Raw genomic sequence first — 56,112 nt, forward strand, 5'->3', positions numbered from 1 at the left:
CGAGCCGGGCGCCGCGGACCTCGAGCGCGCCGCGCGGCTGTCGCTCCGCGTCGGGACGGCCGGCGCCCTGCTCTGTGCCGCGGTCGCGGTCCTCCGTCGATGAGCGTGCGGGTCGCCGCACGGGTGCGGGTCCCGTCGGCCGCCGTGGTCTCCTCCGCCGGGCCTGCGGTCCACGGCTGAGCGGCCCGGTCCGTCAGGATCCGCTCGTGGCCGTCCCGCGCACCCGCCCTGCCGATCCGTCGGCGCCCGCCGGGGCGCTGCTCGTCGCGGGCACCACGTCGGACGCCGGCAAGTCGCTGATCACCGCGGGGATCTGCCGGTGGCTGCACCGCGAGGGCGTCTCCGTCGCCCCGTTCAAGGCGCAGAACATGGCCCTGAACGCCGCGGTCACGCCCGACGGCCTGGAGCTCGGGCGCGCCCAGGCGGTGCAGGCCGCCGCCTGCGGGATCGAGCCCGAGGCGATCATGAACCCGGTCCTGCTGAAGCCCACGGGCGAGCGGATGAGCCAGGTCGTGCTGCTCGGGCGGCCCCACGGCACCGCCGGCGCCCGCGACTACCGGCGGCTGCGCGACGACCTGCGCTCGGCGGTCCTCGACAGCCTCGCGACGCTGCGGGGGCGGTTCGACGCGGTGATCTGCGAGGGCGCCGGGTCGCCCGCCGAGATCAACCTGCGGGCCGGCGACTTCGTGAACATGGGCCTCGCCCGCGACGCCGGGCTGCCGACGATCGTCGTCGGCGACATCGACCGCGGCGGCGTGCTCGCGGCGCACTACGGCACGATCGCGCTGCTCGAGCCCGCCGACCAGGCGCACGTCTGCGGCATGGTCATCAACAAGTTCCGCGGCGACCCCTCGCTCCTGGACCCCGGCGTGACGGCGTTGCAGGAGATGACCGGGCGGCCCGTGCTCGGCGTCGTGCCGTGGGCGGAGGGCCTCGAGCTCGACGCGGAGGACGGCCTGGCGCTGCGCACGTTCGACCGCGGTGCCGAGACGGCGGACCCGCTGCGCGTGGCGGTGGTCGGGCTGCGCCGCATCTCGAACTTCACCGACCTCGACGCGCTGGCGATCGAGCCCGACGTCGACCTGCGCCTGACGCGCGACCCGGACGTCCTGCGCGACGCCGACCTGGTCGTCCTGCCGGGGAGCAAGGCGACGGTCGCCGACCTCGCCGACCTGCGCGCGGCCGGGCTGGACCGCGTCCTGGCCGGCCGCGTCGCCGCCGGACGGCCCGTCCTGGGGATCTGCGGCGGGTACCAGATGCTCGGCGCCGAGATCGAGGACGACGGCGTCGAGACGGGCACGGGCACCGTCCCGGGCCTCGGCCTGCTGCCGGTGCGCACCGCGATGCACCGCGAGAAGATCACGCGCCGCAGGACGGGCCGGCTGCTCGTCGGGGACGACGGGGCGCTGGGCGGCGACGAGGCGCTGGAGGCCGGCGGCGCGCCGGTGACCCGCGGACGCGCCGTGGCCGCCGGCGGCTACGAGATCCGCCACGGCCGCGTCGTCCGGCGCGGCGGCGCGCCGCTCCTGGTCGGCGACCCGGTGCCCGCCGCCGCGGACGAGGCCCCGCCGGCCGACGAGGGCTGCGTGCAGGGCGTCGTCGCCGGGACCTCGTGGCACGGCCTGCTCGAGCACGACGAGGCACGGCACGTCCTGCTGGCCTGGGCCGCCGGCCTGCGCGGCCGACCGTTCGCCCCGGGGCCGGCCCGCTTCGCCGAGGTCCGCGAGCGGCGCTACGACGTGCTGGGCGACCTGGTCGCGGAGCACCTCGACACCGGCGCGTTGCTGCGGATGCTCGAGCACGGCGTCACGCCGGGCCTGCCGACGCTCGCCTGCGGGCCGCTGGCCTGAACCGAGGCGCCCAGACCGCCCCGGGGCGACCACGACGCGCCCGCCTCGGAGACGCGGGCGCGCCCCACCCCCGGCCTCCTGGGCGACCGCGACCCACCCCGACCTCCGGGACGGGATCAGCGGGCCGCGCCGACCCCCGTGGTGCGCCCCTCCGCGTCGCACCCCTCGGGGTCGTCGTCGCCGGCCTCGGGCCGCCCGTCGTGCGGCGTCGGTCCGCCCTCGTCCGGGTCGGGGCCGCCCGCGTCGCTGCCCCCGCCTGCGCCGTCGCCCTCGCGGGAGTCGTCCTCCGGGGTCACGACGACCTCGCCCGCCTCGCACGCCGCCCGGTCCAGCCACCGGCGGGCCGGGTCCCCCGCGAGGCCGTGGACGACGATCGAGGTGACCGTCAGCGCGACCACGGTCCACAGCACGAGCGCCGCCTCCTCCTCCGGCAGCGCGCCGGAGGTCACGATCACGCTGGCGTAGAACAACGACCCGACGCCGCGGACGCCGAAGAACGAGACGAACGCCCGGTCGCGCAGCAGCATCCCCGATCCCAGGGTCGCCAGCATGCCGGCCGCCGGGCGGATCACGAAGACCACCAGCAGCACGAGTCCCCAACCCGCGACGCCCGGGGTGCCGAGGCCGTCGACGGTCAGCATCGAGGCGGCGAACAGCACGACCGCGAGCTCGCCGAGGCGCTCGAAGACCGACGCCCCGCGGTGCGTGCCGGCCTGCATCTCGTGGTCGCGCTCGTAGCGGCGGAACGCGATGCCGGCGACGAACGCGGCGATGAAGCCGTAGGCGTCGATCAGCTCGGTCAACCCGTAGACGCCGAGCACGACGCCCACGCCGACCCACGCGTCGAAGTACTCCTTCATGTAGCCGCGGTCCCGGGCCTCGCGGACCACGCGGGCGGCGACCCGGCCGAGCAGCGCGCCGGCGGCCACGCCCGCGAGGATCGCCCAGAGCACGTCGGAGGCCAGCCACGTCAGGACGTTCCCGTCGTCGCCGCCGTGGGCGATCATGATCCCCGCGAGCACGAACGGATACGCCAGGCCGTCGTTGAAGCCGGCCTCGGCGGTCAGGGCGAAGCTCGTGTCGCGCTCGTCGGGCTCCCCGGGAGGCCCGATGCCGAGGTCGCCGGCGAGGACCGGGTCGGTGGGCGCCACGGCGCCGCCGAGCATCAGCGCCGCCCCCAGCGACAGGCCCATCGCGCCCCAGCCGAAGAGCGCGACGACGCCGATGGTCAGCGGCATCGCGATGATCAGGAGCCGCAGCGCGTGGCGCCACGCCGCCCAGGTCAGCGACCGGTCCACCGCCATCCCGGTCCCGAAGAGGGCGATGATCGCCACCACCTCCGTCAGGTGCTCGAGGACGGACGCGTCCTCGATCGGGTCGAACGGCGAGCCGCCGAGGACCGGGATCGCCGCGGCGGCCAGGCCGCCGAGCAACAGGTAGACCATCGCCGAGGTGAAGGTCCGCCCGCCCTGGTTGCTCAGCGCGATCGTGGCGATCAGGAGCCCCGCGCCCGCCAGGACGAAGACGAGCACCTCGGCGTGACTGCCGGGGTGGAACCCCGGGTCGGCGGCCAGGAGCGGCCGGAGGATGGGGAACACGTCGAGCACCGTCGCGATCTCTACCCGGGCCCTCCGGGACGTACGCCGCCGTTGCGCACACTCCGGACGGTCGGCGGGCGGTGGGTCGGGTGACCCGACGAGCGCCGGGCGGCGCACGCGGAGCGCGGGCGGCCCCGGCTGCCGTCGGCGCTCCGAACGCGCCCGGGACGGCGTCCGGGGGCCCCGTCCCGTACGGTCGCAGGGGTGAGCGCGCTCCGCCTCGGACTCCTCCAGTTCCACCCCGTCGTCGGCGACATCCAGGGCAACCGCGACCGGATCGCGGCGATGCTCCAGGAGGCCGCCGGACGCGGCGCCGAGCTCGCGATCTGCGGCGAGCTGGCCCTCTGCGGCTACCCGCCGCAGAGCCTGATCGTCGACGAGGGCATGCTGCGCGAGGCCCAGCACGCCCTGGAGTCGCTGGCCGACGGGCTGCCGCCGGGGCTCGTCGCGCTGATCGGCGCCCCGCACCCGACCTCGGACCTGCGCGGCGTCCAGAACGCCGCGGCCGTGCTGACCCGCGGCCAGGTCGCCGGCTGGGCCGACAAGCAGCACCTGCCGACGTACGCCGCGTTCGACGAGGGCCGCTACTTCGTGCCGGCCCACCACTCGTTCGTCGCCGAGCTGCCCGAGGCGCGGGTCGGCGTGATGATCTGCGCGGACCTGTGGGAGCCCGAGCCCTCCGCCGCCTGCGCCGCCGCCGGGGTCGACCTGCTCGTCGCACTGAACGCGTCGCCGTACTCGCCGGGGATGCAGCGCCGCCGGGAGGCCACGACGATCGCCCGCGCGCTCGAGCACACCGTCCCCGTGGCCTACGTCAACCTCGTCGGCGGGCAGGACGGCCTCGTCTTCGACGGCGGTTCGCACCTGACCGACCACGCCGGGGCCGTCGTCGCCCGCGGCCCCGCGCTCGAGGAGGCCGTCGTGATCTGCGACGTCGACCTCTCGTGGTCGCGGCGCTCGGCCCGCTCGGAGCCCCACCGCCGGGCCTCCCAGCGCCCCGCCCCGGGCCCGGTCCACGTCCTGCCGGTGCAGACGGGTGCCGATCCGCGCGTGACCCCGTCGACGGACGCGCGGCCCGCCGACGGCGTCGCGCCGTGGCCCGGACCCGAGGACCACCGCTGGCGCGCGGTGCGGACCGCCCTGACGGACTTCACCGCCGGCCTGCGCATCGACCGCGTCCTCGTCGGGCTCGACGGCACCCTCGGCGCCGGCCTGACCGCCCTGGCCGCCGCCGAGGCGCTCGGCCACGAGCGCGTGGTCCTCGTCGACGCGCTGCCGGAGTCCGTGGCCCCCGACGACGACCGCCGCGCCTGGACGGCCGCGGTCGTCGCGGCCGGCGGCTGGCCCTCCGCCGTCGGCGCCGCCGGACCCGACGACGGCATGCCGATCGCCCTGCCGCTCGTCCACGTCGCCGCGCCCGACCCCGGGGCCGAGCCGGGCGACCACAGCGCCGACGCGCTGCCGCTCGAGCAGGTCGTCCCCGACGAGGATCCCGCCGTCCGCCTGATCGCCAGCCGGACGACGCTGCTGGGCCTCGAGCTCGCCGCGGACGCCCACGAGGCGCTGCTGCTCTCCTCCGCGGACCGCACGATGCGCGCGCTGGGCGGCGGCTGGCCGCACGAGCTCGCGGGCGGGTTCGCACCGATCGGCGACCTGACCCGCGGCTGGCTCGTCCGGATCGCCCGCTGGATCGGCGACCGCGAGGACGGGGCGCTCGTGGCGCCGGAGAGCGTCCTGGCCCACGCCGCCGAGACCATCGGTGGCCCCGACCCCCTGCACGAGCCGTGCGCGACGCTCGACCGCGTCGTCGAGGGCTACATCGACGCCAACCACCCCACCGAGGTGATCGTCGAGCGCGAGGGCCTGCCGACCGAGATGGTGCTCGCGCTGGCGGACCGGATCGACCGCGCCGAGCTGCGTCGCCGCTCCCAGCCGATCGCGCCGCGGATGTCCGGCCGCGCGCTGTCCGACGACCGCCGGATCCCGGTCGTCTGGCGCCGCGGCTGGCCGTAGGCCTCCACGGCGCGCGACGGGCGACCGGCCACCGGGCGGATCCGGCGGTCGTCGCGGTCCTCGTCGCCGGATAGGCTCGGGCGATGGGCAAGAACTCCAAGCTCCCGCCCGGCTTCGGTCAGCACGACTACGGCCCCAAGGGCATGGGCCAGCACGTCCTGTTCTGGGTCGGGGTCATCGTCTGCTTCGTCGTCATCGGCACCGGGATGCGCGACGACAACGTCCTGCTGATCGCCATCGGGGTCGTCCTCGCGCTGCTCTTCGCCCGGCAGGTCAAGGAGTGGTACACGCCCCGGAGCTGAACGGAAGGAGCGCCCGCGCGCCACGGCCGACCGGCGCATCAGGCATCCTCGTCCCGATGCGCGCACTGATCGCCGGGGCCGGAGAGGTCGGCTGGTACCTCGCCGGGCGGCTCGCGCGGGAGGGCCACGAGGTCGAGGTGCTCGACCTGGACCGCGAGCTCCTGCTGCACCGCTCGCGCGCCGGGCTCGACGTCCGCGTCGAGCGGGCCGACGCCGCGTCGCCGAAGGACCTGCTCGAGCAGCGCGCCGGCGGGGCCGACCTGTTCGTCGCCGTGACCTCGATCGACGCGATCAACCTCGTCGCCTGCCTGCACGCCAAGGCGCAGGGCGCCACCCGGACGATGGCCCGCGTCCGCGACGCCGACTACTACCCCGCCGGTGAGGACACCGCCCAGGGCACGCTGGGGATCGACGTCCTCGTCTCCCCCGAGCTCGCCGCCGTCGGCGACATCGAGTCCGCCCTGCGGGTGCGCGGCGCCGTGCGCGTGGAGCGCTTCGCCGACGGGGCGCTCGCCATCGCCGAGTGCATGGTGACCGAGAACTCGCCGGCCGCCCGCCGGGCCGTCGTCACCCGCCCCCACGCGACGCACTCGAAGATCGGTGCGCTCCTGCGCGACGGCCGCGTCCACCTGGCCAACAAGGACACCACGCCGCTGCCCGGCGACCACGTCGTCCTCGCCGTCGGCCGCGACGAGCTGAAGGAGGCGTGCCGCGAGATCGACCCGGTCGCGCGCAACGTGCACCGCGTCGCGATCTTCGGCGCCGGCCAGATCGGCGTCGCGCTCGCCGCCCGCCTGGCGCACCTGGGCCGCGAGGTCGTCGTCCTGGAGCCCGACGAGCGCCGCGCCCGCGACGCCGCCGAGGTGCTGGAGGACCGCTCGATCGAGGTCCTCTGGGAGGAGGGCGCCTCCGAGGCCGCGCTGCGCGAGGCCGGCGTCGACACCTGCGACGCGTTCGTCTCCTGCGCCGACGACGACCGCGCCACCCTGCTGGCCTGCACCCACGCGGACCGCCTCGACATCGGCCTCGTCCTCGCCGTCCTGTCGCGCGAGGAGTTCGCCCCGCTGGCCGAGGCCCTGGGCGTCGACGGGATCATCGCGCCGCGCCTGGCGGCCGCCGAGCGCATCCTGCGGACCTCGCGCGGCACCGGCGCCCGCAAGAGCACGCTGATCGTCGACGGCCTGGAGGCGCTCGAGTACCGGATGGCTCCCGGCAACCCGCTGTGCGGCAGGCCGATCGCCGCGTCGCTGCCCCACGACACCGCGCTCACCGCCGTCGTCCGTGACGGCAAGGTGCGGTTCCCCAGCGAGATCGACCGCTACGAGCAGGGCGACATCGCGCTCGTGCTGGCCACCGGCAACGGCGCGCAGAAGCTCGGGGCGGTGCTGGACCGTTGAACGACGTCACCGCCGACGCCCGCCGGATCCGCTGGCGGATCCGACGCCCCGGCCGGCCACGGATCGGCGCCCGCATCGGGCCCCTGACCCGCCGGGCCCTGACCGCCGGGGCGATCGCCCTGGCCGTCGCCGGGCTGGTCTGCACGATCGCCGCGGCGGTCTCCGACGGCCGGGCGGTCGGGGCGTTCGCCGCGTCCACCGCGGCCGCGACGATCCTGGCGCTGCTGATGCGCCAGACCTGGATCGGCCGGACGATGCCGTCGCCGACCGGTCGCGACGGGCTGATGGCCGCCGGCCTGACGTGGGTGGCCGCCAGCCTCTTCGCGGCGATCCCGCTCTTCCTGTCGGGCTCGTTCCCCCGGATCGCCGACGCGATCTTCGAGGGCACCTCGGGCATCACCACGACCGGCGCCACCGCGCTGGTCGAGGTCGACGGGCAGCCCAACGCCGTCCTCCTCTGGCGCTCGCTGACCCACTGGATCGGCGGCATCGGCATCGTCGTCCTGCTCGTGGCGATCGCCCCGGCGGCCGGTGGCGCCGCGCGTCGCGTGCTGCTCGGCGAGACCAGCCGGGCGCAGGAGGAGACCGTCGCGCCGCAGATGCGCGACACCGCCCGCATCACGGCGCTGATCTACCTGACGGTCACCGGCATCGCGCTCGTGGCGCTGCTGCTCGTGGGCCTGTCCCCGTGGGACGCCGTCAACCACGCGATGTCCGTCGCCTCGACGGGCGGGTTCTCCACCCGCACCGCGTCCGCCGGGGGCTTCCAGTCCACGTCGGTCGAGGTGGCCCTGACCGTCCTGATGCTCGCCTCGGGCGTCTCGTACGTCATCTGGTGGCGGCTGGTGACCGGGCGGGGCCTGGGGATCCACACCGTCGAGCTGCGCTCCTACGTCCTCTTCGTGATCGGCATCGGCGTGCTGCTGGCCGTCGGCGCGCGGGGCAGCGAGGCACCGGGCAACGTCTTCGACGGCATCTTCACCGCCGCGTCGATCACGACCGGCACGGGCTTCACGACCGCCGACCCGGACCTGTGGGGCGAGGAGGCCCGGTTGCTCGTGCTGCTGGCCACCGCCTCCGGCGCGATGGTCGGATCGACGACCGGGGGCTTCAAGGTCCGCCGCTGGCTGACGATCTTCGGCGGCATCCGGGCCGAGATCCAGCGCCAGATCGCCCCACAGCGGATCGTCGTCGTGCGGATCGGTCGCAAGCCGGTCACCGACGACGCGGTCCGCGCGGCGTTCGGCTTCATGGCCGTCGCGTTCGTCGCGCTCGTCCTCGGCACCGCCCTCCTGGCCGGCTGCGGGTTCGACCTGCTCTCCGCGTTCTCCGGCTCGCTGGCGTGCCTCTTCAACGTCGGCCCCGCGCTCGGGCAGCTCGGCGGCCTGGAGTCCTACTCCGAGGTGCCCGACTCCGGCCTGCTGGGTCTGAGCTTCCTCATGCTGCTCGGCCGCCTCGAGCTGTTCACGATCCTCGCCCTGTTCACCCGCGGGCTCTGGCGGGCGCGGTAGCGGCCGTCAGGTCGTGACGAACCGCATCGGCCGACCGTCGCCGCCCGCGTCCGCGACCTCGACGCGCCCCTGCTCGCGGAGCACCCCGAGGCCGCCGAGGACGGTGCTGACGAGCACCTGCGCGCGGCCGGCGGGCGCGTCGGGCCAGACCGAGCGCGCGAGGCCCATCGCGGTGAAGGGGCCGTCGCCCGTCCGGCCCAGCAGCCGCGCCGCGGCCTCCGCCTGCCGGACGAGATGCGCGTCGGCGACGGCCGCGGGGTCCCCGAACGGGCCGCCGTGGCCCGGGAGGACGAGGTCGAGCGGCACGGTGCGCGTGGCCCGCAGCGACGCCGCGTAGCGGAGGGTCACCGCGAGGTCGTCGACGACGGGGTCGTACGGTCGCGTGCCCTCGCCCGCGGGCAACGGGCGGTCGCGGACCGGGACCGACGCGGTCGTGCGCAGCAGGTGGTCGCCACCGAAGGCCGTCCGCCGGTCGGCGTCGACGAGGAGCACGTCCGTCTCGCTGTGCCCGGGACGGGACAGGACCTCGAGCGTGCGGTCGCGCAGCGTCACCGCCGACCCGGGCAGCAGCGGCACCGTCACGGTGCACGGGCCGCCCCCGGCGTGGAACGCGCTCCAGCCCGCGTCGTTGCCGGTCACCTCGGCCGGGGTCGCGCCGTGCCGGCGCAGCAGCTCGGCCATGAACGCGCGGTCGGCGGCGAGCTCGGCGGGCAGGTCCGCGAGGTACGGCACGAGCGGCGCGAGCGCCGCGACCTCGGCCCCGGACCGCCGGGCCAGCTCGCCCGCCAGCCCGAGGTGGTCCGTGTGCTGGTGGGTCAGGACGAGCAGCTCGAGGTCCTCGAGCCGTCGGCCGATCGCCACGAACGCCGCTTCGATCGCCTCGATCGCGCCCGGCGCGCCGATGCCGCTGTCCACCAGGGTCAGCGGGTCGTCGTCGACGAGCCACGCGTTCACGCGTCCCATCTCGTTGGCGGCGGGGAGCGAGACGCGATGCACGCCCGTGCCGCTCAGGCGGTCGGCCGGGCGGTCGTCGGAGGGGCCGACCATCGCGTCCCAGTGTCCCATGCGCCGCGGCCGGGGGCCCGGCCGTCGCACCCGCCCGGAACGTCCCAGCCTCCTCCTGCCACCGGTGTCCGGGGGCTGATCCTCACCGTCTCCTCACGCCGGGTGAGGACGCCGTGAGGGGGCCGTGAGAGCTCTCTGAGGAGGGCGCTCCGATCGGGTCCCGGCGTGGAACGCTCGGCCCACCCCCAACCCCCGAGGAGTCCCGATGTCCGCCGTCCCGTCCCCCGTGCCACCCGTCCCGTCTCGTCCGCGCAGGCTGCTCGCCGCGCTGGTCGCGGCGCTCGCCGCGGCGCTCCTCCTGCCCGGACTCGCGTCCGCCGCCAAGGTCCGGGCACCCCAGCCCTGGAACGCGCAGAACACCTACCGCGTCGAGGCCGACCTCGACGGCCGCGCCGCCCCGCGCCTGAACCCCGTCGCCCGGGTCGACCACGTCAAGGCCGGCCAGTGGGTCCGGATCACCTGCCAGGCCGTCGGACAGAGCGCCTACGGCTCGAAGGTGTGGGCGAAGGTCAACGGCCTCTACGTCCCCGACCACTACCTCAAGACCTACACCGACGGCTTCATCAGGGGCGTCCCGACCTGCGGCGCCAGCGACCCGCACACCCCCCCGCCGCCGCCGCCCGCCGGCCCGAGCCACGCGACGCTGGCCGCCGCGGCGAACGCCGTCGAGTTCGAGGACGTCGGCGGTTCGAAGTACCGGATCTACAAGGGGCTCTACCCCGAGACGAAGAAGGACGTCGACGGGCACAGCATCAACTGGGGCACGAACGGCTGCAGCGTCCCGGAGAAGATCATGGACGTCGAGATGGGCTACCGGAGCTGGAAGGGCAAGCCCGTCCGGTACTACTCCGACATCTTCGAGAAGTCCTGCGACCGGCACGACTTCGGCTACCGCAACTTCGGGTCGAAGGCCGGCGGCCTGGAGCTCGCCCCGACGGCGGCCGGCAAGAAGGCCGTCGACGACCGGTTCATGGAGAACATGAACATCCAGTGCAAGCAGAAGTTCGACCGCAAGTACGTCGAGGCCCTCCAGCGGGGCATCTGTTACAAGGTCGCCGACGCGTTCCACTACGCCGTGAAGACCTTCGGCGGGAAGAACTACTTCGACTGACGGCACCGTCCGTCGGCCGTGCCGCGGGCCCGACCGACGGAGCACGCCCCGTCCGGTCGCGTCGGGGACGCCGTCAGACGTGGGTGACGACGCGCGGCACCGGGCCCGCCGCGGTCGGCCCGGGCACCGTGCCGGTGGCGTCCTGCTCCGCAGGGCGCCCGTACCCCCGTCCGGCGACCCGGCGGTAGGCCCAGGCGGCGCCGGCGGCCGCGACGAGCGCCGCGACGCCGCCGACCGCCAGGCCCACGCGGGGGCCCGCCCAGCCGGCGATCCAGCCGACCAGCGGCGCACCGATCGGCGTCGACCCGAGGAAGACGAGCGAGTAGAGGGCCATCACGCGCCCGCGCATCGCCGGGTCGACCTGCAGCTGCAGCGTCGAGTTGACGCCGGCGGAGAACGTCACCGAGGCCATCCCCAGCAGGACGAGCGGCAGCAGCTGCAGCGGCAGGATCGGTGCGGCCGCCGCCAGCAGCTGGAAGGTGCCGAACAGGGTCGCCGCCCCGACGAGCAGACGCGGGGTGATCTCGCGACGGTTGCCGGCGACGAGCGCCCCGATCACCGATCCGACGGCCATCGTCATGGTCAGCAGCGTGAAGGTCGTCGCGGTGCCCTGCCACGTGTCGTGGGCCATCAGCGGCAGGACGATCTGGAAGTTGAAGGACAGGAGCCCGATCAGGCCCATCATCGCCAGCGGGATCCAGAGGTGCGGGGCGTGCCTGACGTACGCGACGCCCTCGCGGACCGCCCCCTTGTGCCGGGTCGCCCGCGGGGCCTCCCCCATCTCGTCGGGGTCCAGTCGCAGCAGCGCCGCGATCATCGCGAGGAACGAGAGCGCGTCGACGACGAAGCACCAGCCGATGCCGACGACCGCGATCAGCAGGCCCGCGATCCCGGGGCCGATGATCCGCGAGGTCTGGATGACGACGCTGTTGAGGGCGACGGCGTTGACAACCCGGTCGGGACCCACGAGCTCGATCGGCAGCGCCTGGCGCGCCGGGTTGTCGATCGCCATCGCCGTGCCGCGCAGGAAGACCATGGCGTAGATCACGAGCGGCGTGACCGTCCCGGTGAACGTCGTGGCCGCGAGGACCACCGCGGGGACCATGAGCCCGATCTGCGTGCCGATCAGCAGCTTCCGCTTGTCGACCCGGTCCGCCAGCAGCCCGCCCCAGACCCCGAAGAGCATGAGCGGCAGGAACTGCAGCGCCGCGGTCAGACCGACGGCGAGGCCGTCGCCGGTGAGCTGGACCATGAGCCACATCGCGGCGACGTTCTGGATCCAGTTGCCGGACACGGACACGACCTGCCCGGCGAAGTAGCGCCGGTAGTTCGGGACGTGGAGGGAGTCGAAGGTGCGGTGGATCGTGGGGCTCAAGGCGTGGGGGTCCTCGTGGGGGTCGGGGGGATCCGGGGCGGGTGCGGATTCTGGGGCGGGTGCGGGCCCCGGGGCGGGCGCGCCCGTGCGGCTACCGGGGCTCGTCGTCCCCGGCGTCCTCGAGCAGCCGCTCGAGCAGGTCGGAGGCGCGGTCCAGGGTGGCCCGGTCCTCCGCGGAGAGCCGCTCCAGGCGCCGGGCGAGGAAGGCGTCCTTGCGCGAGCGGACGTCGCGGATGTGCTCGACGCCCTGCGCGGTCAGCGAGACGCGGAACGAGCGCCCGTCGTCGGGGTCGGGCTCGCGTCCGACGAGCCCCTCCTCCTCGAGCCGGGCGACGATCCGCGTGGCCGAGGGCCGACGGATGCCCTCGCGATCGGCGAGCTCGCTGGGGCTCAGCGGGCCCCAGCGTTCGACGGTCGCGAGCGCCGCCCCGAGCGACGGACCGAGCCCGGCGCTCGCCTCCGTGCGCAGCCGCCGCGCCGTGCGGGTGATGACGAGACGCAGGTGTGCGGCGACCTCGGGGACCGAGGAGCGGTCGGGGGCGTCTGTCACGGTGGTTCGCACTGGTAATTAGTGTAGCGAACCTGTTCCGCGCGATCCCGGCGGCTGCGCTCGCGTACGCCGTAGGGGTCGGAACGAGCCGCGAAGCGCAACGGCCCACGTTGCAAGGTTCGTTTCACGATGCCCGGTTGTGACCGTTTTTCCAGAACTGGACCCGTTGACCGGTACCACGCGCGCACGTTCGTCGATTGCAGGCATTTGTGACGTTCCCGGACGTAGGTTCGACCTCCCTGATCGACCACCTGCGAACACCGAGGACCCCCGAATGACCCCGACACGATCCCGCCGGCGGGCATCGCTCACCGTCGCCCTGGCCACCCTGCTGGCCACTGGAGCCACCGCGATCGCCGCTCCCGCGGCGAACGCGGCCACCGACCAGTGGTCGTGCTGGCTCGGCGCCAGCAGCGCCTGCAGCTACGAGCGCCACACCCTGCGCTCCGCCCGGGGCTCGAACCCCGACAACCGCAAGGTCGGCGCCGGCGCCAGCACCTCGACGAGCCAGAACCAGCTCGTCGGCGACTTCGCCTGGGGCTTCGGCTACGCCTGCCGCGTCCTCTACGCCGACCGGGTGCTCTACCCGCTGATCAAGAACGGCGGCAGCGTGACCGCCACCTTCTACGGCTCGTCCACCTACGGCAGCGGAGCGGCGTCGTGCTGAGCCTGAAGCACCCCCACACCCGCCGCGCCGTCGGCGGCACCCTGCTGGCCGGCGTGGTCGCCGCCGGTCTGACGGTCGGCGTGGTCGGCCCGGCCGGCGCCGAGGACGCCCCGGACCGGGTCGCCGTCGCCCCCGACGCGCAGCCCGCCGCGATCGGTGCGGTGCAGGCCGACCAGGCCCAGACGCTCCGGGTCCTGCGCCGGGCCAAGCGCGCCACGGACGTCATGCCCGCCGCCGCGGCGGCCGCCGTCAGCCCCGCCCGCTTCGGCCGCAACCCCGGCCTCGCCCGCGCCATCGACACGCCCAACGGCCGCGGCTGGGTCGTCCCGGGCGACGACACCGTCTGCCTGATCGCCCCGGATCCCGTCGACGGCTACGGCGTGACCTGCTCGCCGACCTCGATGGTCGCCACGGACGGCATCACCCTGGGCATGACGTCGGAGGACCACTCGACCGCGTTCACGCTCGTCCCCGACGGCGCGGAGGTCACGGTCGTCGACGAGGACCGCACGTCGCAGCAGGTGACCCCGGACGCCTCCGGCGTCGTCGCCGTGGACGCCGAGCAGGTCGACCACCTCGAGATCGCCACCTCCGACGGCGTCGCCGACAAGGAGATCTCGGACGCGGCCGACTTCGCGGGCAGCACCCCGTAGGCCGCGCGCGGTGGCGACGCAGCTCGGTCGGCCGGTGCGGGCGCACCGGCCGGCAGGTGCGGCGCGGAGCACGACGAATCGGGATCGACGGTCACAGATCCCGATCGCCGACCGAACAGACACCGTGAGCCGCGAGCAGGATCGCAGCGACGAGGACCTCGTCGCCGAGAAGCGCTTCGACCGCTCGACGGCCGCGTTCGGGGAGTTCTACGCCCGCTACGAGCCGGCCGTCCTCGCCTACCACCGGCGGCGGGTCGGTCTGCCGGAGGTCGCGGCGGACCTGACGGCGGAGACCTTCGCCCGGGCGCTCGCAGGCCGGGCGCGGTTCAAGCCCGCCAAGGGCTCCGCGGCGGGGTGGATCTTCGGCATCGCCCACCACGTGCTCGTCGACAGCGCGCGCCGTGGCACGGTCGAGCAGAAGGCCCGCGAGCGGCTGGGGATGATGCCGCTGCTGCTCGACGACGAGGACCTCGCCCGGGTCGACCGGCTGGGCGAGAACGACCGCCTCTACGCAGCGCTCGATGCGCTGCCGGAGGAGCAGCGGACGGCGATCGTCGCCCGCTACGTGGAGGACGAGACCTACGACGAGACGGCCGAGCGGCTCCGCACGTCGCCGGCCGTCGTCCGCAAGCGCGCCAGCCGCGGGCTGGCGCGACTCAGGGACCAGATGAGGGGATGGGCATGATCCAGCTGCCGCAGCTCCAGGAGAGCCTGCTGCTCGCGAACGACCGCCTGGTCGACCGCGCGCGCCGGAGGGCCCGCCGGTTCCGGCTGGGCCTGATGACGAGTGCCGCGGTCGTGTCCGTCGGCGGGGCCGCCGTCGCCGGGACCGCCCTGTGGGGCCCGGTCCTGGGCTTCGAGGACGGCAACCGGCCGAGCGCGAGCTCGACCCCGGTGCCGTCGGCCCAGGCCGCGACGCTGGGGGTGCTCGGCCGGGACCAGACGGTCGCCGACCGCGGCCCGCTCGCCCGCGAGGCCCTCGCATCCGTGTCACGGCAGTACGCCGGGGTCCGTCTCGCGGGGATCCGGGTGCTGCCCGGCTGGACCGCCGGCTCGGCCCTGGTGCTCGTCCCCGTCGCCGACCTCCGGGCCGCCGCGCCGGGCAGCCCGGCCGGCCAGGACCAGCTCTGCGTCCACGCCCGCGTGTCGGCGTCCAACAGCGCCCGGTCGTGCTTCGGGACGGAAGACGTCCGCCGCGGTGCCGCCACCGGCTCGATCGGCGCCCTCGCCTGGGGCCTCGTCCCCAACGGCGTCTCGCGGGTCGTCGTGCACACCCGCGCAGGCGGCACCGTCGAGCGTGACGTCGACGGCAACGCGTTCACCGTCGACGCCTCGATCGTCGACCCGGACACCGGCCTGGTCGACTGGCTCGACGCCGAGGGCCGCGCGGTGACGCCCGAGGGCGGCATGCCGATGCGCCTGCCCGTCGCCGGCTGAGCGGCCGCCACCTCGGCCGCCCGGTCGGACGACGGGCGGTCGACGCGCGCGATCCGCGGGGCCCGGACGCCCGTCCGGGCCCCGCACCCTCCGCCCGCCCCGAGCCGTGCCTCAGACCCGCTGCAGCTTCGACGTCCCGTCCTGGACCGTGAACGCGGCGTCGACCGTCGGGACCGCGTCGGGTCGCGTGACGTAGGGCAGGTGGCGGAACTCCGCCCGCGCCTCCTTGCGGTCCAGCGCGACCTTGACCCAGCCGCGGCGGCTGCGCTGGAACTTGACCTGCGGGTTGTCGGGCAGGACGTCCGTCGGCACGTCGGTGCCGTCGCCGCCGGAGCTGATCGACGTGCCGATGAGCTCGACCGCCGTGGTGCGCGACGCCGGGTCGCGCACGTCGCGGTTGACCTCGCAGGCCCAGCTGGCGTGGACGTCGCCGGTGACCACCAGCGGGTTGCGGACCCTGCGGTCCTCCATGCCCTGCAGGAAGCGGTCACGGGCGACGGGATAGCCCGCCCAGCCGTCCATGTAGAGCTTCTGCCCGGGGCCGGCCTGCTGGTCGATCGCCGTCAGCGGGATCTGGTTGCCGATGACGTTCCAGCGGGCGCGGGACCGGCCGAGCGACCGCAGGACCCGGCGCTCCTGCTCGTCGCCCAGGAACGTGCGCGACGGGTCCTCCCACTCCGGCCCGCAGGGCTCCTTGTTGCCGTCGCCGCAGGCCTGGTTCGCGCGGTACTGGCGGGTGTCGAGCATCGTGAACTGCGCCAGGTCGCCGTACTGCAGCGTGCGGTCCAGCCGGAGGTTCGGACCGCGATTGACCTGCGCTCGGCGCAACGGCATGTGCTCGTAATACGCCTGGTAGGCGGCCGCACGGCGGGCGGAGAAGACGGCGACGGGGTCATCGTCCTGCGAGATCAGGCCGGCGTAGTTGTTGTCGACCTCGTGGTCGTCCCAGATCACGACGAACGGATGCGCGGCGTGCGCGGCCAGCAGGTCGGGGTCGGAGCGGTACAGCGCCAGGCGACGGCGGTAGTCGAACAGCGTCGTGATCTCCGGACCCACGTGGCGGCGCGGCGTGGTGGCGGTCGGCGGGTCGCTCTTGCCGGCGCCCTCGTAGATGTAGTCGCCCAGGTGCAGGACGACGTCGAGGTCCTGCGCGGCGATGTCGCGCCAGGCGGCGTAGTACCCGGCCTCGTAGTTCTGGCAGGACGTCACCGCGAACGCGAGCCCGTCCGCGCCGCCCCCGAAGCCGAAGCCCGGTGCGGTGCGCGTGCGGCCGACGGGACTGACCTCGTCCCCCGCGGCGAAGCGGTACCAGTACTCGCGGTGCGGGCGCAGGCCGCGCAGCTCGACGTGGACGCTGTGGGCGGAGCGCTCGTCGGCGATCTCCACGCCGCGCCGGACGACGCGGCGGAAGCCCTCGTCCTCGGCGACCTCCCAGCGCACCGCGATGCGCGGGGCGGGCAGCGGGTCGACCCCCAGGGTGTCGGTGGTCAGGCGGGTCCAGAGGACGGCGCCGTCCGAGGACGGGTCGCCCGAGGCCACGCCGAGCGCGAACGGGCTGCCGGAGAACCGCGGCCGCGTGCGGGCGACGGCGGAGGACACGGGGAAGCCGGCGGAGACGGCGACCAGCGCGCCGGCTGCACCGGCACGCACGAGGGAACGGCGGGTCATGGGGGACACGACGGGCTCCAGTTGATCGGTGGCGACCGCGCGCCGCGGGGCGCGTCCCGGGCGGCCGATGAGGGGAGGCCGCGAGGGAGGGGGATCGGTCGCCGCATGAGCGGGACCGTCCGATCGAACCATCGCGCCGGCGGGCTCGTGTGACCGTCCCGTGACCGGTGCAGGAGGGCGACGGGACGGGGCGGGGCGGTAGGCGCGGCGGCGGGGCTGGCGCGGCTCGGTGGGGTGGTCTCGGTTTCGACGTTGGGGGCGTCGTGATCGCGACCAGGCCCGCCGCGACCGGGCCCAACCGGTGGGGTGGTCTCGGTTTCGACGTTGGGGGCGTCGTGATCGCGACCAGGCCCGCCGCGAGGCGAGCCGACGCCTAGAGCCGCCCGGGGGCGAAGGGCTGCTCGATCGGCGCCGTGGTCCAGCCCGGGTCCGCGGCCTCGACGAAGGCGCGCTCCGCGGCGACGCGGGCGAAGACCTCCGGGTCGCCGTCGCGGTCCCCGCAGGCGACGCCCCAGGAGTCGACGCCGACGACCGCCGGATCGTCGTCGAGCGCGCCGCGCAGCAGCGGGGCGCCGCTGTCGCCGTAGCACCCGGAGGCGAACGGCCGGACGCCGTCGGGGTCCTGGGTGCAGAGCATCACCCGGCGGCGGTACTGCCGGGCCTGACCCGGTGCGGCCCGGCGGATCTCCCGCCGGCAGGTCCGGTCGTCGCGGACGACGAGCGTGGCCGTGCGCAGGACCCCGAAGTTCCCCGGCTCGCCGGGATCCCCCGTCCCGTAGCCCAGGAGCGTCACGACGGCGCCCGGTCGGACGGGGCGCCACGACACCCGGACGGGCGCGACGGGCGCGTCGGCCTCGAGCTCCGCGAGCGCGACGTCGCGGTACGGCTCGGCCGGGTAGGTCGGCGTCAGGTACTGGAACCGCGGATGACGGGCGACCCGCACGACCCGCAGCCGCTCGCCCCCGATCGAGACCCGGGTCCGTCCCGGCGTGACCCGCGGGATGCAGTGCCCGGCGGTCAGGAGCCGCCGGGGCGCGACGAGCGTCGCGGTGCAGGCGTCCGCCAGCTGGACGACGGCGGGGTGGTCGGCCGGGGACACGCGCGCGCCGGCCACGACGGCCGAGGCGGTCGCGGGGACCAGCGCCCCGACGGCCACGACGGTGACGAGGCCGAGCGACACCGGGACGCCGTACGCCCGGCCGGGGGTGGCCTGCGGCATCGGCGCAGCGTAGCCCCCGGGTCGGCCGACGCGGGCCGGGCCGACGGGCCCCCGCCGCGACGGATCCTCCCGACCCGGTCGCCGCCCCCGCGGGAGCGCCGGGCCGCAGGGCCCGTGCGCACCGAGACGCCCTCGGGGGACCGGGCCGGAACGCCGGGTGGGGCGCCGCCAACTACCGGCATGTTGCGTCCGTGTCAAGACCCGCACGCGACCGCCAGGGGGTCGGGCGTCGCGGGTCCCTATCCTTTGACGGGAATGCCTTCCGCACGTACAGACCTCCGAACCGTCGCCATCGTCGCCCACGTCGACCACGGGAAGACCACCCTCGTCGACGCGATGCTGCGTCAGTCCGGCGCGCTGCACCGCGGCGAGGACTCCGACCGCATCATGGATTCCAACGACCAGGAGCGCGAGCGCGGGATCACGATCCTCGCCAAGCACACGGTCATCCAGTGGCGCGACACGACGGTCACCATCGTCGACACCCCCGGCCACGCCGACTTCGGCGGCGAGGTCGAGCGCGGCCTGGCCCTCGTCGACGGCGTCGTCCTGCTCGTCGACGCGGCCGAGGGCCCGCTGCCCCAGACGCGCTTCGTGCTCCGCAAGGCGCTCGAGGCGGACCTGCCGGTGATCCTCGTCGTCAACAAGATCGACCGCCCCGACGCGCAGATCGAGCAGGTCGTCTCCGACGTCGAGGAGCTCTTCCTCGAGCTCGACGCCAAGGACCACCAGCTCGAGTTCCCCGTCTACTACGCGATCGGCCGCGACGGTCGCGCCGGCATCCGCCCCGACGAGCTGGGCGAGGACCTCGCCGAGCTGCTCGACGGCATCCTCGAGGCGATCCCCGCCCCGACGTACGACCCCGACCACCCGCTGCAGGCGCAGGTCGGCAACCTCGACGCGTCCCCGTACCTCGGCCGCCTCGCGATCTCGAAGATCGCCCACGGCACGCTGCGCCGCGGTGACCAGGTGCTGTGGGTCAAGCGCGACGGCACGCAGGTCAAGGCGAAGGTCGGCGACCTCTTCAAGACGCAGGGCCTCGAGCGCGTCCCCGCCGACGAGATCGGCCCGGGCGAGATCGCCGCCATCGCCGGCTTCCCCGAGATCCAGCTGGGCGACACGCTCACGGACATCGAGGACCCGCGCCCGCTGCCGAACATCACGGTCGACGAGCCGTCGCTGGCGATGACCATCGGTGTCAACACCTCGCCGATGGCCGGCCGCGAGGGCGAGAAGCTGACCGCCCGCATGATCGAGGCCCGCCTGCAGGCCGAGCTGATCGGCAACGTGTCGCTGAAGGTCGAGCCGACGGAGCGCCCCGACACGTGGGAGGTCCACGGCCGCGGCGAGCTGCAGCTGGCCGTCCTCGTGGAGAACATGCGCCGCGAGGGCTTCGAGATGACGGTCGGCAAGCCGCGCGTCCTCGTCCGCACCACGGAGGACGGCAAGCGCGAGGAGCCGCAGGAGGCCGTCACGATCGACACGCCCGAGGAGCACCTGGGCGCGATCACGCAGCTGATGGCCGAGCGCAAGGGCCAGATGCTCGGCATGTCCGGCCACGGCACCGGCTGGATCCGCATGGACTTCCGGATCCCGGCCCGTGGCCTGATCGGCGTGCGCACCGAGTTCCTGACCACGACCCGCGGCGCGGGCATGATGCACTCGATCTTCGACGGCTGGGCGCCGTGGGCCGGCGAGATCCGCTCCCGCCAGGCCGGCTCGATGGTCTGCGACCGCACCGGCAAGATCACCGGCTACGCCGTGATCTCGATGCAGGACCGCGGCACGCTGTTCGTCTCCGTCGGCGACGAGGTCTACGAGGGCTCCGTCATCGGCGAGAACAAGCGCGCCGAGGACCTCGACGTCAACGCCGTGCGCGAGCGCAAGGTCACCAACATCCGCTCCGCCACCTCGGAGGAGCTCGTCAAGATCGTGCCGCCGCGCGAGATGACGCTGGACCAGGCGCTCGAGTTCATCGCCGACGACGAGTGCGTCGAGGTGACGCCGAAGAACGTCCGGCTGCGCAAGAACGTGCTCAACACGAGCGAGCGCCAGAAGGCCCAGAAGCAGAAGAAGCGCGGCGACGCCCCCAAGGCCTAGCCGTCCGGTCGGCGGGCCGCGGCCCGCCGACCGTCTCCCGGCGGGGCCGCGTCCGTCGCGCGCCCGCCGGCCGCTCGTCGCACGACGCCGCCCGCCGACCGGGCTACGCTGCTCCCGTGCGTGCGCTCCCCCGGTCCCGCCCGGTCCGCCTGGTCCTGGCCGTCGTCCTCGTGCTGGCCGCCGCCGTGGCCGGCAGCAACGGCTACGTGCTCGGCCGCGGGACCGGGGCGACCGACGACGTGGCGGGCGTCCGCCACGCGCAGACCGCGATCGTCCTCGGTGCGCTCGTCCAGCCGGACGGGCGGATGAGCGGGATGCTGCGCGACCGCGTCGACCGGGCGGTCGGGCTGTGGCGGGCCGGGAAGGTCGACCGGATCCTCGTCTCGGGGGACCATCTGCGGTGGGGCTACGACGAGCCGACCACGATGCGGGTCGCGCTGCAGCGGGCCGGCGTCCCGGCCCGGGCGATCTTCACCGACCACGCCGGCGTCGACACCCGCGCCACGATGGTGCGCGCGCGGGAGGTCTTCGACGTCGACTCCGCGGTCGTCGTCACGCAGGGCTTCCACATGGGCCGCGCCCTCTACCTGGCCCGGGCCGCCGGGCTGCGGGCCCAGGGCGTGACGAGCGACCTGCACCCCTACGGCGCGCAGGGCCGGCGCAGCACGCTGCGCGAGGTCCTCGCCCGCGCCAAGAGCGTCGCCGCGCAGGTCACCGGCGCCCGCGTCCTGCTGGGGCCGGAGCACCCGATCACCGGCGACGGTCGCACGACCTGGGGGCCGTCCGGACCGCCCGTGGCGACCGGTGCCGCCCGGCCGCTCGTCCTCCGGCCGGCCCTCGCCCCGGCCGCGGAGCCGGACGGGCCGGATCCGTCCATCGCCGACGGCCGTGCCCAGCGCGCGCTCGACGCCGCCCGCGAGCGCTGGGCGGCCCGCGGCCTGCGGAGCTACCGGATGCGGCCGGCCCTCAGCTGCTTCTGCCCGCCCGAGGTCCGGGCCCCGCGCACGGTCCAGGTCCGTCGGGGCCGACCGGTCGGTGCCGTGCCCGACGCCCTGCGGCGGTTCGCCACGGTCCCGCGGCTGTTCGCCCGCGTCCAGGAGGCCATCGATGCGGGCGTCGCGTCCCTGACCGTCTCGTACGCGTCGGGGACCGGTCGGCCGACGTCGCTGAGCGTCGACCGCAGCAGGGCGATCGCCGACGAGGAGACCGTCGTGACCGTCGACCGGTTCCGGATCGCCCGCTGACCGACGCGACGGCCGCCCCGCGCTAGCCTCGGTCGATGGCGACCCCGTCCGACTCGCGCATCCGCGAGACGATCGACGAGCTCCTCGACGCCCGGCGCGACGGGGCCACGATCTGCCCGTCGGAGGCCGCCCGCGCGCTGCGGCCCGGCGGCGAGTGGCGCGAACTGATGGACGACGTCCGCCGGGTCGCGGCCGACGAGACCGCGGCGGGCCGCCTCGAGATCCGTCAGGGCGGCGAGCGCGTGGAGCCGGGCGCGAAGGGCCCGATCCGTCTCGCGCGGCCGTAGGCGGCAGGCCTCCCGCCAGGCACCCCGAGCACCGCCGGAGCTCCCCGCTCGCTCAGTCCGGTGTGTTCGCCCCGAACCGCCGCGCCAGGGCGCGCGACTCGCGGTCCATCCGCGGGATCAGGCGGTGGCCGAGGAGGCCCATGGTCGCCTCCCCCGCGCGGCTGGTCATCGCCGGGCGGGTCCAGCGGAGCAGCGCGATGCCGCGCGGGACCATCGTCCGTCGACGTCGCGCCGCGATGCCCTCGGCCAGGGCCGCCGCGGCGGCGGCCGGGGTCGTCGTCGCCCGGAGCGGCCACGGCAGGCGCCGGCGGAGCAGCCGCATGCTCGGCAGCAGCTCGTCGACGTCGCGGACCAGGTCCGTGTCGACCCACGAGAGGTAGGCGCAGCCGACGGTCGCGCCGGTCGGCCGCAGCTCCTGCGACAGGGCGTCCGCGAACGCCTCCACCCCCGCCTTGCTCGCGGTGTAGGCCGCCATCCCGGCCGTCGGGCCCAGCGCCGAGGCCGAGGAGACCACGAGCACGTGCCCCCGCGCATCGATCACCGGCTGCACCGCCGCGCTCACGGTCCGCACGACGCCCTGGAGGTTGACGTCGATGGTGCGCAGCAGGTCCTCCGTCGGCGACCCCGCGACGGTGCCGAGGTTGACGATCCCCGCGTTGGCGACGACGACGTCGAGGCCGCCGAACCGCTCCACGGTGCCGTCCACCGCGGCGCGCACGGCGTCGAGGTCGCGGACGTCGGCCGAGAACCACGCGTGCCGATCACCATCCGACCCCTCGAGCTCCGCGCACAGGGCCGCCAGCCGCTCGTCCTCCAGGCCGACGAGCGACACCCGGGCGCCCCGGCCGGCCAGGTCCCGGGCCAGCGCCGCGCCGATGCCCCGGGCGGCACCGGTGATCAGGACCCGGCGGCCGACGAGGTCCGGGAACGGCGCGGAGCGGGCGGTCATCCCTGCAGGCTGCCACGGCCGCGGGCACGGCGCCCCGGTGCATCCGACCGCCCCGGCCGCCTCGGACCCTCGGGATGCGCGACACGTCCTTCGAGCTCGTCGACGACTCCGGCGCGGTCCGCGCGCGCCTGGGGGTGACGCCCGACGGCGGGGTCGCCCTGGACCTCGCCGACGGCGACGGCCGCATCCGGGTGACCGTCGGCGTCGAGCCCGCGGGGTCCGCCTCGATCAAGGTCGCCGACCGCGAGGGCACCTTCCGCGCGGCGCTCGGCACGTGGATCGACGGGTCGTCGTCGGTCGAGCTCTTCGACGCAGGGCGCAACCACCGCATCAGCCTCGGCGAGGGCGGCGGTCGGCCGACCGGCCTGTCGGTCTGGGACGGGGCGGGGAAGCTGCGGGCGCTCCTGGCCGAGGGGCCGCACCCCGACCGCGAGGCCAGCGCGGAGTTCTGGGACCGCGACGGCCACTACCGGGCCGGTGTCGGGGTGTGGCCCGACGGCGGGACGGGCGTCGAGCTGCTCGACGAGCAGGGCACGCTGCGCGGCCGCGTCGGGCAGCGGCCGGACCCGCCGCGGGCCCCGTCGACCGTCGAGCTCTACGGCGCCGACGGCGCGTTCCGCGTCGCGGCGGGCGAGTACCCCGACGGCGCCGGGCGGATCAACCTCTGGGACGGCGAGGGCCGGTCGATGGCGGGCCCGCTGCTGGAACCGTCCGCCGAGGAGGCCGCGCCGGACGCCGGTGACGCCCCGCCCGCGGGCGCCTGAGGCCGCCGCGTGGCCGGCGGTCAGGTCAGGTCGTCCACCGGTTCGACCGCGACCGACAGGAGCTCCTTGGCGACCTTCGCCGGCTCCGGGACGACGAAGAGGTGGGTGGTGCCGCGGCCGACGTCGAGGGCCAGCCGCGGACGCAGGCCGCCGGAGAACGCGTCGAGGACGCTGAGCGGGGACGCGCGGAAGCCCGTGACGTCGGCCAGCGGGACCTCCCAGTCCTCCGCGTGCAGCCGGCGCTCGAGGGCGCTGGGCCGGAAGTGCAGGGTCTCGCCCTCGACGACCAGCTCCCCGCCGACGGCCTTGAAGCGTCCCGTCACGCGGCTGACCTTCTTCTTCCACCGCTCCCGAGGCACGACCGGGGTTCTACCAGCCGATCGCCCCGGCCTCCGCCCCGGGCGCCCTGCCGCTCGTGGTGGACGCCAGCGTGCCGCACCGCCGCTCGTCCCGGAACCCCGCCGGGCCTCAGCCGCGCAGCTCCGCGGCCGGCAGGTCGTCCGGGTTGGGCACGTCGGCGACGCCGCGGGGCTCGCCGTCCCAGGTCGCGAACGCCTGGGCGTCGCGCGGCTCGTGGTCCTCGCCGGAGCCGCCGAGGGCGAGGAACGAGACACGCTCCGGGCCGCGGTTGATCATCTGCCGCCGGACCTCGGGCGCGATCCGCACGAGCTCGTCGGGCCCGAAGTCCTGCTCCCCGTCCTCGAAGGCGATCGTCAGGCGCCCGGAGAGGACGACGAAGACCTCCTCCTGACGCTCGTGCCGGTGGATCCGCATCCGCTGTCCGGGCTCGAGGACCATCTGGTTGATCCCGAAGCTCGTGACGCCGAGCGGCTTGCGCAGCCGGACGAACCGCTCGGGCGCGGTCTCCTGCAGCTTGGCGGAGGTGAAGTGGTCGGCCATGCCCCGACCCTAACGGCCCCGCCCCGCCCGACCGGACCGGGCGGCGACCGCCCCGCTACTCGGTCTCGCCCTGCTGCTCGTTCTCGTAGCGCGTGGTCTGGGCCTGCGAGTCGGTGCGGCCGTCGCCGTAGCGGACGGTGCGGGTGACGGTGATCTGGAAGTCGCCGCCGTCGGCCTTCTCGCGATCGCCGGCCTTCGCGGTGACGCGCCGGCCGCCGTTGTCGCCGTAGAGGGTGACGGTCACGCCGGCGTCGTCGTAGCTCGTCCGGACGAGCACCGGGACCTCGGTGTCGTTCGTCCAGCGCATGTCGATGTCGGGGAAGTTCAGCGTCGACTCGCGGCCCGGCGGATAGCGGTCGATGTAGAGGCTGTGGGCGCGGTGCGCGTCGATCTGCAGGCCGGCGAAGTAGGCCGCGTTGTACATCGTGGTGGAGAACTGCGACACGCCGCCGCCGACGGAGGGCTCGATGCGGTTGTTCGCGATGAACGGTGCCTCGACGTAGCCCTTGGCCTTCGTCCGCTCGCCGGTGATGCCGTTGAGCGAGAACTGCTGGCCCGGGGCGATCAGCGTGCCGTCGACCGTCCGCGCCATCTGCCGGATGTTCGTGACGCGCGGCTGCCCGGGGACGTAGGGCGTCGTGAACGTGCCGATGACGGAGTCGATCCTGCGGGCGGTGGCCGAGGTCACCTTGGGCTGCACCGCCACGCGGGGGACGGAGACGGAGTGCTTCCCGGCCGCGACCGCGGACTCGATGCGGGAGGCCAGGCGGTCTCGACGCACCTCGCGGCCGACGCGGCCGGCCTTCACCGTCACCGACGCGCTCCTCGGCCGCCAGGTGACGTCGCCCTTGTCGGTCAGGCTCGCGGACGTCGCGGGTGCGCTCACCGTGGCGTTGCGCGGCAGCTTGCGGCCGCGCTTCTCGACGCGGTCCAGCAGAGCGCTCAGCGCCTCCCCGCCGGCGCCGAGCTCGGCACGGCGTCCGCCCTGCCGGCTCTCGAGCGCGAGGATCGCGGCGGTCTGCGCCGTGGTGAGCGTCAGCGGGCTGCCGGCCCCGGTCAGGCGCAGCGGCTGGCGCAGGTAGTCCTCCGCCTCGCTGGCGATCTCCTGCAGCTGCGACTCGGGTGCCGCGTCGACCGACCGCAGGGGCACGTCGAACGTGGTGCCGTCCCCCTCGCGCAGCTCGCGGCGCACGCGGGCGACGAGCGCGGACATGTCGACCGCGCGTCCCGCCCGCGGCTTCGTGGTCGAGACCTGGAGCGTCTCGGGATCGACCTTCAGGGCTCCGGCGTAGGCGCCACGGGCGACCTTGCGCGCCACCGGCGCGAGGGCCTTCCGCGCCTTGGCCTCGTCGAACGAGGAGCGGACCGGCACCGTCCGGGCCGAGACGTAGCCGCGCAGCGGGCCCACGAGGGCGTTCAGGGTGCCGTCGCGGCCGGCGGCGACCGCGGCGCGCGCGATCCCCTGCAGGTCGACCGCGTAGCCCAGGTCGGCGGCCTTGATCGTCACGACGTCCCCGGCGGCCCGCAGACGCAGCGTGCGCTGGTCCCCGACGACCGGACGCAGGCGCGAGGCGATCCGCGTGGTCGTGATGCCGCCGACGTCGACGCCCGCCACGCGGGTCCCGGGCAGGGCCTCGCCGTCGTGACCGGCGCGGACCACGAGCGAGGCGACGACGAGGACGAGCACGAGCGCGAGCACGACGATCGCGGCCAGGGGTGCGCCGCGGAGACGGCCGCCGCCGGAGGGCGCCGGTCCGGCCGGGCGGCCCGTCGGCGTGCGCGGCGGACCGGCCGACCCCGTGGGCGCGGCGCGCCGTCCGGCGGCGCCGCCGGACGACCGCGGGCCACGGGAGCGGGATCCCTCGACGGAGCGGGGGTTCTGGGCGCCTTCGGCACCGCCCTTCGGGGTCGGGCGCGGCGGCCGGGGGCGGCGGGGCTCGGGCATCGGCAGCGATCGACGGTAGCCCCCGTGCCGAAGAGACGCGCCGCCGCCGGGACCCCTGCACGTCGTCTTGCGCGGACGTACCCCGTCCGCAACGCGACGGGCGCTTCCCAGCCTGGTCACGCGGCCATGACCGGCGTCACATACGATGGTTGCATGGTTTCTACACCTTCTTCGTCGACCTCCAGCCCCTCCCCCGCCCCCTGGCTCTGGGACGACGGCGACTACGCCGTCACGGCACGGGACCTCCACCGCCTGTCGGTCGAAGCGGTCCGACGGGCCGGACCGCAGTCTGGGCAGCCGGTGCTAGACCTGGGCACCGGCACCGGCAACGCGGCGCTCCTCGCCGCCCGGACGGGCGCCCGGGTGACGGGCGTCGACCTGGCGGACCGCCTGCTGGAGGAGGCGCGCGGCCGCGCCGCCGACGCCGGCCTGGCGATCGACTTCGTCCACGGCGACCTCCACGCGCTGCCGTTCGCCGACGGGAGCTTCGACGTCGCGCTGTCGGTCTCGGCCGCGGTCCTCGTCCCCGGCGCCCGGCAGACCGCGCACGAGCTGGTCCGGGTCCTGCGCCCCGGCGGCCACGCCGTGGTCGTCGGCTGGCACGAGGACTCGATCCTCGGCCGCCTGTCGACGCACTTCCCGGTCGTCTCCCCCGAACTGATCGCGGAGGACCCTGGCTGGTACTCCCCCGACCGCGTCGAGCGGCTCTTCGCGCCCCACCCGGTGACGGTCGCCGTGGAGGAGATCCCGTTCGGCTTCGAGGCCGCCGGCGAGGACGAGCTCGTCGCACGGATGACCGGGACGCACCCCGTCCTGGTCGACGCGCGGGCGCGGCTGGACGACGACGCCTGGGACGCGGTCGCCGACGGCCTGCGGGCCACGATCCACGAGCACGCACGACCCACCGACGACGGCGGTGTGCGCCTGCCGGCCCGCTGCCTCGTCGTCGAGATCCTCAAGGACGCCTGAGCGGTCGCGCGGCGCCCCGGGACGCCCGGCGGCGGGACCCGCGGCCGGCCGGCCGGGCGCCCCGCCCCCTCAGGTCGCGGGGACGTCCGCCGGCCGCGGGACGGCGGCCGCGGCGACGGCGCGGTCGATGAACGCCAGCTTCTCGACCACCGGCGGCGACAGCACGAACGGATAGAGGTCCTGGCTGCCGAGGCTGCGGTTCAGCGCGTTCAGCGCGTAGGAGACCGGCAGCCACTGCTCCAGCGCCTCGGGGAAGCGTCCGACGACCGGTGCCTCGACGCGTCCGGCGAAGGTGCCGCTGGGGTCCGTCACGTGCTCCGGGCCGGCGACGGAGACCCGGTAGGACGCCGCGGTCTGCAGCGCGTCCCACAGGTGCAGGTAGTGGGCCCAGGTCTCGGCCCAGTCCTCCATCGGGTGCATCGTCGCGTAGGCGCTGATGTGCCGGTCCTCCCAGTCGTCGGGTGCACCCTCGGCGTAGTGGCGGTCCAGCGCGGCGCCGTAGTCCTCGGTGTCGTCGCCGAACAGCCCGCGCGCCTCGGCCAGGCGCGCCTCGTCGCCGGCGTCCGCGACCAGGACGGTCCAGTAGTAGTGGCCGACCTCGTGGCGCAGGTGCCCGAGCATCGTGCGGTAGGGCTCGGCGAGCTGCTCGCGCATCTTCACGCGATGGACGTCGTCCTCCTCGGCCAGGTCGATCGTCACGACGCCGTCGGCGTGCCCGGTGGTGACGGGCGCCACGGCGCTCGACAGCAGGTCGAAGATCAGCCCGCCCGGCTCTTCCTGGCCGTCGGCGATCGGTAGCCCGAGCTCGAGCAGCTCGAAGTGCAGGCGCCGCTTCTGCCGCTCGGCACCGGCGAGGCGCTCGAGACCCTCGGTGTCGCTGTCCGCCGGGCGGGTGCGGGTCAGCGCGCAGCTCGCGCACAGGGCCTCGCGGGGCGCGCCCGCGTTCGGGTCGGGGCCGTCGACCGGGACGGCGGGCGCCGTCGGCGGGGCGAGCCAGTTGCAGTGGATCAGCGTCGCGTTGGCGCACCGGTCGCGTCCCTCGACGGCCTGGGTGGCCGCGTCGGCGACGGCGACGGTGCCGAAGTCCAGGGCGACGAGGCCGCGGGTGGCCGGGTCGAACGCCATCGCCGCACCGCAGTGCAGGCACCGGTCGCTCTCGAAGGTCACCAGGCGTGAGCAGACGGGGCAGGAGAAGGCGCGCATCGACCGGTCACTGTGCCCGATCGCCCGACGGGGCAACCCGGCGGCGGCGGACGACGGACGGATCGCGCCCGGTCGCACACCGACCCGGGGCGGGGCCGGCGTGCTGCCCGGTCACGGACCGCGGCCCGGCGGGTGCGTGCGCACCCCCGGGCCGCCGGCGCGGATCAGGAGGTGGCGCCCTCGTCCTTGGGCGCCTCCTGGCGGTCCTCGTCGTTGGACTCGCCCGGCTTGGGGTCCGCGCGGACGACGGTCTCGCAGGAGCCGTTCGGGGCCGCCGCCGTCGCGTCCACGATCTGGTCGGCGTTGTCGAGATCGGCGCGGTCCTTGCCCTCGCCGCACGTGATCCGGTCGACCTCGCCGTCGCGGGTGCGGACGCGGTCGTTCCCGGCGCCCGCGTTGATGGTGTCGCCGACCTGGTCGACGGCGCCGCCCGGGCCGGGGGTCACGTCGGCCTTGGCGAGCGCCCAGAGGCGGTCGCTGCCGGCGCCGCCCTCGATCGTGTCGACGCCGCGGTTGGCGTAGATCGTGTCGTTGCCGGCACCGCCGTCGAGGGCGTCGTCGCCGCGGCCGCCCGCGATGCGGTCCGCGCCGCGCTCGCCGAACGCCTTGTCGTTGCCGGTGCTGCCCGAGAGGCGGTCGTGCGAGTCGCCGCCGTAGAGCGTGTCGTTCCCGGCGCCGCCGATGAGACGGTCGTAGGACGTGCGGTCGCCGGTGTCGTTCGCGTCGCCGCGCAGGACGTCGTCGCCGGACTGGCCGTTCAGGAAGTCGTTGCCGCTCTCGCCGAACAGGCTGTCGTTGCCGGAGCCGCCGAAGATGCGGTCGTAGCCGGCGCCGCCCCGGAGGGTGTCGACGCCGCCGAAGCCGAAGATCCGGTCGTTGCCGCCGCGACCGTCGATGGCGTCCGCCACGCCGGTGCCGCGGAGCAGCTCGCCGCGGTCGGTGCCGTTCGTGTTCGCGGCGGAGGCGGCGGTCGGGGCGAGGGCGAGGGCGCAGGCGGCCAGGAGGGTGGCGCGGCGGGCGGTGGTGCGGTGGAGCTTCATGGGTCGGGTCCTCGTGCGTCGGGGGCTGGGGTGGTGGGAGGGTTATCGCCGCCCCGGCCCTCGCCGTGGGGCATCTCTCACCGGCGCCTCACGCTCCATGAGGGCTCCGTGAGGGCACCCCGTCCGATCGTGAGAGGGCCGTGAGGAACCCGCCTCCCGGCGTCGTTCCCCGTGCAACGATGCGGGTCGTCCCGCGATCCGCCCGCGCCCCCTGGACCCTTCGATGTTCCGCTTCCTCTCCTGCCTCCTGGTCCTCGTCGTGCTCTGCGTCGGCGTGGTCGCCGCCGAGCCCGCGCTCGACCCGGTCGACACGGCGGAGGCCCGGGCACTCGCCGTGTGCCCCACCGCCAAGCGTCCCCGGGCGCAGTACGCCCGCTGCTACGTGGATCGCCCGCCGTACGGCAACGACTTCTTCAACGGCACGGGGGCGAAGGAGTACTTCAACGGCGGCCCCGGCAACGACAAGATCGTCGCGCGGGGCGGGGCGGACCGCATCATCGGCGGCCCGGGGCAGGACCGCATCAGCGCGGGCGACGGCAACAACGTGATCCTCGTCCGCGACGGCGAGGTCGACCGGGTCGCCTGCGGACGCGGGCGCAACACGATCCAGCGCGACGCGATCGACGTCATCAGCCCCAACTGCTACGGCCGATGAGCTCCTCCGACGGCTCCGGGCGCCCGGTCGTGCTGCTGGTCGACGACGACGCGTCGATCAGGCGCACCCTCGGCGTCGGCCTCGAGCTCGAGGGGTTCGCGGTGGTCCCGGCCTCCGGCGGCCGTGCCGCGCTCGAGGCCGTCCCGCGGGTCCGGCCCGCCGCGATGCTGCTGGACCTGACGATGCCCGACCTCGACGGCCTGGAGGTCCTCAAGCGCCTGCGCGCCGCCGGCGAGGAGGTCCCCGTCTGCGTGCTCTCGGCCCGCGACGAGGTCGACGACCGGGTCTCCGGCCTGCAGGCCGGAGCCGACGACTACGTCGTCAAGCCCTTCGCGCTCGAGGAGGTCGTCGCCCGGCTCAACGCGCTGCTGCGCCGCCGTCCGCCCGAGGACGACCAGCGACTCGTCGTCGGCGACCTCGAGCTGTGCCCGTCGAGCCTGACGGCCTCTCGCGGGGGCCGCGACCTCGAGCTGACCCGCCGCGAGTTCGAGCTGCTGCACCTGTTCCTGCGGCACCCGGGGGAGATCCTCGACCGGCGCACCCTCCACGAGGACGTCTGGGGCTACACGTTCGACCCCGGCACGAACGTCGCCGACGTCTTCGTCGGCTACCTGCGCCGCAAGCTGGAGTCCGTCGGCGAACCGCGCGTGATCCACACGGTCCGCGGCGTCGGCTTCGTGCTGCGACCCTGAGGGCGTGCTCCTCCACCGCCTGCGCGCTCTGCTGGGCGACCTCCGGCCGAAGAGCCTGCGCAGCCGGCTGACCCTGGGGATCGTCGCCGTCCTCGCCGTCGTGCTGTTCCTCGGTGGCGCCTACGTGGCGCGCGAGGCCGACCGGACGGAACGCCAGTCGGTCGACGACCGGCTCGCGCGCACCGCCGAGCTGCTCGACAAGATCGCGGAGGACCTCGCCAACGGCGGCGCGGCGAACGCGAGCCCGGCCGAGGTCCGCGAGGAACGCAAGCAGGACATCAAGCTCAGCCGGGTGCTCCGGGCCACGCGCAGCAGCCTGATCATCTCGGTCTTCGACGAGCCGGTCTACGAGCAGGGGGTGCGGCTCCCGCCGCTCGCACCGACACCGCTGGGGTTCACCACCCGCGAGGTCGGCGGCCGGCGCCTGCGGATCTTCACGAAGATCGTCGTGGAGGACGGCATCGGCGGCGCCATCCGCCTGCAGGCGACGGCCGACCTCAGCCAGGCCGAGTCGCGGCAGGTCGCGCTCCGCCGGCGGCTTCTGGTCGTCGGCGCCGTGATGCTCCTGCTCGCCGGGCTCGCGACGTCGGTCGCCGCGGGCTACGTCCTGCGCCCGCTGCGGCGCCTGCGCGACGAGGCCCGCGGCATCGAGGGCGAGTCCGACCTCGACACGCGCCTGCCGACCGCCGGACCGCGCGAGATCAGCGCGCTCGCCGGCTCGTTCAACGCGATGCTGCGGCGGCTGCAGCGCTCCGCCGACGATCGCAGCCAGGCGCTCGACGCGACCCGGCGCTTCGCCGCCGACGTCGGCCACGAGATCCGCACGCCGCTGACCAGCGTGCAGGCCGCGCTGTCGACGATCCACCGCCATCCCGACGTGCCGGCCGACACCCGGTCGATGATGATCGACGAGGCGCTGGGCGAGAACCGGCGGCTGGTGCTGCTGCTCGACGGGCTGCAGGCGCTGGCCCGCGGCGACGCCAACTCGGTCGCGCAGGCCGACGTCGACCTGGCGTCCGTCGTGGCGGAGGCCGTCGCCGCCACCCAGCAGGGCACCACCGGGGCGACCCTCGTGCCCGACCTGCCCGACGACGCGGTCGTCGTTCGCGGGTGGGAGCCGGGGCTGCGGTCCCTCGTGGACAACCTGCTGCGCAACGCCGTCCGCCACGGGCGGCCCGACGGGCGGGTCGTCGTGGCCCTGCGACCGGGCTCCCCGGTCGAGGGACCCTGCCTGGTGGTCGAGGACGACGGCGACGGCATCGCGCCGGAGGAGCGGGAGCGCGTCTTCGAGCCGTTCGCCCGGGCGGCGGGCACCGTCGCGCCCGGCTCGGGACTCGGGCTGGCGATCGTCGCCCAGCAGGCCCGGCACCACGACGCGATCGTCGCGATCGAGGACGCGCCGACCGGCGGCGCGCGGTTCGTCGTCCGGTTCCCGCGCTCGGCGTAGGGCCCGGCGCCGGGGCCGTCAGGCCCGGTCCCCGCGGACCGGGAACCCGTCCTCGTCCTCGGCCCAGTCGAACTCCTCGTCCGCGCCGGGCTCGCGACGACGCAGCCACAGGACCGCCCCGGCGACGACGATGATCGGGGGCGCCGCGAAGGCCAGCGCCAGCGCACCGCTGAGGTGGTGGGCGACGACGAGCAGGGCGCCGAGCAGCGGGGTCATGCGGGGGGCCTTGCGGGGCCGCGGGGCGCCATCCGGCTACGGTAGCGTTTCTACGGTTCCGTAGGCGATCGGTCGGCCCCGATCCGTGCAAGACTCACAGGCGTGTCCTCACGGTCGAAATCGCCCCGTCGCCGACCGGCGCCGCGGCTGCCGCCGGAGCAGCGTCGGGAGCAGCTGCTGGACACGACCCTCGAGCTCGTCACGGACGCCCGCTCGTTCGACGACGTGTCCATGGAGTCGGTGGCCCGAGCGGCCGGCGTCACCAAGCCGGTCGTCTACGACTTCTTCGCCAACCGCGGCGAGCTGCTGGCCGGGCTGATCGAACGCGAGGAGCAGCGGACGCTCGCCGAGCTCGCCTCGGCGATCCCCGCCCCGCCGTGGCTGGACCAGGACCCCGACGACGTGCTGAAGCAGGCGATCGTCACCTTCCTCGACGCGGTGCAGAAGAACCCGCGCCGCTGGATCCTCATCCTCCACCCCGTCGAGGGCACGCCGGAGGAGATCCGGGCGAAGGTCGAGCAGATCCGCGAGGGCATCGTCCGCCTCGCCACGGACCTGCTGGGCGTCGGCCTGGCGGTGCGCCAGAGCTCCACCGACATCGACCTCGACCTCGTCTCCCGCATGCTGGTGGGCAACGCCGAGGAGGGCGCCCGCCTGATGCTCCAGCGCCCCGACGACTACCCGCGGGAGCGCCTGCTCGGCTTCGTCGACTGGATGACCCGGATCATCCCGCGCGCCGCGCCGTACCCCGTGTCGCTCCAGCGGACCCTGGCCGAGCTCGGGCCCGAGGACCCGATCCGCCTGCTGATCGCCGAGCGCGCGGGCAACATGGCCTCGGGCAACGGCCTGCTCTGAGCCGCGGACGCGGCGGCCGGCGCGCCTGCCACCGTGGACCCGGGGCGGCCGCATCCCGGACGTGACGTCCGGCGTTGCGGCGTCCCGAGCGTGACGCCTGACGCGCCCGGGCCCCGAAGGTGACGCCTGACGCACCCGGGCGGTGACCGACGCCCGCGACCGCCCCTCGGCGGCCGCGCAGGATGGATCCATCAGCGCAGGGCACCCCGCCCGGCGCACCACGATCCACGGAGCACACCATGTTCGACCGCACCCGCAGCACCCCGTCCGCCGTCTCCTCCACCGACACCGACGACGCAGCCGTCGCGCCCCGCCGCCGCCCGTCCTCCGCCCACCTGACCGCCGGCCTGGCGCTCTTCGTGGCCCTCGGAGGCACGAGCATGGCGGCCGCCTCGCTGGCGAAGAACAGCGTCGGCACGTCGCAGCTGAGGCCGGCCGCCGTCAAGACCAGCGACGTCGCGACGGGCGCGATCACGTCGGTCAAGGTCAAGGACGGCTCGCTCGTCAAGGGCGACTTCAAGGCCGGCGAGCTGCCCGGTGGCGCCACCGGGGCCACCGGGGCCACCGGCCCGCAGGGCGCTCCGGGCGCCGCCGGGGCGAAGGGCGAGAAGGGTGAGAAGGGCGACCCCGGGACGGCAGGCACGAACGGCACGAACGGCGTGTCCGGGTACGAGGTCGTGACCGGCACCGCCGTCACGGTCGCCAACAACGCCTCGAGCGTCGCGTCGGTCTTCTGCCCCGCCGGCAAGAAGCCGGTCGGCGGCGGCGTCGCCATCCCGAACTCGGCCGGCATCGTGGTCAACCGCTCGGGCTTCTCCGGCGCCGGCTGGATCGTCCGGGTGACGAACTCCTCGGGCAGCTCGGAGGACTACACCCCGCAGGTCTCCTGCATCACCGTCGACTGACCCCCGGCCCGGCCGGCCGGCCCGCCCGCCCGTCCCCGCATCGATCGCCCGGCTCCGCCGGGCGATCGGCCGTTCCCGCGTCCGCCGGGACCGTCTGACAGGCTGGGACGCCGATGGGGGAGCGACGACGCCGGCCGTACGCGCCGAGGATGGCGCCCGACGCCCGGCGGGAGCAGCTGCTCGACGCCGCGCTCCAGGTGATCTCGCGCGACGGCTACGCCGCGGTGTCCATCGAGGCGATCGCCCGCGAGGCCGAGGTCACCCGCCCCGTCGTCTACAACGTCTTCGACGGCCTGACCCCCCTGCTGTTCGCGCTCCTGGACCGCCAGGAGCAGCGGGCGCTCGGCCGGCTGAGCGAGGCGATCACGCCCGTCCCCGATCCGGCCGACCTGCCCGGCCACCTGACCCGCACGGTGCGCGAGCTCGTCGCGATGGTGCTCGAGGACCCGCTGCTCTGGCGTCCGATCTTCCTGACGCACGGCGGGACCCCGGCGGCCGTGCTGGAGCGCGTCGACCGCGACCGCGAGGTCGTCCGGGAGCGGATCGAGGAGACGCTCGGCCCCGTCCTGGTCCACCGGGCCGACGGCCCGCCGCTGGACGCCGCGATCGTCTCGCACGCGCTGGTCGGCATCGGCGAGCACTTCGCCCGCCTGCTCCTGGAGCGCCCCGGCGACGTCGACGTCGAGGCCCTGACGTCGACGGTCGCCGGGCTGCTCGCCGCCGTCGGCCCCTGAGCGGACGGCCCGCCGCGGCCGCCGCGGGGTCAGCCCGCGACGGGCGTGGCGTAGCGGTCGCCCGCCGCGACGAGGCGCCGGATCGCCTGCGTCGTCTGCTCCGGGGCCTCCAGCGGCGCCATGTGGCCGACGTCGGGCAGCTCGATCATCTCGAGCACCTCGTCGAGGGCCTCGGTCATCTTCTTCGCGTGCACCGGCGGGGTCAGGCGGTCCTCGCGGCCCACGAGGACGATGGTCGGCACGTCGATCGCGTCGAGGCCGTCGAGGAGCTCGATCCGGCTGATCGAGCTGCCCGTGTTGGCGCGGACGTCGCGCGGGCAGCTGAGCACCATCTGCTCGCAGAACGCGACCGTCGCCGGGCTGGCCGCCCCGCACAGCGCGATGTACCGCACGGCACGGGAGATCAGCGGCGTGGCCCGGGTGGGGATCGGCGCCTTGCTGCCGAGCAGCAGCTGGCCGAGCTCCTGCTGGACCCGCTCGCCGACGCCCGGCGCGGGCAGGATCAGGGACGACGTGACGAGGTCGCCCAGACCGGTCGAGAACAGCCCGACGGCCGCGACGCGGTCCAGCAGGCTCTCACCGCGGTCCGCGGCCCAGGCGACGATCGTCATCGCACCGAGGGAGTGGCCGACCAGGACGGCCTTCTCGCCCTCGGGGACCGTCGCCCGCAGGACGCTCTCGAGGTCGTCCCGGTAGGCGTCGATGGAGTAGTCCCCGCCGCTGGACGGCGCGCTCTTCCCGTGGCCGCGCAGGTCGTAGGCGACGATCCGGAACTCGTCCTGGAGCGCCTGGATCTGCAGCGTCCAGAACTCGATCGCGCAGGTCCAGCCGTGCACCAGCACGATCGTCGGTGCGTCCTCGGGCCCGTAGACCCGGACGCGCAGGGCGGTGCCGTCGCCCGCGCGCACGCCGACGGGACGGCCCTTCAGCGACACGTCGAGCGCGGGCTTGATCGGATCCGCGTCGATCCGGCGCCGGTCCGCTCGGTACGCCGCGGTCCAGGCCGCACCGCCCGCCGCCGCGACCGACACGAGTGCTCGCCGGGTGCTCCACCGCTTCATGCCCGCCATCCTACGCCTCCGTAGGCGTGACGTCGGGGCGGCTGCGGCCGCTCAGGCCGTGGCGTGCGCCGGGCCGTGTGGTCGGTCGTCGTCGTCGACCGGGACGACCTCGGCGTCCGGCGACGGGCGACCGATGGCGACGAGGGCGACCGCACCGGGCAGCGCGGGCAGCCAGGTCGAGACGAGCCGCTGGGTCAGGCTCGCCAGCACGGCGATGTCGCCCGAGACGCCGAACGCGATCAGCATGCCGAGCAGGCCGGCCTCGACGCCCAGGCCGCCCGGGATCGGCAGCAGGTTGGCGACCTGACCGATGAGGTAGGCCATCGTGACGTCGAGCACGTTGGGCGACGCGCCGAACGCGTGACAGGCGGCCCAGAGGACCGCCGCGTCGGCCAGCCACCAGAGCGCGCCGCCGAAGATCGCCGAGTCGCGCTCCCGGACCAGGGTCGAGACGGTGTGGACCCCGTCGTCGAGCGTGCCCGGGACCGACGCGAGGATCCGCGCCACGCGGCCCTCGCGCTCGGCGGAGCGGTCGGCCAGCCGGCGCAGCAGCGGCCGCCCGAGCGCGGCGACCAGCAGGATCAGCGCCGCGATGCCGGCGGGGACGATCGTGATCGCGTTGTGCCCGTGGCCGGCGACGAAGAGCGCGGCGCCGGCCACCGCGATCAGCAGGATGAACCAGACGTAGATGATCGCGATCTGCGCGGCCACGGTCGCCGCCGCGTGGCGGGCGTCCAGGCCGTGACGACGCAGCGCGTAGGTGGTCGAGGCGATGCCGCCCGCACCGGCGGTGGCGAGCAGCCGCGTGGCCGCGACGCCGGCCAGGACGATGCGCCAGCTCGTGAAGCGCGGGAGCCGCAGCCCGGCGCGCCGGGCGGTCGCGTTGAACACCAGGACGTAGCCGGCGAAGGAGAAGCCCTCGAGCACCACGGCGACGACGAGCCAGACCGGGTCGCCCTGACGGACCTTGTCCCACGTCTCGTCGAGGAAGCCGACGTGCGGCGCGAGCAGCCGGACGGCGACGATCAGCGCCACCATGACGCCGATCCCGATCAGGATCCGCTTGAACAGGCCCCCGACGTGCGGCGCCTCGTCGTGCGACGGCGGGCCGCTCGGTGCGATCGGCGGATCGGCCACCGCGCCCGGGGCGGACGGGTCGCGCGGGAAGGGGTGCCCGACGGCGGTTGGTCGCTGTGGGTCGTCGGAAGGGGACACGGGCGTCCGTGGCTCGGCGGCCGGATCGTCCGGACCGCCTCGGGGCTCGTCCGGTGCGGCCGAGCTGTGCGGCCCTGGCTGCACCGGTTCATCCTCGCACGCGGCCCCATCCGGCGCGATCCCTGGGGGATTCCGTGCCCTCCGCGGCGCTCCCGGGCCACCCCGGTATCGTCCGGCGCCACGCGGCGACGCGGGAAACGCAGTGCAAGTCTGCGACGGTCGCGCCACGGTGACCGTCCGGGCCGCAGGTCCTCCCCGCCGCGACGGGGCCGGGCCCTCCGGCCGGGCGGGAGTCCGAGCACCGGGTCGTCACGTGGGTCGGCACGTCGCCGCCGCACCGCCCCCGGCCGCGCCCGGGACCGCCCAGCGGGCCGACGTACGGGCCCGCCCCTGGACGCGTCATCCGAGAGAAGGCCCCCGTTGCTCCGCTTCGTCACCACCGCCGACACCGAGATCCTGGCGACCGCCGCCGCGATCCCGACGCTGCCGGAGGACTTCCCCGTCGTCCGCTGCGCGAACCCCTCGCAGCACCTCGACGCCGCAGCCCTGGTCGACGACCTGGCCGACGGGGCCCGCGTCGTCCTCGTCCGGCTGCTCGGCGGCCGGCGCGCCTGGGAGCAGGGCTTCGACCTGCTCCACGCGCGGTGCGTGACCGACGGCATCGCGCTGGTCGCCGTCGGCGGCGAGGCCGAGCCCGACGCCGACCTCGCCACGCGGTCGACCGTCTCCCCCGCCGTCGTCGCCCAGGCGCACGACTACCTGCGCCACGGCGGCGTCGAGAACACCGCCCAGCTGCTGCGCTTCCTCGGCGACACGCTGCTCGTCCGCGGCGACGGCTTCGACGCACCGCGCCCGCTGCCCGAGAACTCCGCGTGGGACCCCGAGCGGGGCGACGTGTCCGTCGACGAGGCGCTGACCGCCGCGCGCGAGCGGATCGTCGCCGCGGAGGGCGGGACGGCGGTCGGCGACGCGGCCGACGCGGGCCCCACCTCCGGGGACCTGCCCGCCGCCGACGCCCAGGTCGTCGACCCGGCCCGCCGCTCGGGGGCCCTGGGTCTGCCGGTGGAGCAGCGACCGGTCGTCGGGATCGTCTTCTACCGCACGCACCGCACGGCCGGGAACACCGGCTTCGTCGCCACCGTCGCCGAGGCGGTCGCGGCCGAGGGCGGCGTGCCGCTGCCCGTCTGGTGCTCGTCGCTGCGGCCCGGGACGGACGGCCGGATCGCCGCGCTGGACCTGCTGACCGCCGAGGCGACCGACGGCGATCCCGCCGCGCGCGTCCCGATCGTCGACGCGCTGCTGACCACCGTCCTCGCCTCGGGCGGCTCGAACGCCGGCGACGTCGGATCGTCCTCGGAGGACGACGCCGACGACGGGCGCAACGACGCCTGGCAGACGTGGGACGTCGCGCAGCTCGAGGAGCTCGGCGTGCCCGTGATCCAGGCCGCCGCGGCGACGCAGTCGCGCGAGCGCTGGATCGAGAACCCCGCCGGGCTGACGCCGCTGGACGTCGCGATGCAGGTCGCGATCCCCGAGTTCGACGGCCGCATCCTCGGCGGCGTCGTGTCGTTCAAGGAGCGCGAGGCCGCGGCGGGCGAGGTCGCCGACGTCGGCACGCCGGTCATGCGGTACGTCGCCGACCCGGCCCGGGCGCGCCGCGTCGCGGGCCTGGCCGTCCGCCACGCCCGCCTGCGCCGCCTGGACGCCGCCGACCGCAAGGTCGCGATCGTCCTCTCCTCCTCCCCCACGAAGCACTCGCGCATCGGCAACGCCGTCGGCCTCGACACGCCCGCGTCGGCCGTCGAGCTGCTGCGCGCGCTGATCGCCGACGGCCAGCGCGTCGACGCCTCGAGCGTCCCCGCCCTGCAGGAGGCGCTCGACGCGCCGAGCATCACCGCCGCCGAGGCGACCGCCGCCGGCGAGGCGCTGATCCACGCGCTGATCCAGCGCGGCGGCCACGACCCGGAGCTGCTCACCGACGACCAGCTCGCCGCCAACCCGTACCGCCTCCCGGGCGCCGAGTACGCCGCGTGGTTCGCGACGCTGCCCGAGGGCCTGCGCTCCATCGTCGAACGCGACCACGGCCCGGGGTACGTCTTCGACGACGGCGCCCCCGCGCTCGACGACCGCGGCCGACCGGTCGTCACGGACGCGAAGGGCCGCCCCCGCCCCGGCACCTGGACCGCCGGCGGCCGCGCCGGGATCGAGCCCCAGTACACCCACGAGGGCGACGTCGTCGTCGCGGGCCTCGAGATGGGCGACGTCTTCTTCGCCATCCAGCCGCCGCGCGCGACGAGCGAGGAGGACGCCGCCGCCCTGTCGCACGACGCCGAGCGCGCCGCCCCGCACCACTACTTCGCCGTCTACCGCTGGCTCGAGAGCCACTGGGGCGCCGACGCGATGGTCCACCTCGGCAAGCACGGCACGCTCGAGTGGCTGCCGGGCAAGTCGATCGGCCTGTCGTCGGACTGCCACCCCGACGCGATCCTCGGCTCGCTGCCCCTGATCTACCCGTTCGTGGTCAACGACCCGGGCGAGGGCGTGCAGTCCAAGCGTCGCGTGCACGCGACGATCGTCGACCACCTCGTGCCGCCGATGATGCGCGCGGAGACCTACGACGAGCTGCAGGAGCTCGAGCACCTGCTCGACGAGTACGTCCGCGTCGAGGCGCTGGACCCCGAGAAGCTGCCGGCGCTCGCCCGCCGGATCTGGGAGGTCGTCGAGTCCGCCGACCTGCACCACGACCTCGGCCTGCACGAGGCCGAGGTCGCGAGCTTCCGCAACACTGGTGCGGGTGCCGACGCGGCCGAGCTGCAGCACCACCTCGAGCACCTCGTCTCGGACATCGACACGTACCTCTGCTCGATCAAGGACCTCCAGGTCCGGGACGGCCTGCACGTGCTGGGCCGCGTCCCGGACGAGGAGCAGCTGCGCGGCCTGGCGGTCGCGATCATGCGCCTGGGCTCGGGCGACCTGCCGGGCCTGCGCGTCGTGGTCGGCCGGGCCTTCGGGCTGGACGAGGACGCGCTCGTGGCCGCCGGCGGGGAGCGGCTCACCGGGCCCGCGGTCGACGATCCGGACCTCGCGGCCCTCGTCGACCGCTTCCCCGGACCGGCCGCCACGGCCGGCGACGTCGTCGACCGCCTCGACGCCGCCCAGCGCGCGCTGCTCGACGCGCTCGGTGACGCCGGCTGGCCGGCGGACGCCGCGGCGATCCGCGACCTGACCGCGAGGACCCTCGGCCGGGGGCACGCCGAGACGGAGCGCGTCCTGCGCTACGCCGCCGCCGAGGTCGTCCCGCGGATCCGCCGCTCGACGGAGGAGCTCGACCACGTGGTCGGGGCGCTGAACGGGCGCTACGTGCCGTCTGGCCCGTCCGGCTCGCCGACGCGCGGCCGCCTCGACGTGCTGCCGACCGGGCGCAACTTCTACGGGGTCGACCCGAAGGCGCTGCCCTCGCAGCTGTCGTGGGACACCGGCCGGCGGCTGGCCGAGGACCTCGTGCGCCGCCACGTCGAGGAGGAGGGCCGGGCGCCCGAGCAGATCGGCATCGTCGTCTGGGGCACCGCCAACATGCGCACCCACGGCGACGACATCGCGGAGATCTTCGCGCTGCTCGGCGTCGAGCCCGTCTGGCACCGCGAGACCCGTCGCGTCACCTCGCTGCGCGTGGTCCCGCTCGAGGAGCTCGGCCGACCCCGGATCGACGTCACCGTCCGGATCTCGGGATTCTTCCGCGACGCGTTCCCGCAGCTGATCGCCCTGATCGACGAGGCCGTCGCGACGGTCGCCGCGCTCGACGAGCCCGACGAGCAGAACTTCGTCGCCAAGCACGTCCGGGAGGACGAGACGCGGCTCCTGGCCGAGCTCGTCGCGCAGGCCGCCACGGGCGGGACCTCCGCGGACGCCCCCGGCGGCGAGGACGGGGCCGACCTCGGCGGCGACACGGGCACCGATGCGGCCGCGTCCCGCGCGAAGGCCCGCCGACGCGCGACCACCCGCATCTTCGGGTCCAAGCCCGGCACGTACGGCGCGGGGCTGCTCGAGCTCGTCGACAACCGCTCGTGGCACGACCAGGGCGACCTGGCCCGCGTCTACGAGGCGTGGGGCGGCTACGCGTACGGCAAGGGCCTCGACGGTGTCGAGGCCCACACGTCGATGCGCGAGCAGTTCGCGCGCATCGAGGTCGCGGTGAAGAACCTCGACACGCGCGAGCACGACATCTTCGACTCCGACGGGTACTTCCAGTACCACGGCGGCATGGTCGCGATGGTCAAGGCGATCACCGGCAAGGAGCCCAAGGCGTGGCTCGGCGACTCCGCCGACCCGACCACCGTGGAGACCCGCACGCTGGCCGAGGAGGCCCGCCGCGTCGTCCGCTCCCGTGTGCTGAACCCGCGCTGGGTCGCCGGCATGATCCGCCACGGCTACAAGGGCGCGATGGAGCTGTCGGTCACCGTCGACTACCTCTTCGGCTACGACGCGACGGCCGGCGTGGTCGAGGACTGGATGTACGAGAAGGTCACCGAGCGCTACGTCGACGACCCCGACGTCCGGGCGTTCCTCTCTCGGTCGTCCCCGTGGGCGCTGCGGTCGATCGCCGAGCGCCTCCTCGAGGCCGCGGACCGCGGCCTCTGGGCGGAGCCGGACGAGGAGCGCCTGCAGAGCCTCCGCGACGTGCTCCTCGAGGTGGAGGGCGAGGTCGAGGAGGCGGGTCAGGCGTAGGGGGCGGTCGCCGCCGGGCGCCGGTCAGTCGGCCGCGATCGCCTCGCGCCCGACGGGCACGTCGTCCAGACCGAGGTGGTCGCGCAGCGTGGTGCCCGTGTACTCCTCCCGGAACGCCCCGCGGCGCTGGAGCTCCGGGACCACCTGGTCGACGAAGTCGTTGAACGCCCCGGGCGTGTTCGCGGCCGAGATCATCCAGCCGTCGGCCTCGCCGCCCTCGACGGCCTCCTGCAGCTGGTCCGCGACGTCCGCGGCGGTGCCGACGAACTGCGGCAGCATCACGCCCTGCGCGTAGAGCTTGCCGACGTCGCGGAGCGTCAGGGAGTCGCGCTCCGACAGGCGGCGGGCGACGTCGAAGAGCCCCTGCGAGCCCGGGACGTCGATGTGGTCGACGGGCTCGTCGAGGTCGTGCGTGGAGAAGTCGTGGTCGGTGTGGACCGACAGCGTGATCAGGCCGGAGACCGGGTCGGCCAGCTCGTTGTGGAACGCCTGCTTCTCGCGGGCGATCGACTCCGTCTCGCCGATGAACGGCAGGACGGCCGGGAAGATCTTGATCTGCTCCGGGTCGCGCCCGAAGTCCGACGCGCGCGACTTGATGTCGTCGTAGTAGGCGCGGCGACCCTCGGGCGTCGGGTCGATCTCGAAGATCGCCTCGGCCCAGCGGGCGGCGAAGTCGCGGCCCCGCGGCGACGAGCCCGCCTGGATCAGCACGGGCCGGCCCTGCGGCGAGCGCGGGACGTTCAGCGGACCCTTCGTGCGGAAGAACTCGCCCTCGTGGTCGACCGCGCGGACCTTCGACGGGTCGGCGAAGACGCCCGAGTCCTTGTCGCGGACCAGCGCGTCGGGCGCCCAGGAGTCCCACAGCTCGGAGGTCGCCTCGAGGAACTCCTGCGCCCGCTCGTAGCGCTGGTCGTGCTCGAGGTGCTCGGCGACGCCGAAGTTCAGCGCCTCCGCCTGGCTCAGCGACGTGACGACGTTCCAGGCCGCGCGGCCCTTGCTGATGTGGTCGAGGCTCGCGAAGATCCGCGCGACCTCGTAGGGGTGGAAGTAGGTCGTCGACTTCGTGATCGCGACACCGAGGTGACGCGTGACGGCCGCGATGGTGGCCGCCGCGAACGCCGGGTCGATCGTCGCGGACGCCTGCGTGCCGCGGCTCAGGGCCTCGTCGAGGCCGCCGAAGCGGGTCGGCGCGGCGAGCAGGTCGGCGAAGAAGACGAAGTCGAACTTCCCGCGCTCGAGGATGCGGCCGACGCGCTGGTAGTGATCGGGCCCGAAGACGTCGGGCTCGGAGGCGGGGTGCCGCCACGCGGCGTGCGAGTGGGTGACCTGGGAGGCGATCTGGAAGCCGCCGAGGTGGAGCTGTCGGGTCATCGGGGTCCTTCGGGGAGACGGCGCCGCGGTGCGCGACGGGGCGTCCCTCGAAAGTAGCAATACCCGATCGAATATTCGACTTTTACGTCGTACGGGCTGGACGGTCGGTCCGCCGCCCCCGCCACCGATCGCCGTCCGTCGGCCGGGGCGGCTCGGCCGGCCGGGCCGGTGGGGCCGGCCGGCGCGGCCTCACCCGCCCGTCGCCCGCCACCCCACGCGATCGCCGTCCAGCAGGACCTGCTCGACCTCGCCGGCGTCCTCCAGCAGCTCGAGCGAGGCCAGGAGCGCGCCCAGGCGCGTCAGGCCGTGGCGGGAGGAGGGGACGCCGCGCCAGACCTCGAGGCCCAGGTCCCAGGTGCCCCGCGGCTCGGTGCGCAGCGCATCCCGGACCCGACCGGTCCGGCGGTCCAGGGCGCCGCGACGATCGGCGTGCAGCGCCGCGACGTCGAGCAGCGCGGGGCCGTGGCCGGTCAGGGCAACCAGGCCCGGGACCGCCGCGGTCTCCTCGAGCGCCGCCAGGTAGGCCGCCGCCGGCCGGGCGTCCGTGCCGAGCATCGACCCGAGCACCGGGGTCAGCGGCGCGGAGCGGAAGACGTGGTCGCCGACGAACGCCAGCGGCCGGCCGGCCACGACGGGACGCTCCTCGACGAACAGGGTGTCGCTCGGGCTGTGCCCGGGACGCTCACGGACGGTCAGGTCGAGGTCGCCGGCCCGCACGACGTCGCCGTCGACGAGGACGCGGGAGGTCCCGGCGGTCGGGAGGCCCCGGACGAGCGGCTCGCCCTGTCGGGCCATGCCGAGCAGGTCGTCGGGTGCGCCGTGACGGGCGATGTGCCGCTCCCCCCACGCGACCTCGCGGACCAGCAGGCCGTGGGGATCGGCGATCGCCTCGGCGGTCTGCGCGGTCGCCGCGATCGCGGCCCCCGACCGGTCGGCGATCTGCGCCGCCAGGCCGGTGTGGTCGAGGTGGTGGTGCGTGACGAGCACGAGCTCCACCTCGTCGATCGAGGACCCCGCGGTGACGAGCGCCGCCTCGAGGGCCTCCATCGTGCCCGGCAGCGGCATCGCGCTGTCGACGAGGGTCGTCGGACCGTCCCCGCGGACGAGATGGACGTTGACCCCGCCGGTGATGCCGCCGAGGGGCAGGGCGATCCGGGTGACGCCCGGGACGACCTCCTCGACAGCCGGCGGCTCGGCCGGGCTCTCCCTCTCCATCGACGCGATGTTCGCAGGCGCGGCCCGGCGGGCCTCCGGCGGATATCGCGCCGAGGGGCGGTCCGCGTCCCCGCCGTCCTCGTCGTCGGCTCGCCGACCCTCAGCCGGCGGGTTCGGCGTCCGCGGTGCTCTCGAGCAGGAAGAGCTCGACCGAGGCGTCCGCGCGGACGTCGATGCCGCTGATGAACGCGCGGACCCTGCGGCCCGTCGCGTGCTCGACCGGGGCGCGCATGTCGTCCTCGGTGGCGTACTGGAAGAAGAGCCGGACGTCGCGCAGACGCTGGTGCTCCCCGAGCTCCACGAGGCGCTTCTCGGCCGGCGTCTGGGTGTCCTCGAGGACGCACACCACCGCGTCCGGGCCGGCGAAGTACGTCTTGACCTTCGTCGGGCCCCGGCCGAACTGGGTCTTGTGGATCTGCGCCATCGCGTTGGAGATCGCCTGCAGCGGGCTCTCGTGGGGCGCGGTGAGGGGGTCGGTCGAGACCATGGTGGGGCGGGCGGGCCGACGGGCGACGGCGGGCGGGAGCCCGCGACCCACGGCGATCGCGGGCCTCATCGTACGCACCGGTCCTCCGCGGCGCGCGGGTGCGCGGCCGCGCGGACGACGGCGGGCCTTCTGCGGGCGCCCGCGGGCGGACGCCGGACGGGGCCGTTCCGGCTCGTTTGACGCCGGACGCCGGGGGTATTGGGCGGCGGTCATGGTGCTCCCGCCCCCTGAAGGCCCGGCAGCGCCCGGCCCCGCATGAGCTCCGCGGAGCCGCCCCTCGTCCGGCTGCCGGCCGGCGACCCGTCGACGGGCGGGAGCCACCGGTCGGGCGAGGACCCACGGGGCCCGTCGTCGCCGCCGCCCCACGAGCGCGAGAAGCACGACCGCACCGTCGCGGCGTGCGGTCCCGGGCGGTTCTCGGGGGTCCTGGTCCTGGGGACCGGGAACGGGGCGCTCCCGTGGCTCCTGGCGGACCGCTCCGACGACCTGCTGGCGATCGATCCGTCGACGACCGCCGTCGCCCTGGCGCTCGAGCGCCTCCCGGACGCCCCGCACGTGACCGTGACCCACGGGGATCTGCCCGACGCGCTGCCCCGCGCGGGCGGGTTCGACCTGGTGGTCGTCTCGGACGTGCTCTGCCGACTGCCCGTGGACGCGCTCCGGCGCACGATCGACCGGCTCCCCCGCCTGATGCGCCCCGGCGCCCGCGTGGTCGCGGTCCACTGGGACGGCCACGCACCCGACCTGACCCGCACCGCGACGGAGGCCCACCGCGCACTGCGGGCGGGCACCGGGCTGCGCCCCGCGCAGCCCGCGCCGCCGGCGAGCACCCGCGGCCACCTGCTCGAGGCCTTCGACATGCGGTGAAGGTCCGCCCGCGGCGGACCGGACGGGGAGGGCCGTGCGGCGGACACCAGGGAGGCGTCGGCCGGCGCCGTGATGCGACGCCGGCCGCTCACCCGGCAGCACTCCTACCCGGTGGGCGTACGCCGCACCTCCGCGTCGGATGTGGGTCCCGGTGGTCCCGTAGGATCCGGGGACCTCCCGCGAGCCCGCCGCGCGCCACGCCGTCCCCCTCGGGGCGCGCCCGCCGGCCGTGGGATCCCCGAGCCGATGAGCGACCGACGACCACCAGCCGAGATGCACGAGAGCCCGCTCCAGGCGATCTCCAACGCCATGGCGCAGATCTACAAGACGCAGTTCGGGCGCGGGCCGACCAGGGTGAAGACGTACTTCGCCGGCCCCGACGCGGTCGTCTGCATCCTCGAGGACACGCAGACGCCGGCCGAGAAGCGGCTCGTCGAGCTCCGCGAGGACCAGCGGCTGCGCGACGTGCGTCTCTTCTTCCAGTACGCGACGGAGGACGATCTGCGTGCTCCGGTGGAGCAGGCGACGGGCCGCCGCGTCCGCGCGTTCATCAGCGGCATCGACGTGCGGGCCGACGCCTCGGCCGAGGTCTTCCTGCTGGACGACGCGCCCGGGACCTGAGCCCCGGACGCGGCCGCCAGCCCGCTCAGGCCGCCAGCTGCATCGGCGCGTCGACGGCGCCTGCGCCCTCGACCCCCGCGATGTGGTCGTGCATCTTCTCGAGCGCGCCGCCGAGGATCCGCGAGACCTGCATCTGCGAGATGCCGAAGCGTCCGGCGATCTCCCGCTGGAGCTGCCCGTCGTAGTAGCGCAGGAGGACCATCTCCCGCTCGCGGTCGTCGAGCGCCGAGCAGGCGTCGAGGATCTCCTCGTGCCGGTCGACCGCGGCGTAGCCGGCGTCGGAACGGCCGAAGAGGTCGAGCGCCTCCCGCGTCTCGCCGGCGGGGTGGTCGAGCGACAGCGACCGGTAGCCCTGGCCGCCGATCATCGCGTCGGCGACCCGCTCCGTCGGGACCTTCAGCCGGGCGGAGAGCTCCGCCACCGTGGCGGCGCGGCCGGTGCGCGAGTGGATCTCCCCGGACTCGCGGTTGATCCGCGCGTCGAGCTCCTGGACCGAGCGGGGCACGTGGATCGCCCAGCAGTGGTCGCGGAAGTGGCGCTTGATCTCGCCCGTGATGTTCGGCGCCGCGAAGGCGACGAACCGGTAGCCGCTGTCGGGGTCGAAGCGGTCGATCGCCTTGACGAGCCCGACCGATCCGACCTGGACCAGGTCGTCGAGCTCCTCGCCTCGACCGGCGTAGGGGCGCGCGAGGGACCGCACGAGCGGCATCCCGCGCTCGACCATCTCCGCACGGGCGGAACGGTCGTCGTGGTGGTGGTAGCGACGCAGCAGCTGCATGTCCAGCTGCTCGCGACGGGTGGTGCTGTCCGGCATGTGGTTCCTCCCGCGGAGAGGCTCCGCGTGGAAGGGCGATGTCCGGTCCGCGCTCGGGAGACGTGGGTCTGTCCCGGGGGCGACGAGCCTGCTGCTTCGGATTGCGGGGCGCCGAGGACTCTCATCCGTGCGCGGACATCGCCGACCGGGGACCCGTTCAGGATCTGGATCGGAGGTGCCGCGCCGCGACGACCTGCACGTGGGATACCGTAACAGCGTGCGGAGGCCCGATGGGAAGATCCTCCCCCGCGCCCGCCGCGGGCGTCACGGAAGCCGGGGCGAGGGTGCACTATGGTCGCCGCGTGCACGGCGAGGACGACGCTCCCCACGATCCCGCTGCCGATCCCGGACCGCCGCCGCACGCCGACGGTGCTCCGGAGCGCGGGGCGACGCCCGCGGACGAGGCCCCGCCGGGCGCGGACGCGTCGGCCGCCGACGTCGCGCCGGGGACGGACGCGACCGTCCCGGACGCCCCCACCGGCCCCGGGGCGGCGGAGCGCGCCCGCCGCGCCGCGCGCCGGATCCGCGAGCTCAACGAGGACGGCCGCGTCCTCGACGCCGTCGCCCGCCTGCGTCGCCGGCTGCCCGGGGACGACCGGCTGGGCGACCCGCTGTCGACCTCGGACCAGGGCGGGGACCCGACCCTGGGCCGCCGGATCGCGCGCCTGGCCGGCCAGACCACCGGCGGGGCGGTCCACGAGGTCGGGATGGGCGCGCTGCAGGTCTGGCAGGCGGCCGCCGAGCGCAACGGTCGCGGCCGCGGCACGGTCGACATGACCATCCTCTTCACCGACCTCGTCGGGTTCTCCCACTGGGCGCTGGAGGCCGGCGACCAGGCCACGCTGCTGCTGCTGCGCGAGGTCTCCGGGGTCCTCGAGCCGGCGGTGCAGCGCCGGCGGGGCCAGGTCGTGAAGTGGCTCGGCGACGGCATGATGGCCGTGTTCCGCGAGCCGGAGGACGCGCTGCACGCCGTCGAGCGCATGTGGGCGGGCCTCGAGGGCCTCGAGATCGCCGGCTACCAGCCGCGGATCCGGGCGGGCATGCACGTCGGGCGCCCGCGACGCGTCGGTGCGGACTACCTCGGCGTGGACGTCAACATCGCCGCCCGCGTCGCGCAGGCGGCGGGCACGAGCGAGCTGCTGGCCTCGGACGCCGCGGTGGCGGGCATCGCGCCGGACGCGGTGGTCGCCCGGCGCCGCAAGCGCTTCCGGGCCAAGGGCGTCCCGCCCGAGCTCGAGGTCTTCGCGCTCCGGAGCGCCTGAACGGGCCGCCGACCGGGCTCGGCCCGGACGCTCCGACGGTCGGCGTCGGGACGCCCCCAGGATCGGGGCGTCCGGGCTCAGTCCGGCTGGTCGGCCGTGCCGCGCCCGATCAGCCGCTCGTCGTCGAGGCTCTCGACGACGACCGCCGCCGCGGGGCCCTCGGCGTCCCGGCCACCGCGGGTGCGGCGCCGCAGCGGGTGCACCACGCGGCCGGCGATCCGGTCGATCTGCTGGAGCGAGCCGCTCATGCCCTCGACCTGGTCCTCCATCCGGTCGACCGACGCGTACATCGCATCGACCGCGCCGCGCAGGTGCGTGACGTCCGGGGGCAGGCGGCCGATCTCGACCTTCAGGTCGTCGACCGCGCTGATCACGCCCTTGATGTCCTGACGCATCCCCTTCATGTCGTCCCGGACCTCGGTGAGGACCCCGAGGTCCCGCCGCAGGCCCTCGATGGCGGCAGGGAGCGTCCGCAGCGCCCGCTCCAGCGCGACGACGGCGTCCAGGGCCGCCTCCACGCGCGGGAGCAGCTGGGGGAGCTGGGGCAGGTGCGGCAGGGCGATGGGGGGCACGGGGACACGCATGGATCAGACCGGGAGCCTGTTCCCCGATCCGAGGATCGTCAAGCCGACGGGACAGATCCGCGGTCTGCGGCGCGCTGCGCGACGACGCGCTCGTCGGCCCCGGCGGCGACCGTCGCGGCCCCGAACGACCGGCCCAGGGCGCGGACCTCGGCCTCCATCTTCGGCACCATGGTCCGGGCCTGGTGCTTCAGCACGACGTCGCCCACGGGGCTGATCGTCAGGGTGCGCAGCAGGGAGAACCAGAGGAGCGAGCGCGGCACGTAGATCCGGCGCCTGCGCCGGGCGATGCCGTCCGCGAACGCGGTCGCGCAGTCCTCCACGGAGGTCGTGCCGCCCAGCGGGCCGGGGAGCAGCTCCCGGGCCTGGCGGAACGTCGCCAGGTCGTCCTCGATGTTGCGCACCAGGTCGGTGTCGATCCAGCCGGGGTGGGCGGAGCCGACGCGGACGCCCTTGTGCGCGACCTCGAGGCGCAGCGCGTTGGCGAACGCCTCCGCCCCGGCCTTGGACGCGCAGTAGGCGGCCATGCCGGGCAGGACGGTGAACGAGGCCAGCGAGGCGACCACGAGGACGTAGCCGCGCCGCTTCTCGATCTCGGGCAGCGCGGCCGAGACCGTGCGGATGACCCCGTTGAGGTTGACGTCGACCGTGCGCACGAGCGCGTCGGCGGGGTTGACGGCCACGGTGCCGTTGTTGGAGACGCCGGCGTTGGCGACGACGACGTCGATGCCGCCGAGCTGCTCCACGGTGCCGCGGACCGCGGCCTCGACGGCCGCCTGGTCGGTCACGTCCGCCTCGAACCACGCGTGGCGCGCGGGGCCGAGGCCGGCCAGCTCGTCGGCGAGCGCGCGCAGCAGGTCGGGCTCCATCCCCACCAGCGACACGCTCGCCCCGCGCCGGGCCAGCACCCGGGCGGTCTCGGCCCCGATGCCGCGGGCGGCACCCGTGATCAGCACGACCCGACCCTGCACGCTCTTCCTCATGCGCGCAGGCTACTGCCCAGTAGCCGGGCGTGCGTGCCGTGGCCCACGGTCGCTACTGGCGAGTAGGTACGACGGGGGAACCCGGCCGGTCGGCGACCGGGGCCGGGCGCCCGCGGGCCGCCGATCGTCCCGCGGCAGGCTGCCGGGGTCCCGCCGGGGGTACTGTCGATCCATGGTCGAGCCAAGCACTCCGGGCCCGGGCGGGGACGCCCCGGCGAGCACCCCCGAGCCCCAGGACGACCTCCACGTCTCGCGGGTGATCCTCACGTCGGGCGTCGCGGCGCTCGGCGGCTTCCTCTTCGGCTTCGACTCCTCCGTGATCAACGGGGCGACGGCGGCGATCCGCGACGAGTTCGACCTCAACTCGTTCGTGCAGGGCTTCGTCGTGGCGATCGCGCTGCTGGGCGCGGCCGTCGGCGCGTGGTACGCCGGGCGGATCGCCGACCGCTACGGCCGCATCCGGGTGATGGTCATCACCGCCGGCATCTTCATCCTCAGCTCCGTCGGCTCGATGCTCGCGTTCTCCTGGATCGAGCTGGCGGTCTGGCGGCTGATCGGCGGCGCCGCCATCGGCTCCGCGTCGGTGATCGCCCCGGCGTACATCGCCGAGATCGCCCCCGCGCACCTGCGCGGCCGCCTGGGCTCGCTGCAGCAGCTGGCGATCGTGACCGGGATCTTCGTCGCGCTGCTGTCGGACTACTTCCTCGCCCAGGCCGCGGGCGGCGCGGGCAGCGACCTGTGGCTCGGCCTGGAGGCGTGGCGCTGGATGTTCCTCGCCGCCGCCGTCCCGGCGCTGATCTACGGCGTGCTGGCCCTGCAGATCCCGGAGTCGCCGCGGTACCTCGTCGCGCACCACCGCGAGAAGGAGGCCCGCAGCGTCCTGAAGCGGTTCGTCGGCGGCGACCCGGACTCGCGGATCCGCGACATCGTCCGCACGCTGAAGGGCGAGGGCCAGGTCCGCGTCCGCGATCTGCGGGGCCCGAAGTTCGGCCTGCTGCCGATCGTGTGGGTCGGCATCCTGCTGTCGGTCTTCCAGCAGGCGGTCGGGATCAACGTGATCTTCTACTACAGCTCCGAGCTCTGGCAGAGCGTCGGCTTCTCGGAGTCCGACTCGATGATCACGAGCGTCATCACGTCGATCGTGAACATCGTCTCGACGCTCGTGGCGATCGCGCTGGTCGACAAGGTCGGCCGCAAGCCCCTGCTGCTGTTCGGCTCGATCGGCATGTTCATCACCCTCGGGGCGCTGGCGATCCTCTTCGGCACCGCGCCGGTCGTCGACGGCGAGCCGAGCCTCGACGGCTTCCGCGGCGTGCTGGCCCTGGTCGCGGCCAACGGCTTCGTCGTGTCGTTCGCCACGTCGTGGGGCCCCGCGGTCTGGGTGCTCCTCGGCGAGATGTTCAACAACCGCATCCGGGCGACCGCGCTGGCCGTCGCCGCGGCCGCGCAGTGGATCGCGAACTTCGCGATCACGACGACGTTCCCGAGCCTCTCGTCGGTCTCGCTGTCGCTCGCCTACGGCCTCTACACGACGTTCGCGTTCATCTCGATCATCTTCGTCTGGAAGGCCGTGACGGAGACGAAGGGGCGCGAGCTCGAGGACATGTGAGCCGGGCCGGCACCGCGCCGGGCGACGCCGGGGCGGGACCCGCGGCGGCCGGCGGGGGTCCGGTAGCGTCCGCCCCGCCTTGCCCGCCGTCCGCTTCCCCTTCTCCGCCCTCGTCGGACAGGACGACCTGCGTCGCGCGCTGCTGATCAACGCCGTCGCACCCGACGTGGGCGGGGTGCTCGTCCGCGGCGAGCGCGGGACGGCGAAGACCACCGCCGTCCGGGCCCTCGAGGCGCTCCTGCCGCCCGTCGACGGTCGGCCCGCGCCGCTGGTCGAGCTGCCCGTCGGCGCCACGGTGGACCGGGTCGTCGGCACGCTGGACCTCGAGCGCGCGCTGCAGGGCGGCGAGGCGGTCCTGCAGCCCGGCCTGATGGCCCGCGCCCACCGGGGGATCCTCTACGTCGACGAGGTCAACCTCCTGGGCGACCACCTCGTCGACGTGCTGCTCGACGCCGCCGCGCAGGGCGAGGCCGTCGTCGAGCGCGACGGCGTCTCCGCCCGCCACCCCGCGCGCTTCGTCCTGGTCGGCACGATGAACCCGGAGGAGGGCGACCTGCGGCCGCAGCTGCTGGACCGCTTCGGGCTGTCGGTCACCGTCGCCGGCTCGACCGACCCGGCCGTCCGCGCCGAGGTCGTCCGGCGGCGCCTGGCGTTCGAGGCCGACCCCGCCGCCTTCGCCGCCCGCCACCGCGAGCAGGAGGAGGCGACCGCCCTACGCATCGCCGCCGCGGCGGAGCGCCTGCCCGGCGTCGTGCTCGGCGACCGGATGCTGCGGCTCATCACTGGCGCGTGCGCGCGCCTGGGCGTCGACGGGATGCGCGCCGACCTCGTCGCCGCCCGCTGCTCCCGCGCGATCGCGGCGCTCGAGGGGCGCGACGACGTCGAGGAGCAGGACGTCCACGAGGCGATGCTGCTGACCCTCCCCCATCGCCGCCGCCGCGGGCCGCTCGACCCGCCGGGCCTCGAGCCCGAGGAGCTCGACGACGCCCTGCGGCAGGCGCGCGACGACGACCCGGGCGAGCCCGACCCGGACGACGGGCCGGACGGCGACGGCGGACCGGACGGCGGCTCCGACGGCGGGCCCGGCGACGGGGCCGGATCGGACGGGCCGGGAGCCGCCGCGGCGGGCGGTCCTCCCCCGGGCGGACCCGACGGACCGGGTCGCGGGGACGCACCCTCCTCCGACGGCGGCGGCGCGCCCGGCCGGGAGCCGCAGGACGCTGGCGACGACGCGACGTCCGGCGCCGCCGACGGGTCCGACGGCGCCGCCCGGGACGGCGCGCAGGACCCCGACGGCGACGCGCCGGGCACCGACCCCGCCGGACGGCAGCAGGCCGCCCCGCCCACGGGCCGGGACCGTCCCTTCTCCCCCGGCGCGGCGGCCGGCGAGCGCACGGACGCCCCCGCGGGCGGCGGCTCGGGCGCCGGGGTCGGCTCGCTGCTGCACCTCTCCGGCCGGGGACGCGGCGGCGTCGCGGGTCGCCGGGGCCGCACGTCCGGCGAGCACGGCCAGGCCGTCGACGTCCGGCCGCGCGAGCACGACACGGACGACCTGGCGATCGCCGCGACGCTGCGGGCCGCGGCGCTGCGCGGCGCGACCCGGTCCCCCGGGGCCGACCGCCCCCGCACCCTCGACGTCCGCCCCGAGGACCACCGCACCCCCGTCCGGGCCGGACGGGAGGGGACCCTCGTGGTCTTCTGCGTCGACGCCTCCGGGTCGATGGGCGCCCGCAGGCGGATGGCGGCGGTGAAGGCCGCGGCGCTGGGGCTGCTGATGGACGCCTACCAGCGCCGCGACCGCGTGGCCCTGATCGCGTTCCGGGGGCGCGAGGCCGAGGTCGTGCTGCCGCCGACCGGGTCCGTGGAGCGGGCCGCCGACCGCCTCGCGCGCCTGGCCACCGGCGGGGGCACGCCGCTGGCGGCCGGTCTCGACGCCGCGTCCACGCTGATCGCCGCCCACCGCCTGCGCGATCCGGAGCGCCGGTCCCTCTGCGTCGTCGTCACCGACGGCCGGGCCTCCGGCGGCAAGGTCGGCCTGGCCGCCGCCGTGCGCGCCGCGACCCGGCTCGGCCGCACCGCCGACGGCGTCGTCCTCTTCGACAGCGAGCAGGGACGCGTGCGCCTCGGTCTCGGGCGGGTCGTCGCGGACGCCGCGGGCGCACGGCTCCTGCCCGTCGACGTGCTCACGGGCGGGGCGACCACGCCCGGCCGGGTGGCCGCGTGAGCACCGCGGCGGACCGGGCCCGGCCGGTGGTCGCGATCGCCGGCGGTCCCGTGCTGCTCGACCCCGCGCGCGAGCTGCGCGACGCCCTGACGACCCTCGGCGCGGCCGTCGCGGTCGTCGACCTCGCCGCCGACCACGCCCTGCCGCCGGGCACGGTCGCCCTCGTGCTCGGCGACGGCGCCCCCGTGCCGTTCGCCGAGGCGCTCGCCGCCAACGGGGCGATGCGCGACGCCATCGTCGCGCTGCACCGCGCCGGCGCACCGATCGTCGCCGAGGGCGCCGGGGTCGCCGTGCTCGCCGCCTCCCTGGACGGCCACCCGATGTGCGACCTGCTGGCCGCGACCGCCCGGCCCGGCCCGGGCGGCGTTCCGGGCTCCGTCGAGCTGGTCGCCGCCTCGGACGGCCCGCTGCACGACGCCGGCGAGCGGCGCCACGGTCGCCCGTCCGCGGCGATCGCGCTGGACTCGGGGGCGGGCAGCGCTCCCGCCTGGACCGTCGGCCGTCGCCCCGAGGGCTGGGCGGCCCCGGGGCTGCACGCCAGCCTCGTCGTCGTCGGCTGGACCCTGGAGCGGGCTCGACGCCTGCTCGCGTCGGCGGGAGTGCCGCGATGAGCACGGAGCACGACACCGACGCCGCCGAGGCGGGCGACCTCGAGGGCGGCCGCGTCGTCTTCGTCGGCGCCGGGCCCGGCGCCGCGGACCTGATCACCCTGCGCGGCGCGCGGGCGCTGGGCGAGGCCGACGTCGTCGTCTGGCCGCGCAGCCTCGTCCCGCCCGAGGTCATGGAGCACGCCCGCGAGGACGCCGAGGTGCTCACGAGCGACGACCACACGCTCGAGGACGTGATCCAGCTGTTCGCGCGCGCCAAGCGGGAGGGCCTGACCGTCTGCCGCCTGCAGTCGGGGGACCCGGCGATCTACGCGACGCTGCACGAGCAGATCAACGCGTGCCGGCGGATGGACCTGCCCTACGAGATCGTGCCGGGCGTCGGCTCGCTGTCGGCGATGGCCGCGGCGCTCGGTCAGGAGCTGACGGTCCCCGAGGTCGCGCAGTCGCTCATCCTCACCCGCCGCGCGGTCCGCGTCCCGATGCCGGAGAACGAGCGGCTGCAGGAGCTCGCCGGACACGGGACGACGATGGCGCTCTACCTGTCGGTCCGCCGGCCCCGTGAGCTCGTCGCGGACCTGCTCGCCGGCGGCTACGCGCCGGACAGCCCGGTCGCCATCGGCTACCGCGTCTCGTGGCCCGACGAGGTGGTCCTGCGCTGCCGCCTGGACGAGCTCGCGGCGACGCTGAAGGAGCACCGGATCACGACGCAGGCGCTGATCATCCTGGGCCCGGCGCTGGCGACGGGCGAGGAGGAGCGCCGCTCCCACGTCTACCGCCCGAACTACGGCCACCGCTACCGGCGGCTGGGCAGCCCCAAGCGGTACAAGGACGCCGGCGGGGACGGCCGGGTGGCCGGCGGCGGCCCGGCGACCGGCGGCGACGCGGCGGCCCGCGCGACGACGGACGACGGTGCGGCGGCGGGGACGGGGACGGCCGCCGACGGGTCGCCCGGCCCGGCCTGATCACCGGACGGCGGCGCCTGCGGTCGCCATGGCCTTCGCCGGACCGCCCCGGCGACGGGCCGCCCGTGCCCACGGCCCCCCGGGACGCCCCCGGTAGCGTCCCGCCGATGAACGACTCCGCCGTCGGACTGCCCGTCGTCACCACCCGCGCCGGCGCGCTGCGCGGGGTCGTCGCCGACGGGGTCG

The 56,112-nt window shown here is 75.4% G+C and carries 51 protein-coding genes (1 of these 51 only partly in view); 30 read left to right on the top strand and 21 right to left on the bottom strand.

What is annotated here, in order from left to right:
* The first annotated feature begins 206 nt into the window (after positions 1–206).
* Positions 207–1,850: a cobyric acid synthase gene (locus tag Q7T67_RS15075; protein ID WP_304791292.1), complete on the top strand. Its 1,644-nt coding sequence runs from the start codon at positions 207–209 to the stop codon at positions 1,848–1,850.
* A 116-nt stretch (positions 1,851–1,966) separates the two neighbouring features.
* Here Q7T67_RS15075 and Q7T67_RS15080 read toward each other — a convergent pair whose 3' ends face one another.
* Complete coding sequence (locus Q7T67_RS15080) at positions 1,967–3,448, bottom strand: sodium:proton antiporter (protein WP_304791295.1); 1,482 nt, start codon at positions 3,446–3,448, stop codon at positions 1,967–1,969.
* Positions 3,449–3,652: 204 nt separating this feature from the next.
* Here Q7T67_RS15080 and Q7T67_RS15085 point away from each other — a divergent pair, with 204 nt between their 5' ends.
* The 4 genes from Q7T67_RS15085 (at position 3,653) to Q7T67_RS15100 (ending at position 8,671) form a co-directional block, all read left to right on the top strand.
* Entirely contained in the window at positions 3,653–5,461 is a 1,809-nt protein-coding gene (locus tag Q7T67_RS15085; RefSeq protein WP_304791298.1) for a nitrilase-related carbon-nitrogen hydrolase, read from the top strand.
* A gap of 83 nt (positions 5,462–5,544) precedes the next feature.
* Positions 5,545–5,763, top strand: coding sequence for a hypothetical protein (locus tag Q7T67_RS15090; protein WP_304791301.1), 219 nt, complete (start codon positions 5,545–5,547; stop codon positions 5,761–5,763).
* A gap of 56 nt (positions 5,764–5,819) precedes the next feature.
* Positions 5,820–7,160, top strand: coding sequence for a Trk system potassium transporter TrkA (gene trkA / locus Q7T67_RS15095; protein ID WP_304791304.1), 1,341 nt, complete (start codon positions 5,820–5,822; stop codon positions 7,158–7,160).
* Complete coding sequence (locus Q7T67_RS15100) at positions 7,157–8,671, top strand: TrkH family potassium uptake protein (protein WP_304791307.1); 1,515 nt, start codon at positions 7,157–7,159, stop codon at positions 8,669–8,671. The genes trkA and Q7T67_RS15100 overlap by 4 nt, the downstream gene beginning before the upstream one ends.
* 6 nt (positions 8,672–8,677) lie before the next feature.
* Here the strand turns inward: Q7T67_RS15100 and Q7T67_RS15105 are convergent, their stop codons facing one another.
* Complete coding sequence (locus tag Q7T67_RS15105; RefSeq protein WP_304791310.1) at positions 8,678–9,718, bottom strand: MBL fold metallo-hydrolase; 1,041 nt, start codon at positions 9,716–9,718, stop codon at positions 8,678–8,680.
* A gap of 223 nt (positions 9,719–9,941) precedes the next feature.
* Between Q7T67_RS15105 and Q7T67_RS15110 the strand changes: the two genes are divergently transcribed.
* Positions 9,942–10,847 carry a phospholipase A2 gene (locus tag Q7T67_RS15110; protein ID WP_304791313.1) on the top strand — a complete coding sequence of 302 codons (906 nt, stop codon included), beginning with the start codon at positions 9,942–9,944 and terminating at the stop codon, positions 10,845–10,847.
* Positions 10,848–10,920: 73 nt separating this feature from the next.
* On the opposite strand, the gene Q7T67_RS15115 is transcribed toward Q7T67_RS15110, so the two are convergent.
* Both Q7T67_RS15115 and Q7T67_RS15120 read right to left on the bottom strand, forming a co-directional pair.
* On the bottom strand, positions 10,921–12,222 hold the full coding sequence (locus Q7T67_RS15115) for an MFS transporter (RefSeq protein ID WP_304791316.1): 1,302 nt from the start codon (positions 12,220–12,222) through the stop codon (positions 10,921–10,923).
* Positions 12,223–12,313: 91 nt separating this feature from the next.
* A complete protein-coding gene (locus tag Q7T67_RS15120) occupies positions 12,314–12,784 on the bottom strand; it encodes a MarR family transcriptional regulator (RefSeq protein ID WP_304791320.1) in 471 nt (156 codons plus the stop codon).
* A gap of 262 nt (positions 12,785–13,046) precedes the next feature.
* Here Q7T67_RS15120 and Q7T67_RS15125 point away from each other — a divergent pair, with 262 nt between their 5' ends.
* The 4 genes from Q7T67_RS15125 to Q7T67_RS15140 all read left to right on the top strand — a co-directional run bounded on the left by Q7T67_RS15125 (position 13,047) and on the right by Q7T67_RS15140 (position 15,529).
* Complete coding sequence (locus tag Q7T67_RS15125) at positions 13,047–13,439, top strand: hypothetical protein (RefSeq protein WP_304791323.1); 393 nt, start codon at positions 13,047–13,049, stop codon at positions 13,437–13,439.
* Positions 13,433–14,092: a hypothetical protein gene (locus Q7T67_RS15130; RefSeq protein WP_304791326.1), complete on the top strand. Its 660-nt coding sequence runs from the start codon at positions 13,433–13,435 to the stop codon at positions 14,090–14,092. Before Q7T67_RS15125 ends, Q7T67_RS15130 begins: the two co-directional genes overlap by 7 nt.
* 124 nt (positions 14,093–14,216) lie before the next feature.
* Positions 14,217–14,777 (top strand): RNA polymerase sigma factor, encoded by a 561-nt coding sequence (locus tag Q7T67_RS15135; RefSeq protein ID WP_304791329.1) that lies wholly within the window; start codon positions 14,217–14,219, stop codon positions 14,775–14,777.
* Positions 14,774–15,529 carry a hypothetical protein gene (locus Q7T67_RS15140; RefSeq protein WP_304791332.1) on the top strand — a complete coding sequence of 252 codons (756 nt, stop codon included), beginning with the start codon at positions 14,774–14,776 and terminating at the stop codon, positions 15,527–15,529. Before Q7T67_RS15135 ends, Q7T67_RS15140 begins: the two co-directional genes overlap by 4 nt.
* A 111-nt stretch (positions 15,530–15,640) precedes the next feature.
* Here the strand turns inward: Q7T67_RS15140 and Q7T67_RS15145 are convergent, their stop codons facing one another.
* The gene (locus Q7T67_RS15145; RefSeq protein ID WP_304791335.1) at positions 15,641–17,197 is read right to left on the bottom strand and encodes an alkaline phosphatase; all 1,557 of its coding nucleotides are present in this window, start codon (positions 17,195–17,197) and stop codon (positions 15,641–15,643) included.
* A 373-nt stretch (positions 17,198–17,570) separates the two neighbouring features.
* On the bottom strand, positions 17,571–18,416 hold the full coding sequence (locus Q7T67_RS15150) for a trypsin-like serine protease (RefSeq protein ID WP_304791338.1): 846 nt from the start codon (positions 18,414–18,416) through the stop codon (positions 17,571–17,573).
* A gap of 255 nt (positions 18,417–18,671) precedes the next feature.
* Between Q7T67_RS15150 and typA the strand changes: the two genes are divergently transcribed.
* The 3 genes from typA (at position 18,672) to Q7T67_RS15165 (ending at position 22,047) form a co-directional block, all read left to right on the top strand.
* Complete coding sequence (gene typA, locus Q7T67_RS15155) at positions 18,672–20,516, top strand: translational GTPase TypA (RefSeq protein WP_304791342.1); 1,845 nt, start codon at positions 18,672–18,674, stop codon at positions 20,514–20,516.
* A gap of 116 nt (positions 20,517–20,632) precedes the next feature.
* The gene (locus tag Q7T67_RS15160; RefSeq protein ID WP_304791345.1) at positions 20,633–21,760 is read left to right on the top strand and encodes a DUF6174 domain-containing protein; all 1,128 of its coding nucleotides are present in this window, start codon (positions 20,633–20,635) and stop codon (positions 21,758–21,760) included.
* A gap of 35 nt (positions 21,761–21,795) precedes the next feature.
* Complete coding sequence (locus tag Q7T67_RS15165) at positions 21,796–22,047, top strand: DUF3253 domain-containing protein (RefSeq protein WP_304791347.1); 252 nt, start codon at positions 21,796–21,798, stop codon at positions 22,045–22,047.
* 52 nt (positions 22,048–22,099) lie between these two features.
* Here Q7T67_RS15165 and Q7T67_RS15170 read toward each other — a convergent pair whose 3' ends face one another.
* Positions 22,100–22,996 carry a short-chain dehydrogenase/reductase gene (locus Q7T67_RS15170; protein ID WP_304791350.1) on the bottom strand — a complete coding sequence of 299 codons (897 nt, stop codon included), beginning with the start codon at positions 22,994–22,996 and terminating at the stop codon, positions 22,100–22,102.
* Between the two features lie 74 nt (positions 22,997–23,070).
* Between Q7T67_RS15170 and Q7T67_RS15175 the strand changes: the two genes are divergently transcribed.
* Positions 23,071–23,760, top strand: coding sequence for a hypothetical protein (locus Q7T67_RS15175; protein ID WP_304791353.1), 690 nt, complete (start codon positions 23,071–23,073; stop codon positions 23,758–23,760).
* Between the two features lie 20 nt (positions 23,761–23,780).
* On the opposite strand, the gene Q7T67_RS15180 is transcribed toward Q7T67_RS15175, so the two are convergent.
* From Q7T67_RS15180 to Q7T67_RS15190, 3 genes are all read right to left on the bottom strand, one after another.
* On the bottom strand, positions 23,781–24,119 hold the full coding sequence (locus tag Q7T67_RS15180; protein WP_304791356.1) for a hypothetical protein: 339 nt from the start codon (positions 24,117–24,119) through the stop codon (positions 23,781–23,783).
* A gap of 109 nt (positions 24,120–24,228) precedes the next feature.
* Positions 24,229–24,660 carry a cupin domain-containing protein gene (locus tag Q7T67_RS15185; protein ID WP_304791360.1) on the bottom strand — a complete coding sequence of 144 codons (432 nt, stop codon included), beginning with the start codon at positions 24,658–24,660 and terminating at the stop codon, positions 24,229–24,231.
* 55 nt (positions 24,661–24,715) lie between these two features.
* Positions 24,716–26,359, bottom strand: coding sequence for a VanW family protein (locus Q7T67_RS15190; RefSeq protein WP_304791363.1), 1,644 nt, complete (start codon positions 26,357–26,359; stop codon positions 24,716–24,718).
* A gap of 399 nt (positions 26,360–26,758) precedes the next feature.
* On the opposite strand from Q7T67_RS15190, the gene Q7T67_RS15195 reads away from it, so the two are divergent.
* The gene (locus tag Q7T67_RS15195) at positions 26,759–27,574 is read left to right on the top strand and encodes a class I SAM-dependent methyltransferase (protein WP_304791366.1); all 816 of its coding nucleotides are present in this window, start codon (positions 26,759–26,761) and stop codon (positions 27,572–27,574) included.
* Positions 27,575–27,643: 69 nt separating this feature from the next.
* Here Q7T67_RS15195 and Q7T67_RS15200 read toward each other — a convergent pair whose 3' ends face one another.
* Both Q7T67_RS15200 and Q7T67_RS15205 read right to left on the bottom strand, forming a co-directional pair.
* Positions 27,644–28,777, bottom strand: a complete 1,134-nt coding sequence (locus Q7T67_RS15200; RefSeq protein WP_304791368.1) for a putative zinc-binding metallopeptidase — start codon at positions 28,775–28,777, stop codon at positions 27,644–27,646.
* Positions 28,778–28,941: 164 nt separating this feature from the next.
* Positions 28,942–29,817: a calcium-binding protein gene (locus Q7T67_RS15205; protein WP_304791372.1), complete on the bottom strand. Its 876-nt coding sequence runs from the start codon at positions 29,815–29,817 to the stop codon at positions 28,942–28,944.
* A 223-nt stretch (positions 29,818–30,040) separates the two neighbouring features.
* Between Q7T67_RS15205 and Q7T67_RS15210 the strand changes: the two genes are divergently transcribed.
* The 3 genes from Q7T67_RS15210 to Q7T67_RS15220 are packed head-to-tail and all read left to right on the top strand — an operon-like array spanning position 30,041 to position 32,611.
* Positions 30,041–30,472: a calcium-binding protein gene (locus Q7T67_RS15210; RefSeq protein WP_304791375.1), complete on the top strand. Its 432-nt coding sequence runs from the start codon at positions 30,041–30,043 to the stop codon at positions 30,470–30,472.
* Positions 30,469–31,164, top strand: coding sequence for a response regulator transcription factor (locus Q7T67_RS15215; protein ID WP_304791377.1), 696 nt, complete (start codon positions 30,469–30,471; stop codon positions 31,162–31,164). The genes Q7T67_RS15210 and Q7T67_RS15215 overlap by 4 nt, the downstream gene beginning before the upstream one ends.
* Before the next feature lie 4 nt (positions 31,165–31,168).
* Positions 31,169–32,611 (top strand): ATP-binding protein, encoded by a 1,443-nt coding sequence (locus tag Q7T67_RS15220; protein WP_304791380.1) that lies wholly within the window; start codon positions 31,169–31,171, stop codon positions 32,609–32,611.
* 18 nt (positions 32,612–32,629) lie between these two features.
* Here the strand turns inward: Q7T67_RS15220 and Q7T67_RS15225 are convergent, their stop codons facing one another.
* Positions 32,630–32,827 (bottom strand): hypothetical protein, encoded by a 198-nt coding sequence (locus Q7T67_RS15225; RefSeq protein WP_304791383.1) that lies wholly within the window; start codon positions 32,825–32,827, stop codon positions 32,630–32,632.
* A gap of 102 nt (positions 32,828–32,929) precedes the next feature.
* Between Q7T67_RS15225 and Q7T67_RS15230 the strand changes: the two genes are divergently transcribed.
* The 3 genes from Q7T67_RS15230 (at position 32,930) to Q7T67_RS15240 (ending at position 35,321) form a co-directional block, all read left to right on the top strand.
* Positions 32,930–33,682: a TetR/AcrR family transcriptional regulator gene (locus Q7T67_RS15230; RefSeq protein WP_304791386.1), complete on the top strand. Its 753-nt coding sequence runs from the start codon at positions 32,930–32,932 to the stop codon at positions 33,680–33,682.
* Between the two features lie 239 nt (positions 33,683–33,921).
* Positions 33,922–34,587: a hypothetical protein gene (locus Q7T67_RS15235; protein ID WP_304791389.1), complete on the top strand. Its 666-nt coding sequence runs from the start codon at positions 33,922–33,924 to the stop codon at positions 34,585–34,587.
* Between the two features lie 149 nt (positions 34,588–34,736).
* The gene (locus Q7T67_RS15240; RefSeq protein WP_304791391.1) at positions 34,737–35,321 is read left to right on the top strand and encodes a TetR/AcrR family transcriptional regulator; all 585 of its coding nucleotides are present in this window, start codon (positions 34,737–34,739) and stop codon (positions 35,319–35,321) included.
* Between the two features lie 29 nt (positions 35,322–35,350).
* Here Q7T67_RS15240 and Q7T67_RS15245 read toward each other — a convergent pair whose 3' ends face one another.
* Complete coding sequence (locus Q7T67_RS15245; protein WP_304791394.1) at positions 35,351–36,382, bottom strand: alpha/beta fold hydrolase; 1,032 nt, start codon at positions 36,380–36,382, stop codon at positions 35,351–35,353.
* Between the two features lie 51 nt (positions 36,383–36,433).
* On the bottom strand, positions 36,434–37,519 hold the full coding sequence (locus Q7T67_RS15250) for a lysylphosphatidylglycerol synthase transmembrane domain-containing protein (protein ID WP_304791397.1): 1,086 nt from the start codon (positions 37,517–37,519) through the stop codon (positions 36,434–36,436).
* Positions 37,520–38,017: 498 nt separating this feature from the next.
* Between Q7T67_RS15250 and cobN the strand changes: the two genes are divergently transcribed.
* Complete coding sequence (cobN, locus tag Q7T67_RS15255) at positions 38,018–42,322, top strand: cobaltochelatase subunit CobN (protein WP_304791400.1); 4,305 nt, start codon at positions 38,018–38,020, stop codon at positions 42,320–42,322.
* Between the two features lie 24 nt (positions 42,323–42,346).
* On the opposite strand, the gene Q7T67_RS15260 is transcribed toward cobN, so the two are convergent.
* The 3 genes from Q7T67_RS15260 to Q7T67_RS15270 all read right to left on the bottom strand — a co-directional run bounded on the left by Q7T67_RS15260 (position 42,347) and on the right by Q7T67_RS15270 (position 45,464).
* Positions 42,347–43,693 (bottom strand): LLM class flavin-dependent oxidoreductase, encoded by a 1,347-nt coding sequence (locus tag Q7T67_RS15260; RefSeq protein WP_304791403.1) that lies wholly within the window; start codon positions 43,691–43,693, stop codon positions 42,347–42,349.
* 189 nt (positions 43,694–43,882) lie between these two features.
* Positions 43,883–44,908, bottom strand: coding sequence for an MBL fold metallo-hydrolase (locus Q7T67_RS15265; RefSeq protein WP_304791406.1), 1,026 nt, complete (start codon positions 44,906–44,908; stop codon positions 43,883–43,885).
* Between the two features lie 100 nt (positions 44,909–45,008).
* Entirely contained in the window at positions 45,009–45,464 is a 456-nt protein-coding gene (locus tag Q7T67_RS15270) for a Na-translocating system protein MpsC family protein (RefSeq protein WP_304791409.1), read from the bottom strand.
* Between the two features lie 186 nt (positions 45,465–45,650).
* Between Q7T67_RS15270 and Q7T67_RS15275 the strand changes: the two genes are divergently transcribed.
* Both Q7T67_RS15275 and Q7T67_RS15280 read left to right on the top strand, forming a co-directional pair.
* Positions 45,651–46,262, top strand: coding sequence for a bifunctional 2-polyprenyl-6-hydroxyphenol methylase/3-demethylubiquinol 3-O-methyltransferase UbiG (locus Q7T67_RS15275; RefSeq protein ID WP_304791412.1), 612 nt, complete (start codon positions 45,651–45,653; stop codon positions 46,260–46,262).
* Positions 46,263–46,535: 273 nt separating this feature from the next.
* Positions 46,536–46,883 carry a Na-translocating system protein MpsC family protein gene (locus Q7T67_RS15280; protein ID WP_304791415.1) on the top strand — a complete coding sequence of 116 codons (348 nt, stop codon included), beginning with the start codon at positions 46,536–46,538 and terminating at the stop codon, positions 46,881–46,883.
* A 25-nt stretch (positions 46,884–46,908) separates the two neighbouring features.
* Here Q7T67_RS15280 and Q7T67_RS15285 read toward each other — a convergent pair whose 3' ends face one another.
* Positions 46,909–47,697 (bottom strand): sigma-70 family RNA polymerase sigma factor, encoded by a 789-nt coding sequence (locus Q7T67_RS15285; RefSeq protein ID WP_304791418.1) that lies wholly within the window; start codon positions 47,695–47,697, stop codon positions 46,909–46,911.
* Between the two features lie 302 nt (positions 47,698–47,999).
* Between Q7T67_RS15285 and Q7T67_RS15290 the strand changes: the two genes are divergently transcribed.
* Entirely contained in the window at positions 48,000–48,959 is a 960-nt protein-coding gene (locus tag Q7T67_RS15290) for an adenylate/guanylate cyclase domain-containing protein (RefSeq protein WP_304791422.1), read from the top strand.
* Positions 48,960–49,036: 77 nt separating this feature from the next.
* Here the strand turns inward: Q7T67_RS15290 and Q7T67_RS15295 are convergent, their stop codons facing one another.
* Both Q7T67_RS15295 and Q7T67_RS15300 read right to left on the bottom strand, forming a co-directional pair.
* Positions 49,037–49,531, bottom strand: coding sequence for a hypothetical protein (locus tag Q7T67_RS15295; RefSeq protein WP_304791425.1), 495 nt, complete (start codon positions 49,529–49,531; stop codon positions 49,037–49,039).
* A gap of 50 nt (positions 49,532–49,581) precedes the next feature.
* The gene (locus tag Q7T67_RS15300) at positions 49,582–50,523 is read right to left on the bottom strand and encodes an SDR family oxidoreductase (RefSeq protein WP_304791428.1); all 942 of its coding nucleotides are present in this window, start codon (positions 50,521–50,523) and stop codon (positions 49,582–49,584) included.
* Between the two features lie 172 nt (positions 50,524–50,695).
* Between Q7T67_RS15300 and Q7T67_RS15305 the strand changes: the two genes are divergently transcribed.
* The 5 genes from Q7T67_RS15305 to Q7T67_RS15325 all read left to right on the top strand — a co-directional run.
* Positions 50,696–52,132: a sugar porter family MFS transporter gene (locus tag Q7T67_RS15305; protein WP_304791431.1), complete on the top strand. Its 1,437-nt coding sequence runs from the start codon at positions 50,696–50,698 to the stop codon at positions 52,130–52,132.
* Between the two features lie 79 nt (positions 52,133–52,211).
* Positions 52,212–54,356 carry a VWA domain-containing protein gene (locus tag Q7T67_RS15310; protein ID WP_304791434.1) on the top strand — a complete coding sequence of 715 codons (2,145 nt, stop codon included), beginning with the start codon at positions 52,212–52,214 and terminating at the stop codon, positions 54,354–54,356.
* On the top strand, positions 54,353–54,967 hold the full coding sequence (locus Q7T67_RS15315; protein WP_304791437.1) for a hypothetical protein: 615 nt from the start codon (positions 54,353–54,355) through the stop codon (positions 54,965–54,967). The genes Q7T67_RS15310 and Q7T67_RS15315 overlap by 4 nt, the downstream gene beginning before the upstream one ends.
* The gene (cobM, locus tag Q7T67_RS15320; RefSeq protein WP_304791440.1) at positions 54,964–55,926 is read left to right on the top strand and encodes a precorrin-4 C(11)-methyltransferase; all 963 of its coding nucleotides are present in this window, start codon (positions 54,964–54,966) and stop codon (positions 55,924–55,926) included. Before Q7T67_RS15315 ends, cobM begins: the two co-directional genes overlap by 4 nt.
* A 107-nt stretch (positions 55,927–56,033) precedes the next feature.
* Positions 56,034–56,112, top strand: the beginning of a protein-coding gene (locus Q7T67_RS15325; protein WP_304791443.1) for a carboxylesterase/lipase family protein. The gene runs 1,475 nt beyond the window's last position; only the first 79 of its 1,554 coding nucleotides appear in the window; the start codon lies at positions 56,034–56,036; the stop codon falls past the right edge of the window.

Origin of the sequence: Patulibacter sp. (genome assembly GCF_030655195.1) — a bacterium.
GTDB lineage: Bacteria > Actinomycetota > Thermoleophilia > Solirubrobacterales > Solirubrobacteraceae > Patulibacter.

Bases quoted from the DNA above. Each gene is read 5' to 3' on its own strand.
- Q7T67_RS15090 (WP_304791301.1), top strand. From the start codon at position 5,545: ATGGGCAAGAACTCCAAGCTCCCGCCCGGCTTCGGTCAGCACGACTAC.
- trkA (WP_304791304.1), top strand. From the start codon at position 5,820: ATGCGCGCACTGATCGCCGGGGCCGGAGAGGTCGGCTGGTACCTCGCC.
- Q7T67_RS15105 (WP_304791310.1), bottom strand. From the start codon at position 9,718: ATGGTCGGCCCCTCCGACGACCGCCCGGCCGACCGCCTGAGCGGCACG.
- Q7T67_RS15110 (WP_304791313.1), top strand. From the start codon at position 9,942: ATGTCCGCCGTCCCGTCCCCCGTGCCACCCGTCCCGTCTCGTCCGCGC.
- Q7T67_RS15125 (WP_304791323.1), top strand. From the start codon at position 13,047: ATGACCCCGACACGATCCCGCCGGCGGGCATCGCTCACCGTCGCCCTG.
- Q7T67_RS15140 (WP_304791332.1), top strand. From the start codon at position 14,774: ATGATCCAGCTGCCGCAGCTCCAGGAGAGCCTGCTGCTCGCGAACGAC.
- Q7T67_RS15145 (WP_304791335.1), bottom strand. From the start codon at position 17,197: ATGACCCGCCGTTCCCTCGTGCGTGCCGGTGCAGCCGGCGCGCTGGTC.
- Q7T67_RS15150 (WP_304791338.1), bottom strand. From the start codon at position 18,416: ATGCCGCAGGCCACCCCCGGCCGGGCGTACGGCGTCCCGGTGTCGCTC.
- typA (WP_304791342.1), top strand. From the start codon at position 18,672: ATGCCTTCCGCACGTACAGACCTCCGAACCGTCGCCATCGTCGCCCAC.
- Q7T67_RS15165 (WP_304791347.1), top strand. From the start codon at position 21,796: ATGGCGACCCCGTCCGACTCGCGCATCCGCGAGACGATCGACGAGCTC.
- Q7T67_RS15170 (WP_304791350.1), bottom strand. From the start codon at position 22,996: ATGACCGCCCGCTCCGCGCCGTTCCCGGACCTCGTCGGCCGCCGGGTC.
- Q7T67_RS15175 (WP_304791353.1), top strand. From the start codon at position 23,071: ATGCGCGACACGTCCTTCGAGCTCGTCGACGACTCCGGCGCGGTCCGC.
- Q7T67_RS15185 (WP_304791360.1), bottom strand. From the start codon at position 24,660: ATGGCCGACCACTTCACCTCCGCCAAGCTGCAGGAGACCGCGCCCGAG.
- Q7T67_RS15195 (WP_304791366.1), top strand. From the start codon at position 26,759: ATGGTTTCTACACCTTCTTCGTCGACCTCCAGCCCCTCCCCCGCCCCC.
- Q7T67_RS15200 (WP_304791368.1), bottom strand. From the start codon at position 28,777: ATGCGCGCCTTCTCCTGCCCCGTCTGCTCACGCCTGGTGACCTTCGAG.
- Q7T67_RS15205 (WP_304791372.1), bottom strand. From the start codon at position 29,817: ATGAAGCTCCACCGCACCACCGCCCGCCGCGCCACCCTCCTGGCCGCC.
- Q7T67_RS15210 (WP_304791375.1), top strand. From the start codon at position 30,041: ATGTTCCGCTTCCTCTCCTGCCTCCTGGTCCTCGTCGTGCTCTGCGTC.
- Q7T67_RS15215 (WP_304791377.1), top strand. From the start codon at position 30,469: ATGAGCTCCTCCGACGGCTCCGGGCGCCCGGTCGTGCTGCTGGTCGAC.
- Q7T67_RS15225 (WP_304791383.1), bottom strand. From the start codon at position 32,827: ATGACCCCGCTGCTCGGCGCCCTGCTCGTCGTCGCCCACCACCTCAGC.
- Q7T67_RS15235 (WP_304791389.1), top strand. From the start codon at position 33,922: ATGTTCGACCGCACCCGCAGCACCCCGTCCGCCGTCTCCTCCACCGAC.
- Q7T67_RS15240 (WP_304791391.1), top strand. From the start codon at position 34,737: ATGGCGCCCGACGCCCGGCGGGAGCAGCTGCTCGACGCCGCGCTCCAG.
- Q7T67_RS15245 (WP_304791394.1), bottom strand. From the start codon at position 36,382: ATGAAGCGGTGGAGCACCCGGCGAGCACTCGTGTCGGTCGCGGCGGCG.
- Q7T67_RS15260 (WP_304791403.1), bottom strand. From the start codon at position 43,693: ATGACCCGACAGCTCCACCTCGGCGGCTTCCAGATCGCCTCCCAGGTC.
- Q7T67_RS15265 (WP_304791406.1), bottom strand. From the start codon at position 44,908: ATGGAGAGGGAGAGCCCGGCCGAGCCGCCGGCTGTCGAGGAGGTCGTC.
- Q7T67_RS15270 (WP_304791409.1), bottom strand. From the start codon at position 45,464: ATGAGGCCCGCGATCGCCGTGGGTCGCGGGCTCCCGCCCGCCGTCGCC.
- Q7T67_RS15275 (WP_304791412.1), top strand. From the start codon at position 45,651: ATGAGCTCCGCGGAGCCGCCCCTCGTCCGGCTGCCGGCCGGCGACCCG.
- Q7T67_RS15280 (WP_304791415.1), top strand. From the start codon at position 46,536: ATGCACGAGAGCCCGCTCCAGGCGATCTCCAACGCCATGGCGCAGATC.
- Q7T67_RS15285 (WP_304791418.1), bottom strand. From the start codon at position 47,697: ATGCCGGACAGCACCACCCGTCGCGAGCAGCTGGACATGCAGCTGCTG.
- Q7T67_RS15300 (WP_304791428.1), bottom strand. From the start codon at position 50,523: ATGAGGAAGAGCGTGCAGGGTCGGGTCGTGCTGATCACGGGTGCCGCC.
- Q7T67_RS15305 (WP_304791431.1), top strand. From the start codon at position 50,696: ATGGTCGAGCCAAGCACTCCGGGCCCGGGCGGGGACGCCCCGGCGAGC.
- cobM (WP_304791440.1), top strand. From the start codon at position 54,964: ATGAGCACGGAGCACGACACCGACGCCGCCGAGGCGGGCGACCTCGAG.